This is a genomic window from Dryocola clanedunensis subsp. sulfonylureivorans (assembly GCF_016756775.1).
GTDB classification, from domain to species: domain Bacteria; phylum Pseudomonadota; class Gammaproteobacteria; order Enterobacterales; family Enterobacteriaceae; genus Dryocola; species Dryocola clanedunensis.
Genome location: NZ_JAERMU010000013.1, coordinates 1 through 57,671 on the forward strand (window position 1 = coordinate 1; position 57,671 = coordinate 57,671).

Consider the following 57,671-nt stretch of genomic DNA (forward strand, 5'->3'; position numbering starts at 1 on the left):
GTATGTCCGGCCACCACAATCAGCCAGCCCGGTTTGGCCTTAATGCCAACCAGCGAATTCACCAGCATTTTGGTGGAGCCGGTTTTCAGCTCTGCCTTGCCGGAATCGAACAGCGACATACTGTCGAGACGGATGATTTTGGGTGCTGCCCTGGGAGCAGGCGGTGGTGGGGGCGGCGGCGGTGGCACGTAAGAGCGTATGGCATCCAGAACAGCCATGCGCAGATGCTCACCCTGATACAAACCCAGACTCATGCGCAGGGGTTCGCCGTTGCGTGCCCAGCGATCCAGCTGGGCCGCATCTTCGCGTAAGACCTTCACCGCATCCGCTTTCGGAGCGTAGTCAGCCATTGGAATACGGTCATAGTGCTGAATGTCAAAGCTCAGACGGTGGAGTAGCTGGCGATTGTTCCAGCCGCTGCTGCACAGGGCAGCAATGGCTGCGAGGGTGAAAATCGTCAGCCCACAGCGCCATGCCCGCTGACGCGGCGTCAGCCCATGACCTTCCGGCAACAGCGGCAGCACAAAGTCTGGTAGCTGAGTTATCGATGAACTGCCTGCTTCTGAGGGCTGCCAACCGGCCACATTGCGCAAAGCTGTGTGATGGGTCAGCCAGTCCGTCCAGACGGAAGGGACTTGTACGCCGCTCAAGGTGGGAACCATGCCCCATAGCTCCGCCGTTGGCAGCAGCGGCGGTATATCCGGATTTTCATCCATGAATACCGCTTTGACGTGGTGACGGAACCAGGCCATCAGGTTGTTCATGAGCACCTGCTGCTGCAAAGCCATAGCACCGCCGGTGCTGACCCATGAAGCAATGGAGCAGGGAGCCGAAAACTCCCGCCAGACGCTGACGCCTTCTTGCGGAATAACGGCCTGCCAGAGCGTGTCACTGGTCATCGCGCTGCCCACCAGCCCATTCAGAACCAGCGGAATGCTGTGGCCAGTATCACGACGTAGCTGACTGATTTGCCAGCGCAGCGCCAGCAGACGGCTGGTTAGTTTGTCGTTCTCAACGTGCAGCTGAGGGCAGACGGTGACCATGACTGACAGCTGACGCCCCCAGTCCGGGCGCAGCCACAACAGCTGCTGAGCCACCTGCTCTACATCCTGATGTTCGGCCACCCGGATCCAGCAGCCCTGGCTCACCGTCAGGACTGGCGTCTGCTCGGGCCATGCCTGTGGCATATCACCACAGACCAGCACCACCGGTTGGCGATAGCTGGCTTCAGGGAGATTCTCGAGGCACACGCCGGTCTGAGATTCACGGCGGCGGCTGGTGACATACCAGACAGTGCAGATGAATACCCAGACCATCAGCATTAACAATATTGCCGCCAGCGGAGAAACCGGTAAAAATCCCAGGCAAACAATGCCTGCCAGCCCCGCCGCCCACAGTGCCAGTAAGCGCCTTTGTGCAGGACTCATTTTATCGCCCCAGGCAACAGCGTCGTGACCATCTGGTCAAGCCATTGGCTTAACCCCCACCACAGTGCGACCAGCACAATCAGGCTAATACCAATCCTGACAGGCCAGGAGGCAAACCAGCCTCCCATCCCGCGGCTCGTACTGGCACCGGCAAGAATCGGTTCCTCCTGTGGGAAGCTGAACGGCGCAACCTGCTCACCGAGCGCTTTAACTAACTTTTCCCGCGCGGGATCGCTCAGCGAGGAGTAGCCGCCAAGAAAACCCAGCAGCATCACACGATGAAAGCACGTCAAAACCGCTGTGTCTGGTGCTGGTTCGCGCAGGACGTCACGCATCCGGTTGCAAAGCTCATCCCCCGCATCCAGGGTGCCGAGGAAATGTCCTTGCAGCGGAACGTTGTACCACTGCACGCAGGCATCATCTTCTACACCGCGGCCTTTAACGGCCTCATCCAGTAATGAACACTGGGCGTACAGGATGTTCTTACAACTGGCTTCGTCCATTCCTGCTGCTTTCAATGTTTGCTGGACGTGCTCAACATCGGCGACACAGCGCTCCCACAGCACGCGCCCTTCCCCGTCTTTAAAGTTCGGCCCATGCCGCAGGCTGATGACCTGTAACCAGGTGTTCTGCAGCAGCGCATCAATATCACAGGTGTCTTTCTGTCTCATGTTCTCAGTACCGCAAAGAGTTCAAGTTGAGGTTCGCCCAGCATACCTGGGACATAAAACACACAGCTGCCGCTGGCCAGCATCTCCGTGGCGACCTGATGCGACAGGTCGAGTGAGAAATACTGGTTTTCCAGACGCAGTGGTATTGCTGCGGGGACGTGGCGCAGGGGTTTCAGCGGTACACCACGCTGGGAAGAATTCACGATGCTGGCGACATGATCCTGACTGCCGACTTTGCATTGCAGGGGGAATTGTTCCTGCAGCTGGGCAACCGGTAATGGAGAACGGACAGAAAGGTAATAGTCCGCTCCTTCACGCAAGCGCGGGTCATGCAGACGAGCATGCCAACGATGCAGACGTGAATCGTGCGTCAGTTCGACCGCAACCACTCTTGACGGCAGGCTGGCTTCCAGCAGATCGCTAAGTAAATCGAATAGCGGTGGGAACACCTCATTGAGCTGCTCATGTTGCCAGGCAGGAATGGCGCTAACCTGGTGTTCAAGGGAGAACGTCAGCAGACTGCCTGCCAGCCTGGCAAGCTCCGGATACAGGCGCTCAACCGGGCTCTGCGGATAACGCAGAAACTGACCGAGTACCGGCTCCGCGCTGTTCAGGGCATTGAGTAACCAGAACAACGAGACATCTGCGACGGCAAAATCTGCCATCCGCTCATTACTTTCACGACGCATGGCCATCAAACGGGTCAGTCGGGCGCGCAGTTGAGTCATCAGCTGGTCGAGCTGGGTCATTAACCAGCGGCTACTCTGCACCATCAGCAACGGCGGCAGGAAAGTATCATCCAGCGTCCACACGCCCTGTGAGTCCTGCTGCAAACGAGCGATCGGACAGGTCAGATAATCGCTGTTATTCTGGTGCGCAAAACGTAGCGTTAGCTCCGGCTGCATGACCGCAATCTGACGGTTATCATCACCGAACTGGTTACGCACATCGTGCCACTGCTGGCGATAGCGAACGGGCCGCTCTGCCTGTTCATCCGGCTTCAGGCAATTGCCGCCGTTGGCACGCAACAGCGGCAATGCGAGCACGACTACCGTTTCATGAGACTCCCCGCCAAGGGATAATACCGGCGGTAGCGCATCCGCATTGTCAGTATCAATGAGCGTACCGTCCTGAAAACGGACGTGTAGACGCCGGGCCTGCAAACGGCCCAACTTCAGCGCGTCGATTTCAAACCCGGACGCCAGCACGCCCCAGGGATGGGTAAGCCCCATTCGGGCAATACATTCGGCAGACCAGGCCGCATACGCGGCCTGTTGCTGGAAGTGCTGGGGCGAGACCATGATCCCCCTGCCCCATAACGGTTGTTCCGTTTTCATCGGCTTCCTGCCTTAGTTATGCTTTCGCCTTCGGCATCTGGGAAACCAGTGACAGGTTGACGTCCATGCCTTCTACCTGGAAGTGCGGGATGGCGTACAGTTTCACGCGGAAGAAGCCAGGGTTGTCTTCGATGTCTTCAACGGTAACTTTCGCATCGCGCAGCGGGTGGGAGGCCTGCAGCTCATCGCCCGGATCGGTCATTTCGGTGACCAGACCGCGCACCCAGGTGTTCAGCTCAAGCTCCAGCAGACGACGATCTTTGGTCGTACCGATGTTTTCGCGCTGAATCAGCTTCAGGTAATGCGCAATGCGCGACAGCAGGAAGATGTACGGCAGGCGCGCGTTGATGCGGCTGTTCGCCGTGGCATCTGCGGTGTCATACAGAGCCGGTTTCTGGGTAGAGTTTGCAGAGAAGAAGCACGCGTAATCGCGGTTTTTGTAATACGACAGTGGGATGAAGCCGAGGTTGGCGAACTCAAACTCGCGGGTTTCCGGGATCATCACCTCAGACGGGATTTTCACCTGATTGCCGGTGCCCAGGTCGTAGAGGTGGATCGGCAGGTCTTTCACCGCGCCGCCCGCCTGCGGGCCACGGATTTGCACGCACCAGCCGTTGTTGATGAAGCTTTTTACCATGTTGGCGGCAAAGGCAAATGACGCGTTGGTCCACAGATATTTATCGTGTTCCGGGCCTTTCACCTCTTCAACGTAGTTGAAGCTGCGCACCGGCACGGTATCCGGGCCATACGGCAGGCGGCCCAGCACGCGCGGCATCACCAGGCCAATGTAGCGGGAGTCGTCGGTATCGCGGAAGCTCTTCCACTTGATGTACTCGGCGCGGTCGAAGTAGTTGCCAATGTCTTTGATAGCCGCCACTTCTTCCATGCTGTCTTTCAGGAAGAACTTAGGCCCGGCCGATCCGATAAACGGCATATGGGCCGCCGCGGAGACTTTGGAGATGTTACGCATCAGCGCCACGTCCTGGGCAGAGGCATCAAACTCATACGCTGAAATGACCGCAGCAACAGGCTCACCGCCAGGGGTGTCGTATTCTGCGATGTAAGTCTGACGGTATAAGCCACTCTGGATAATTTCCGGTGAATCTTCGAAATCCTGACGCAGCTCGTCTTTGGAGAGATCCAGCAGCTCCAGCTTCACGTTCTGGCGGAAATCAGTTTTGTCGACCAGTGACTTCAGACCGCGCCAGACGCCTTCGACGCGCTGGAACTCATCATGATGCATCACTTCGTCGAGCTGACGGCTTATCTGAAAATCCAGCTCGGCAATATGGTGGTCAAGAATGGTTTTATCCAGCTTCTCAACTTTCTGTCCGGACTTTTGCAGGCACTGCATAAAGACTTTTACGGCGGCGGTCACGCGTGCATCGGCTGAGGTTTCTGCCATAAAGGCATTATCCTGAAAACCGTTAATATCGCTAATTTCAGAGACGGGCGTTAAATTGATTTTATCAAACAGAGAAGCGTACACCCCGCCCTGCGGCAATGTTTTTTCAACGGTTGCGCCACTGGCCTGAGACTGGGATTCGTTATTGACTGACATAAGCATTTTTCTCGTTAGTATTCCGTTAATATTTCCAGTAATTATTGCTGGGCAGGGGCGAGCGCGTTCAGTTCATTGCGCAGCTCATCTGAGAGCGTCGGGTCCTTTAATATCTTTTCCAGCTCTTTCCGGAAAGTCACATTATCGAGAAGGTTGGATTTGAGATCGCGCAGAAGATTACGCATGGCAAGCATGGCTTTCAGCTGGGGAATTTGGCGGGCAACCTGTTCTGGTTCAAAATCTTTCATATCCTGAAACGCCAGTCGGATATTTTCCTCCGTGCCGTCACCGGCGAGGGTGTTTTTGACGGTGAGGTTAACTTCGGGAGAGAGATCAGCAAGTACGCTATTGAAATTGTTCTTGTTTATGTTGATTTTTTCACGTTCAGAAAGGGTTCCTTCCGCCTTACCATTACTGAAATCACCTACGCTCAGCAATTTCAATGGCAGCTCAACTTTCTTCTGCGCGCCTCCCGTCACCAGGTCTAATTTTATGTTAACGCGGGCCTTTGGTATTTCGGACTGAAATGAATCTGCCATAACCTATTTATCTCCTGAATGTGTTATTGAGTCCCTGCCAGAATTGCCCAAAATGTAGATATAACGGCAGGCCATTTATTTTTACACTTCCTGACACTGCCCGTAAACAGGACAAAACCGAATTGATTATCCATGGCGATTCTGCATCAAATTCTGACACCAGCCTTAAGCCGCATCAACAGTGGGGTTCAAGGCAAATATCCCAAATAAAAACAAAATTGACTAAATTTATTTTTAAACCTTTTCCAGAGATTTACGATTTTTTTTGTGACTTACGTCACTAGTATAATTTATTAAACAAATATATTAATCATCCAATAACGGACTAATAAGCGAACGAAACTATTTATAAATATCCATTATAATCTGCGAAACTTTTAAGCCATCATTAACAATATAATTAAGCATGGCTTAATTAAAAGCGGGAGTAAAAGGGAAGTTAAGCTCTTTGCTGCTCTTTTTTTTACAAAAAAAAACCACCGGCATGCCGGTGGCCAGACTGATGACAAAGCTGAAGCGAATGCGTTTCGCAACGATCTCACCGAATAAATAACAAGGAAAATCAATCCATTGATTTTCGCCTGCTTACCACAAAGAAAGAAAAAACCACCGGCATGCCGGTGGTTTTTCGGAACGAATATCCGCTCTGTTAGCTCATCATTTTTGGTAAGGCACGGTCACCAGGCCATATGAGTGAACCAGTGCGCTGCCTGGGTACTCACCGACCTTGGTCAAGTCGCCGTTCTGCTTGTCGATTTTAAAGACGAAGGTTTTCCCGGTGTTGCCGCTGATGGTGTTGACATAGTTGCCGTCGGCACTGAGATCCATATCGAGGAAATACTCGTTAAATTTGGCATCCTGATAAACGATCTCTTTTTTAAGCTTGATACTGCCGTCGTTGTTGACGCTGTAGGTTGAGATACTTGAGGTCAACGGGTTGGTCGTCCAGGCAAACTTACCGTCCTCAGACGCGGTGACCCAACATACTGCCTGCTCCCCACCCCAGATACCTTTCCCCGCCAGAACATCCGGGGAGACCATTGTCAGCTTGCCAGCGGTGTCAATATTATAGGAGGTCACGGAGCCCGTTTGCCCCTGGAAACGCTGCAGGAATGGATATTTCTTCTTTTGCTCCGCCGTTGAATTATAGAAATTACGACCGCTGTCAATAAAGCGCGTTTCCGTCACCAGCAGCGTGGCGTTCCCGTTTTCACCCTTGACGATTTTTGTGCCAATCGGCAGGGCAAAGAAGCGATTTTTATTGGCCTGCGGCGAGTAAATCATTGATACCGGTTTTGCTGACAATGCGCCGTCGTCGCCAATTGCATAAGAACGAACCAGGCCTGTAGTAATTTCAACAACAATCAGGAATTTTCCATCAGGGGTAACTTCAACGCTTGCCGGACGGCCAGACAATGTGCGTACTGAATCTGGCATTGCTTTTAAGGAACCATTTTCATCAATGGTATAGCCTTTGATATTGCCTTCGGCTGGGTCATCGGCGTTTTGGCCCATACTGACGACATAAACGTAATTTTTATAAGAGGCAATTCCGGTAGGTTTGACATCACCGGCGGCCACTTTATTGACGACTTTAAGCGAGAGATCGTCCTGAACATGTAGCGAGGTGACAGTACCATCGCCAGCGTTCACCACCAGAACGTTTTTTTTATCTGCCGAACGCCATAGGCCATAGGCGGAAGCTAAAGGATCAATACCATCTTTGAAGGTATGGCCTGATTTCGGATCGTAAGGCAGGCCAAACAGTTCGACCAGCCCTGTCCCCTTGCCACCCGTTTTAAACTCGCCGATTTTTGACAGCGTCCCATCGGAATACTGGGTATAACCGATGATTGAATTTTCTTCTGCGTTGTTCGTCGCGACATACACACCACCGGTGATATCTTTAGCCGCAACGGCAAATGAGACAGAAAGAAAAACGGCACTTAATACATACTTCCTCATCGAAACGCTCCATGACAGTAGTGAAAATAGAATAATTACTGCACTCAGATTTCCCATGCTGTGCACAGGGCGTAGTGAGTGCGACTACGTAAGAAATGGTCTGTTTATTTACCTGGCGCTTCAGATACTTTTCCCTGCACCATAAAAATCCTGGCCCAGATATCCATCAGAATGACGACGTTCGTTAACTCTTCAATTTCCGGCTTGCTAAAATCGGCTTTAAGCAGATTTTTGTAAGCTGTCCGGGAGGTATCATGATTTAAAGAGGAAACTGATTCAGCAAAAGCCAGCGCTGCTTTTTCTTTATCAGTAAATAAATTGCTCTGTTGCCAGGTTGACAGACTGGATACCTTAGCGGCTGGAATACCCATTTTGACCGTCTGTTTGGTATGCAGGATCACGCAATAGTTACAGTTATCGATCTGCCCCACACGCAGCCGCACAAGCTCCGCCAGATTGCTGTCCAGATGGGTTATCGTCTTTGAATCTGAACCATAGGCATGCGCCCAGTCTTTAGGGATTTTCAGGTAGTCCGTTTGATTTGATGTCAGACCACTGTCTTTGAAAACCACATCATCATAGCCGCGTTCGGTAATATCTGCGGCCAGGGAAACATTCGACACGCTGAATAAAATCAGCGATGCCATCAGGGATTTAAACATCGGCATTCCTTTCGTCCTATTTGTCAGATAATTTAGATATGTTTGATGCAATGACTGCAGGAAACATCCTTACCATTTATTACAGAAACACTAGAGTTAAATAGCCACACGCACAAATTAATTGCATTAAAAAGCAAAATCGAAATATTAAAATTATTCAAACACAGTGATGATGACTGGCATTCAGGAAGAGCGTTTTTTTAAGCAGCACCATAATAATTACAGCAAGTATTACTTACCCTATAAATTATCTCATTCATAATTATTTGCAGGCAAAGGCTAGCAACTACTGGTTTTTTAAAAAAATATTTCCGAAAAATAAAATAAACCAATCATGCGATATAATAGATACACTTTTAATTCAAATAATAACCATTCACAGAACATTAGACCACTGGCGTGTGAATTAATAACTTTTTATATTTGACGGTCACCCTCATGGTAAAACAACAGAATTGGCTACTGTGCACATTGATGATTAACTGTCCAGTCTCCCACACGGTGTGATGGTTTACGCTAGCCTGAGCCAAAACGACGGTGATTAAAAAGAAGCACTTCCCCGGAGAATGAAAGCTATGTTCGATGAATGGTTCAGCCACAATATGAGTCTTGCAGAGTCCCTTTCTATTGCCGGAATATTCTGCGGCGGAGCGCTGGTTTTCATAATATTCAAATTTTTCATCTCCCGGCTCATCGTCAGGAAGCTCATAGGTTGTGCAAGCTGCCACAGCGATGACATCAATAAGAAGACACGGGTTTACAATAAAATCGCGCTGATTGCAGGGCTACTCACTGCCCTGATACTGACGAATTACTTACCCTATGTGCCAACTGCAGTGATGAAAGTGATGGTACCGGTGAACACCAGCCTGCTCATCGCCACGGTGGCCTGGTTTATATTGAACTTCCTCGATACGGTTTATAGCAATTATTCACTACGGGCGCGCACCAGTAACCTCTCCATTAAAGGTTATATGCAGCTGGCAAAAATAGTTGTCTTTTCAAGCTCGCTGGTCTTAATTGTCGCGTCCCTGGCCGATAAATCACCGTTTATCATTTTGTCCAGCCTGGGCGCGGCCGCTGCCATTATTTTGTTTTTATTTCAGCATACCTTGATCTCTTTAGTCGCCAACTTGCAGGTCTCTTCTTCTAACGCCATTCGTCTGGGAGACTGGGTTGAGATCCCGCACCTGAATATCGATGGTATCGTGACGGATCTGGCTCTGCATACGACTACCGTACAGAACTGGGATAATACCGTTTCCAGCGTGCCAACCAAGACGTTCATCACTGAACATTTCACGAACTGGCAGCCCATGTTCTCCTCCGGTGGCAGAAGGATCAAGCGCTCGATATTTATCGATCAGCAAAGCTTAAGATTTGTGGATAAGGAGATAGCCGCATCACTGAATACGCTGTCAAATTTAACCACTCTGGATTTCTTTGAGTTTGATGAGACAAAAGTGCTGATAAGTAACCTGACAATCTTCAGAGAATTTGTCACAAACTACCTGAAATCTCGTCCCGATATTCGTCAGGATATGACCATCATGGTCCGCCAGGGCGCGCCATGCTCGGAAGGGCTACCGGTTGAAATCTATTGCTTCACCTCGAAAGTAAGCTGGATAGAACATGAGACAATACAGGCCGAAATTGTGGAGTTTTTGATCCCCATTACCCACTATTTCTTTCTGCGTATTTACCAGAAACCCTCCGGTGAAGATGTTGCCAGCGTTCTGACGGCAAACAATTGATGGCACAGCCTCGCCCCATCTGCGACAGAAAAGTGGGCGGCCGTGTCGCTGTTTAAGTTTTCACATTCCTGCTACATCCCTCTTCCGTTCTGGCGCGGCCATGACATACTGACTGGACCCGCGTCCACCCGGCATGCCCGGAAGAAGGAGAAATAATGAACAATGACGCTACACACTACGGGCTGACGCCCGAGCAGGCTCTCGATAAACTTGAATCCCTTTTTGATGAAGCGGTAAGCGCGCTGCGTGAGGCCATCGATACCTACACGCGAGTAGGTACCCTCCCCGACCCAATTGCCCGCACGGCTGGCCTGTTTGTCTACCCGGAACTGCGGGTTAGCTGGAATGGCACAACGAACAAACCAAATAAAACCAGGGCCTACGCGCGCTTTACCCATTCTGGTAGCTACACCACCACCATCACCCGCCCCTCGCTTTTCCGCCCTTATCTTTTCGAGCAGCTCACCCTGCTGCATGAAGATTACGGCGCGCATATTGAAGTTGGCCCATCACAGCATGAAATCCCTTATCCGTACGTGATTGATGGCTCCAGCCTGTCGCTGGACCGCTCGATGAGCGCGGATTTAACCCGTCACTTCCCAACGACCGAGCTGGCACAAATTGGCGATGAAACGGCCGACGGCCTGTTCCATCCGACGGAGTTTTACCCGCTCTCCCATTTTGATGCCCGCCGTGTGGATTTCTCTCTTGCTCGCCTGCGCCATTACACGGGCACACCGGTTGAGCACTTCCAGTCGTTCGTGCTGTTTACCAACTACACCCGCTACGTGGATGAGTTTGTGCGCTGGGGCTGCCAGCAAATCCTCGATCCTGAAAGTCCCTATGTGGCGCTTTCCTGTGCCGGTGGCGTATGGCTGACGGCGGATTCGGAGGCTCCTGAAGAAGCCATTTCAGATCTGGCGTGGAAGAAGCACCAGATGCCGGCCTGGCACCTCATTGATGCCAAAGGTACGGGGATCACGCTGATTAACATCGGCGTTGGCCCGTCGAACGCGAAAACCATCTGCGACCACCTGGCCGTACTGCGCCCGGACGCATGGCTGATGATTGGCCACTGTGGCGGCCTGCGCGAGAGCCAGACGATTGGCGACTATGTGCTGGCCCACGCCTATTTACGCGACGATCACGTACTGGATGCCGTACTGCCTCCGGATATCCCAATCCCAAGCATCGCCGAGGTGCAGCGTGCGCTCTACGATGCAACCAAGCTGGTCAGCGGCATGCCGGGTGAGGAAGTTAAGCAGCGGCTGCGTACGGGTACCGTCGTCACCACCGACGATCGCAACTGGGAGCTGCGCTATTCGGCGTCAGCGCTGCGCTTTAACCTCAGCCGCGCCGTCGCCATCGATATGGAAAGCGCAACCATTGCAGCCCAGGGCTATCGCTTCCGCGTCCCGTACGGCACCTTGTTATGCGTTTCGGATAAGCCGCTGCACGGCGAGATTAAGCTACCGGGTCAGGCAAACCGCTTTTACGAGGGGGCGATTTCCGAGCATTTACAGATCGGTATTTGCGCCATCGACCTGCTGCGCGCCGAAGGCGAGCGCCTGCACTCACGTAAACTGCGCACCTTTAACGAGCCGCCTTTCCGCTGAGCATCATCCAGTATTTTCATCAGAAAAAACCGGTAAGCGCGGTAGGTTGCTGCAATTAACAGCAGTTGAACGCAATTGTTCAAATCAGGCTTTGACAACCTCCGCGCACCTCGCTAACATGCGCCCCGTTCACACGATTCCTCTGTAGTTCAGTCGGTAGAACGGCGGACTGTTAATCCGTATGTCACTGGTTCGAGTCCAGTCAGAGGAGCCAAATTAGAAAAGCCCGCTTAAGGAAACTTAAGCGGGCTTTTTGCTTTTGCGTGACCCGTCCTGAATAGCGCTGGTTTACCGGACGACGCCTCGCTTTTTGACCTGCGGTTCGCGTCATCCGTAGACAGAATTAAATTTCGGTCAGGATCTCGCTCATGGCCAGGCGGGATTTCGGCAGTCCGGCGTTGAAATCTTCCACGCTGCGGTAGCCGACTGGCACGATCACAAGGCTGGTATAGCCCTTCTCGCGCAGGCCAAACTCCTCATCCAGGATGCGTGCGTCAAAGCCTTCAATCGGCACCGCGTCGATATTCAGCGTGGAGACGCCCAGCAGGAAATTGCCGACGTTCAGATAGACCTGTTTCTCCATCCAGTGCTGCGCGTCTTTCAAATCAAAGCGGTGCATATTCACGAAGTAAGAGCGACCTTTGTGCTGACCTTCCATTGCCTGCTGGCTGGCGAAACGCCCGTCGGCATGCTCTTTTTCCAGCAGCGTTTGCAGATGAGTTTCGTCGATGGCCGTTTTTGCACAGAAAACGACGACGTGGGAAGCGTCCAGAACTTTACGCTCGTTAAACACATAGAAGCCGGAGGTGGCTTTGGCGATGCGTGCTTTCGCTTCATCGCTGCTGGCGAGAATAAAATGCCACGGCTGGGAGTTAGTGCTGGACGGGCTAAGGCGCAGCAGATCTTTGACTTTAGCGATATCCTCTGCGCTGATTTTTTTCGTCGCGTCGAACGCTTTGGTTGAGTAACGAGAGGACGCTGCATCAATAATGTTCATGATTATTCCCTGAGTTAGTTAACATAGGTCGCAAAGACTTTTGCGACCGGAGCCATAGCGTTATGTTACCCGGCGCCGGGCTTTCGAGAAACAGACCAATAAAAACAACACTTATCCTCGGGGAGTGAAAATGCTCAGGCTGGAAGATCTTACTTTGTTTGTCAGGGCAAGCGCGCTAAACAGTTTTAGCGAAACCGCTCGCGAAGCAGGACTGCAGCCTGCGCAGGTCAGCACAGCCATTAAGCGGCTGGAGAAAATCCTCAACGTTCGTCTTTTTGCGCGCTCCACCCGCAGCCTGCGCCTGACGCCGGAGGGCGAAAACTGGCTGCCCTATGCTATTGAGGCATTGCAGGCGCTGGAAACAGGTATGGAGCAGATCCAGCCGGCAAACGATGAGGTACGCGGCGTGCTACAAATTGCCGTCCCCTCCGATCTGGGCCGCAATATCATGCTGCGTGTGTTTCAGGCGTTCCGTCACCGTCATCCCGCCCTGCAGCTGAAGATCCTCTTTTCCGATCAAATCGCCGACGTGTTTAAAGACCCTGTTGATATCGCTTTTCGCTACGGTATCAACGACGACGCGTCATTCGTCGCCCTCCCCCTCGCCCCGAACAATCGCCGCGTTATCGTCGCCTCGCCTGGCTATCTGGAACGTTTCGGCGAGCCCAAAACCATCGCGGATTTAACCCACCACAATGCGCTGACCTATTTGCTCAAAGGACGGGTATTCGACAAGTGGACATTCACGCAGGATGGCAACGTGCATCACGTCGCGGTGAAAGGCTCGATGATGAGCGATGATGCCGAGGTGATACGCCGTCTGGCTATCAGCGGCGAAGGCATTGCGTTCAAGTCATGGCTGGACGTCAGCGAGGATGTCGCCGCAGGCAGGCTGAAGGTGCTGCTCGAACAGTATCAGGGCGATGCGGTGCCGCTGAGCCTGATTTGCCCACACCGCAAGCAGCTCTCTGCTACGGTGCGGTTGCTGCATGAAGCAGTGAAGCAGCGCTGTGACGCGCTGCTCGAAGGTTTGCCGCAATAACGTCTCAGGCAGGGGGCAGTTCGGCTCTCTCTTCGATCTGCTGCTGGCGGATACGAGGATATTTTTTCAGCCAGCGTCCGCTTACCATGCGCCAGTAGAAGAACGCGCCGCGGACGGCCCAGTCGAAGAACATGCCCAGCCAGACGCCCACCACGCCCATGCCCAGCACAATCCCCAGCGTATAGCCTGCCACCACGCGGCAGCCCCACATGCCGAGCATTGATACCCACATCGCAAAGCGTGCGTCACGCGCCCCCTTCAGGCCCGCTGGCAGAACCCAGGAAGCGGCCCAAATCGGCATGAAAGCGGCGTTCATCCAGATCAGCACTTTCACCACCTCTTTCACGTCATCTTCATGCGTGTAGAACGAGGCAAACAACCCGGCGAAAGGCGCGGTGCCCCAGGCGATAATCGTCAGTCCAATAGTGGAGAGCCAGAAGACATGGCGCAGCTGCCGCTCCGCCTGGCCAATCTGGCCTTTACCCAGCCGCCTGCCGACAATGATCGTCGAGGCGGAGCCAAGGGCGTTGCCCGGCAGGTTAATGAGTGAAGCGATGGAGAAGGCAATGAAGTTACCGGCGATAACGTTGGTGCCCATCCCGGCGACGAACATCTGCGTCAGCAGCTTCCCGCCGTTGAACAGCACGGATTCAATACTGGCCGGGATACCAATGCCGAGGACTTCCCAGAGAATATTGAGTTTTAGCGGCGTGAAGTAGCTTTTCAGCGAAATGCGCAGCGCCGGGTTAAAGCCAATCATCAGCACATAAACAATGCCGATGGCACCGATATAGCGGGAAATAGTCAGCCCCAGGCCCGCCCCGACAAACCCCATCCCCTGCCAGCCAAAGAGGCCGTAGATCAGCACGCTGCTGATCATAATGTTAAGAATGTTCATGCCGCCGTTGATCAGCAGAGGGATTTTGGTATTGCCCGCCCCGCGCAGCGCCCCGCTGCCGATCAAGGCAATGGCTGCCGCGGGGTAGCTCCAGACCGTGGTTTGCAGATAAGAGAGCGCCAGGGCTTTCACTTCCGGCGTCGCATTTCCCGCAATGACGTTAATGATGGCCTCCCCGGCAAGGTGAATACCGATGGCCAGCAGGAGGGCAATAATGGTCATTAACACAAGCGACTGCCGTGCCGCCGCGCGCGCGCGTTTCGGATCGAGCTTGCCGAGGCTGAATGCCACCACAACCGTGGTGCCCAGGTCTACCGCGGCAAAAAAGGCCATGATCACCATGTTAAAGCTATCGGCAAGCCCGACGCCCGCCATCGCTTCTTTACCCAGCCAGCTCACCAGGAAAGTGCTCAGCACCCCCATCATTAGCACACAGGTATTTTCCAGAAAAATAGGCACGGCCAGAGGAGTAATTTCACGCCAGAAGAGAACCCGATAACTTTTTCTTTTGGCATACCAGCGAGTGTTTGCCACGCGCTGGTGGAGTACGGCATGTAAGTTCAAGAGAGACCTGTGAGAGAGAAGTGAAACCACATTTCAAATAATGATTGACTAATGCTTATCCTGCAAAGAATTTTTTGCATAAACTCGTCTGAAAAGACGACAAAATGTTGATAGAACCAGCAAACGCTCGGGCAACGGCGATTTAGCCTTTGACAAACCGGACGCACTCGCTAAGATATGCCCCACACCGATTCCTCTGTAGTTCAGTCGGTAGAACGGCGGACTGTTAATCCGTATGTCACTGGTTCGAGTCCAGTCAGAGGAGCCAAATTTGAAAAGCCCGCTTAAGGAAACTTAAGCGGGCTTTTTGCTTGCTGACAATGAAGGAAAAAGCGTGGTTTTTCCTTCGTTGTGATTAGCGTCTGTCCAGCGTCCCCAGGGCCTGCGGCAAATAGCGCAGAGAGAAGTAAAGGCTGTCCTTGTGACAGGATGACTTTTTAGCAAGCAGAGCGGTAATGACCGACTCAGTTTTTGGGCTGGCGCTGAAGGTTTTTCCGGGGTTAATGCTAAATAATTCGTAGACGATACCGCTGGCAGGCGTCGCTGTCTGGCAGCCGGCCGCTGCATCCAGATAAAGCGCGCGCTGGGCCGAATTCATTTTCCCCACGCCGCTGCCGTCCTGAACCCAGACGTTAATTCCCCTTTCTTTAACCTGACGATTCAGCCCGGCAAAACTTTCCGGCGTCATGTTTCCGGCAAAGAAGCTGCTGATGTACAAAGGTTTATCAGACACGGCCGCGAGGCCAAAGCGGGTATCACCCAGCCATTTCAGCATTTGCTGACGCGACGTATCCTCCCGCCAGTTCAGATCGTCTATTTCTGCACTTATATACCAGCCGTCAGGTTCAATACCGCTCTTTTGCAGCCACGAACGCGCCTGCGAAATATCCTGCGTCCGTAGATAATTCAGATAGTTGGCCTGCGCGGCAGCGGGCTGTTTTTGACGCGTGAAAAAATCAGGATCGCTGTACAAACCGACAATGAGGCGCAAACCGGCGCTACGTGCGGCAGCCGCTTTTTGCTGTAGCGCCAGGCTTTCTGACTCATGGGTAAAAGCATCGCCATATCGAGTCCATTGCAGGATCAGTGTGTCAAACCCTTCACGACGTAGTGAATGCATCAGCGACTGCCACTTTGCTTCGCTTACCTGGTTATCCCGCAGCTGCGGCTGCCAGAAAATACCTTTCATCGCGATGGCCTGCGGGCAGATAAGCAGGAATGCCAGAAAAACAGGTGTCAGCAGTTTCATTTACCAGTGCACTCCCACGGTTAAGAATGTGTTGTTTCGCTCACCTGAATCCTGATTGATGCTCTTAAAGGTGCGCTGGTACTCTACGCCCAGGCTGATTTTATGTGGCCAGGCGTCGTATTGCGTTTCGTTAGTCCAGATATTCCACCGAACCCCTACCCCCCCGATCTGACTGCCGGTTGTTTTACCGTCCCGATATCCATTTACCTGGATATGAGCGTAAGGTTCAACCGTCTGGCCATGAGCCACTTTCTGATGCCAGCTGGCGCGATAATCCGCCGTCCAGGCCTGAATGTCCTGTCGTACATACTGGGCCGCGTCCAGGTATAAGTTTTGGGCAAACCAGCCGCTGCCGTTGGGGTGCCATTCATCGCTGAATTTACCGTTGTTAAACAGCGATGCGCTCGCACGGAGCATGGTATCCGTCTCGCCATGGTGACGATCGAGAGGAACCTGCTCTTCGATGGCAAGGTAAAGACTGTAATCATGGAGCGGTTTCCAGCGCAAACCTGCGCCCAACATAGGATCCTTGACGGGGAGCGCGACGCCACTTTCTCCCGTGTCGGCGAACAGGCGGCTGTAAACCGACAGCATATCGCCGTCCACCAGCATATTACGCCCGAGACGATACTCGGCTTCCAGCTGACCATAGCTGCGATGGCTCTGACCTGGTGCGGCACCGCCGACGCCGTTGTTTGCAGAACTGGTGGCGCCGGAGTTCAGCCCAATGGAAGAGTCAAAGCTAAACGTCCAGCGGCGGCCGATATCCTCATGAAGACAGCGGAAGTCATAACGCTGCTGGTTTTGCTCATCCGTGAGGGCTCCGGCCTCGGCCATATTATTGATTTCGTCGATAACCCTGCGGGCGTACAGCTGGGTTTGCGGGATGTCCCCAGTGCGCTCGTTAACGTAGGTGAGCTGGCGAACCAGCGCAGGATCGTCCGGGACTTTCGACAGCGCTTTTTCCAGAGCCGCTCTGGATTGGGCGTAATCGCCATTGTCCCAAAGCGCGTAACCCAGCGCTGACTGCCAGGCACTGTTTTCTGGCTCCATTGCCACAGCCTGCTGTAAATCGCTCACCGCGGCGGCGGGCTGGCCCGACTGGCGATAAACGGTCGCTCTTGAAGCATAGGCTCTTGCGGAAGGCTGAACGGAAATCGCCTTTGTGAAGTCGTTTAGCGCCAGCTGCGGCTGAGCGGGAAGATAGCGCTGGGCGTGAAGCCACCAGTACGATTCGGTGTTATCCAGACCGCGCTTTTGCATTGCCAGCAGCCAGTTGTCGCGTGACGCGGCATCGCCCGCTGCCTGCGCCGTATTGGCTGCCGCCAGCAGATCCTGGCCGGTCATCTCTGCCGGAGCGAGCGTTTTCCAGGCTGCCAGCGCGGTTGCGTAATCTTTGACCTGATAAGCCTGATAGGCCACCGCTCGGTGATGGTAGGCATCCGGCTGGCGCGCTTCGCTCTGCTGGAATGCGTACAGCGCCACGCCCGGTAAATCATCGCGGTAGCACTCCGCGACCTTGCTCCATGCCTCTGCATGATAAGCGGGGGACATATCGCCCAGTAATTGCCTTACCGTTGCACAATCGTTCCCCACGCCGGGCAGCGCTATCTGCATCTGGCGAAGATCGGCGTCGGGGAGCGGCTGCGCCAGACGTGCCTTTTGCGCAGGGGTTGCCCATTCGGGATGCGAATCTAATAACCCCGAAAGCCGGGTCAGCAAGCTTCGGGCCTGACGGGAGTCGCCACCAAACGGATAGCGTCGCAGCAATAGCCCCGCAGCCTCCCGGGGACGACCTGCCTGCATCAGCAGCCAGCTTAATCGATCGAGGTTATGAAGATTGGCGGGATGGCGAACATAGATTTGCCGCGCAAGACGCAATGTTTCTGGATTGTTGTGGGTGGCAACGCTGACGGCATAACGTTCATCCAGCATTTCGCCTGCGGGAAGCGAAGCCAGAAGCGAAGTCGCCGTGGCGTAATCTTTTGCCTTTAACGCCGCGGGTAACGTCGCACCGACCAGGTAACGACGGTTTTCAGCGAACTGCGCAGAGTATCTCCCCTGCGCCCGTTGAGGGTCAGCGCTGTAACGGGAAAGCAGATAAAGCCAGCGCTGTTCCTGCTGCGCACTCTCGAACTGGGGCTTGTGCTGCGCCAGGTAAGTTTGCAGGCGCGGAATGTCACCCCGGGTTTCCAGCGAGCCTGCATAAACGAGCACTTCGTCAGGAGTATCGAACTTGCCCTGCGCCTGCAGTTCGTCAATGCGCTTGTCGAGATGGCCGGCCAGCAGCACATCAAACCACTGCTGCTTCTGCACCGCGCTCAAAGTAAACTGGCGGGAAAATATGTCATCCGCCCTCTGCCACTCTTTGAGATAAATTGCCCGCTGTAAAATTTCGTTACGCAGGGCCAGGCCCTGCGGCGAGGCTGAAAATTTAGCGTCTTTTAGCTGCGCCTGCGCAATATCCAGCGCCTTTAAACGCAGCGCATTTTCACCGACCTCGCTTCGGCAGCGGTCAGAAACGTTGGCGTCACAGCGCTTTTCCTGCGCCAGTAGGTCAGCTCTTGAGGTAATTTGTTCAGGCTTCACGGGGATCGCTGCCAGCTGCGTTTCCAGCAGTGCGTTGCCCGGCTGGCGCTTTAGCTCGCGGGTTAGCAGTTCGGAAGCGCGATCGTCGTGACCGAAGTGACGCAATGCCTCGGCCAGATAGAGCGTCAGCGGCACACTTTCAGGCACCTGCTGATGGATATACTCGAACTCCTCGATGGCCGTTTTTTCATCGCCTCGCTTCTGCGCGTTAAGCCCCTTTTCCAGATGAGGATAGATGACGAAATGGCGGTAATTGCTTAGCCCAAGCTCCGCTGCGCTGGTGCCGATAGCAGCCTGCGCCACAGCGCTACTGCTGAGCAATGAAGCCATCGCCAGGCTGATGAGGCGCGGACGGAAACCGACTCTGTTCTCTTTTTTCATGCGAATTCCAGCTCCAGTTCCTTTATCTGCCCGGCCGTCAATCCTGCTTCTGTTAACAAGGACTGTATCGAGACCTGTAACGATTGCTGCTGCGTCAGTATTCGTTCCAGCGTCTCCTGGGGGATGACCCCTTCGCTGACAAGAAATTCGCCCAGCGCCAGTTCGCTCCGCTCATGGCGCAGCAGCAGCACGCTCATGGCTGAGTGATTGATGTGGCCTAACGAAGTGAGCACTTCAGCAAACAGGATCTGGCGAGGAACGAAGGTCTGCCAGATTTCCTCTGCCTGCTGCCGGGTCAACCAGCCGCGGGAGACCGCCGCTTGTACCATGCCGCGTTCATCCGGATTACGGTGCCTTGCGTACCAATAGCGCAAGCCGGTAACCACCTGGCCGCGAGGAACAATGACATATTTGACAGCGTGTTCCATTTTGCGCTCAAGCGCCGCCAGAGAGACCGGGTCAATTCCGTTTTCACTGGCTACGGTCAGCACATTATCTTCCAGCCTCAAAGGCAAAACGGCGTAGCGCAGGGCTACGTTCGCGGGCATTTCTCTAATTAATGACTCAGGGATATCCCAGGCGTCGACGGACTCCGTCTCCACGCCACTTTGCTCTGCCAGCGCAGCGGCAAGCTGCTGCGCGGTAATCATTCCCTGTGTCAGCAGCGACCCGCCGAGGCGCAAGCCGGAAATCCGGTTCGTCAGCCCGTGCTCAAGCTGCTCAACGGTAATCACCTGATGCTCGATAAGAATCTGTCCTAACGGGCGCAACGCACGGTTTTCTCCGCTTACGCTCGGGAAGTCATGCGTCGTTTTGTCCCACGCCACGCGGCGGGGATCGCCGTGCTGGATAACCTGGCTTAGCGCCCGCCAGTTAGCCATAAAGTTGATCATGTTTCCCCAAAACAGGCGCAGGATGGAGAGCAGCCCCTGCTTCAGGCCGTAGTAGACCGTCACAAATATCACGCGCTGCAAAATACGGTTGGCCATCAGCGCAAAGTTAATCCACAACAATCCCTCAAGCCACGGCCCGCCGGTGAAAATCGACAGAAATTGCCAGGCGTCTGGCCAGACTCGCTGATAAATCAGCAGCAGCACCAGCTGGACCATAACGATCATCGCGAAAAAGCTCAGAAAGTTGCTGATCGCCCCTTTTCTGTCGCGCCACAGGAAGTAGTTCAGCGTCGGGCTGCTGGTCCAGCGGTGGGTCTTAAAACCCTGAAAGACAATGCCAATGATCCAGCGGGATTTCTGCCGCATGGCGGTAGTAAAAGTATCCGGGAAGTATTCACGAACGCAGATCACCGAGGAAGAACGCGCCCGCTGCAGAAATTTGCGTGAGTGGTTGTTCTCCTGAGGAGTGACGACCGGGAAGCGCACAAACACTTCACTCATGCCTTTGGCCTTCAGACGGAAGCCAATATCATAATCTTCGGTCAAACTTTGCACGTCGAAAGCCACACCGTCACCATCCGCCAGCAGCGCCATCACGGCCCTTCGGCTAAAGCATGTCCCTACCCCGGCGCTGGGAACCTGGCCTGCGATAGCTTCGCGAACCGGGACGTCTTTGCCGTGAAGCTCAGCGAACTCATCGATATAGGACATGCTCGTCAGGTGCGTCCATTTCCGCTCGAACGGGTACACCGGGATCTGGATTAAATCTTTACGGTCGACCAGGTAGTTAAATAACCGTAACTCCATCGGCGAGATGACATCTTCTGCATCGTGCAGAATAAACCCTGAAAAGGTGAAGTTAGCGCTGCGTTCAAACTGCGTAATAGCATCGAGTATATTATTCAGGCAGTCCGCTTTACTGGTTGGCCCGGGACGCGCACAGACCACTTTATGGACATTGGGAAAACGCGCGCAGACTTCATCGACGTCGCGCTGGGTGTCCGGATCGTTCGGGTAAGTCCCGACAAAAATATGGTAGTTCTCGTAATCGAGCGTCATGGCGGCCAGTTCAGCCATATTGCCAATCACGCCCGTCTCATTCCATGCCGGCACCATGATAGCCAGCGGTTTTTCATCTGGCTTATAAAGCTCGGTATAATCCATATGCGGATGATGGCGGTAGACGGTAAAGGCGCGCAGGATGCGCCTCCCCCAATAAACAACGTCGATAAAGAGGTCATCTAATCCGCTGATCATCATCATTATTGCAAGCGTCAGCGCAATAAACTTCAGGGCATAAAGATAAGTCGAGAAAATATCTACAAACCAGTTCATTGCATTAACCAATTAAAATGAAATAAGACGGTCATGACGGATAGCGATCAATCACTGATTCTGTTCTTAAAGAACTCAACGAGGGCCGAGACGATAATATCGCTGGCATGCCCGTCACCATAAGGCGAAGAGGAAACAACCATACTGTCCCAGGCCTTCTTATCGTCTAACAGCCGGGAGACTTCATTGACAATGTTCTGCTCATCAGTACCCGCAAGCTTTGTCGCCCCCACGGCCAGAGCGGCCATTCGCTCGGTTTCCTGACGCAGAACCAGCACCGGTTTGCCTAATGCAGGCGCTTCTTCCTGAACACCACCGGAATCAGAAAGGATCAGATAAGAGCGCTTCATCGCGGCGACAAATTGCTCATAACCCAAAGGATTAACTAATTTGATCCGCTCATTCTCTGAAAGAATGCCATAGACCGTATCCCGGACGTGCGGGTTAGGGTGAACGGGGAACACAACGCAAATATCTTCGTATTTATTAATTAACGTGCGCAATGCGTTGCAGATATTAATAAGCGGTTCACCGAAATTTTCCCGACGGTGAGAGGTGACCAGTACAAGCCTTGCGTTTTCAGGGATGGTGAAGCCGGGGTCAACATCAAGCGCAGCAGTCTGCAGCAGCGCATCAATCACCGTATTGCCGGTGACGATGATTTTTTCATCGCTAATCCCTTCGCGCAGCAGATTTTCTTTGGCCATCGCGGTCGGTGCAAAATGTAGGGTTGAAAGATGCCCCGCCAGTATCCGGTTACCCTCTTCCGGGAAAGGTGAATAGAGATCGTTGCTTCGCAGTCCCGCCTCGACGTGGGCAAAAGGAATTTGCCGATAAAAAGCGGCCAGCGCAGCCGTGAATACGGTTGTGGTATCCCCCTGCGCGACAACCATATCTGGCTTGAAGTTTTCCAGGACAGCATCTATTCCGGTCATCAATTTCGCCGTCAGCTCCGGCAGTGTTTGATTCGGCGTCATGACATCAAGGTCGTAATCGTATTTTATCTCAAAGATATTAAAGACCTGATCTAACAGATGACGATGCTGCGCCGTGGCAAGAACACGGACTTCAAACATAGCGTTTTTTTGTAGCGCTTTAATTACCGGCGCCATTTTTATCGCTTCAGGACGCGTGCCTGCAACGCATAAAATTTTGATTTTATTCATCTGTATTCTCAGAAATGGGAGAGCCAACTTGATGAATAAATTTTACGACAAGTCCATGAATGGACCGCGGGAATTTCATTTAAATAAAAACCTTACGAAACATTTTGTTTCATCAGGAATCCATTTGAATAATAATTTTCACCTACTTACAGTTAATACGTGTCAAATATTTTAATGAATGCACTCTCACTTTATTTTAATTCTCTGCATTTGTTTTATACGCACCGCCCTGCAATATTACCGCTCGATCACCTCCTGTTAAATTAATTAAAAATGGATTGGTGCTCACATTCAGCTTCACCATAGGATTATATAAATAAGCAGTATTAATGCGTAATTTTCAATGAGGCCAGTGCTGATACCAGCACATGGCCTTCCTGAAAGGTAAGTAAGGTTTCCCATTACCGATGGGTTACTTTTTACGGCTGGCAATAATGTCGTCCGCCACGTTGCGCGGGGCTTCCGCGTAGTGGTGGAATTCCATATTGTAAGTCGCGCGTCCCTGGGACATGGAACGCAGCGTGGTAGAATAGCCAAACATTTCCGACAGCGGCACATCGGCGCGAATGATATGGCTGCCCAGCCGTTCATCCATGCCCTGCACCATGCCGCGCCGTGAGGAGAGATCGCCCATCACGCTACCGGCGTAGTCTTCCGGGGTTTCCACCTCAACGTGCATTATCGGCTCGAGGATCACCGGGTCAGCCCGCTTCGCCCCCTCTTTGAAGCCCAGAATGGCTGCCATTTTGAAGGCCATTTCCGAGGAGTCCACGTCATGGTACGAACCAAAGGTTAGCGTTGCCTTGACGTCCACCACCGGATAGCCCGCAAGCACGCCGCTGTTCAGCGCTTCGCGAATGCCTTTTTCCACGGAGGGAATGAACTCGCGCGGCACCACGCCGCCTTTAGTAGCATCTTCGAAAGCAAAGCCCTTACCGGCTTCCTGCGGCTCGAGTGTCAGCACCACATGACCATACTGGCCTTTACCGCCAGACTGCCGGACAAACTTACCCTCAACCTCTTTCACCGCTTTGCGAATGGTTTCGCGATAGGTGACCTGCGGACGCCCAATGTTCGCCTCCACGCCAAACTCGCGCTTCATGCGGTCAACGATAATCTCGAGGTGCAGCTCGCCCATGCCGGAAATGATGGTCTGCCCGGATTCCTCGTCCGTATGCAGCCGGAACGAAGGATCTTCCGCAGCCAGACGCTGGAGCGCAATACCCATGCGTTCCTGGTCCGCTTTGGTTTTCGGCTCAATAGCCAGCGAGATCACCGGCTCCGGGAACTCCATGCGTTCCAGGGCAACCACGGCATTCGGGTCGCACAACGTGTCGCCGGTTGTGACATCTTTCAGACCGACGCAGGCGGCAATGTCACCCGCACGCAGCTCCTCGACCTCATGACGATCGTTGGCATGCATCGCAACGATGCGCCCGATGCGCTCCTTCTTGCCCTTAACCGGGTTATAAACCGAGTCGCCCTTTTTCAGCACGCCGGAATAGACGCGGATAAACGTCAGCTGCCCGACGTAGGGATCGGTCATCAGCTTGAACGCCAGCGCTGAAAACGGCTCGTTGTCATCCGCATGGCGTTCGACCTCCTGCCCTTTTTCATCCACGCCCTTGATGGACGGAATATCCAGTGGCGAAGGCATCAGCTCCACCACCGCGTCGAGCATGCGCTGCACGCCTTTGTTCTTGAACGCGCTGCCGCACAGCATCGGCTGGATTTCCCCAGCGACGGTGCGGGCACGCAGGCCAGCGACGATCTCTTCTTCGCTCAGATCGCCCGTTTCAAGATACTTGTCCATCAGGGCCTCAGTGGCTTCCGCTGCTGCGGACACCATCTTCTCGCGCCATTTCTGCGCGGTGGCGAGCAGCTCATCAGGCACAGGCTCATAGCTAAAAGCCACGCCCTGAGTAGCATCATCCCATACGATTTCGCGCATTTTGATCAGGTCAATCACGCCGGTGAAATGATCTTCACTGCCTATCGGAATCACAATCGGCACCGGGTTAGCCTTCAGGCGGTCGATCATCATCTGCACGACGCGGAAGAAATCAGCGCCCTGGCGATCCATTTTGTTCACGAAGGCCAGCCGCGGCACGTGGTATTTATTGGCCTGTCGCCACACCGTTTCCGACTGTGGCTGGACGCCACCTACCGCGTCATAAACCATTACAGTGCCATCCAGCACGCGCATCGAGCGTTCCACCTCAATGGTGAAATCGACGTGCCCTGGGGTATCAATAATGTTGATACGGTGCGGTTCAAAGCTTTTGTCCATGCCGGGCCAGAAACAGCTAACCGCCGCGGAGGTAATGGTTATCCCGCGCTCCTGCTCCTGCGCCATCCAGTCTGTCGTTGCTGCGCCATCGTGAACTTCACCCAGTTTATGGCTCATGCCGGTATAAAACAGGATGCGTTCGGTAGTGGTCGTTTTACCGGCATCGATGTGGGCGGAAATACCAATGTTGCGATAGCGTTCGAGGGGGATGGGTCGGGGCATGATGCGTCCTTAGTCTGTTGACCGTTGGCGGCGGAAGTGCCGCGTTTTATTGTTCGCCATCATCATAGTACAACTGTACGAGTACATTCGAACTATTGCAGCTATCGTTTATCTCAATGGTGCCACGTGGCGCTGGCCGCGCGGTTTGGGTATATTGTCGGCCGCTAACCGCCAACGAGACAGGTAGAGTATGATCGCCAATCACCCCGAACGTGAACAAATCCGCCTGGAAAATGTCCTTTTTGCGCTGGGCAACCCTCTGCGGCTGGATATCGTTCGCACCCTGGCGGAACAGGGGGAGCTGGCGTGCGGAAACCTGCGCAAGGACATAGCGAAGTCGACCATGACGCATCACTGGCGCGTGCTGCGCGACAGCGGCGTGATCTGGCAGCGGCCGCAGGGCCGGGAAAATTTGATTTCCCTGAGAAGAGAAGATCTGGATGCGAAATTTCCAGGCCTGCTGGAAACGCTGCTGCGGGTAATGCAGGAGGAATGAGGGTTACCTTATCTGAAAGAAGGTAACCGCAGGCTTACTTGCTTTCAGGCAACACGATATTGCTGTCCGCCAGCGTCCCCATTTGGTTAGACATCGCGCATGCCGCATCAACGATATGCATCGCCAGCGCCGCGCCGCTGCCTTCGCCGAGGCGCATACCCATCTGCAAATATGGCTCAAGCCCAAGTGCCTTTAACGCAATCTGCGCGCCCTTCTCTGCCGACTGGTGCGAAGGGATGAGATAGTCGCGAACGCCCGGTGCGATAGCACAGGCGGCCAGCGCCGAGGCATAAGAAAGATAACCATCAAGCACCACCGGCAGCCCTGCTGCTGCCGCGCCCAGCATCACGCCGGTCATCCCTGCCAGATCGAATCCGCCGACCTTCGCCAGCACGTCGATACCGTCATGAGCATCAGGTTGGTTAATCTCCAGCGCCCGGCGAACCACGGCGACTTTATTGGCCATTTTGTCACCCGGCAGATTTGCGCCCATGCCTACGGTTTGCAGCGGATCGCTGTCGGTAAAGACGCTCACCATGGCTGCCGCTGGCGTGGTGTTTGCCATACCCAGCTCGCCAACGCCGAACAAGCGTACGCCTTCCGCCGCTTTCGCCAGCGTCAGTTTCGCCGTTGCCAGCAGCAACTCTTCCGCCTGCTGGCGTGACATGGCTGGCCCCTGCGCGATGTTGCCGCAGCCACGAGCGACTTTCATGTTCAGCACGCCCGGCAGCGGCTCGCTGTCCACCCCGACATCGACCACGGTAACCTCTGCGCCCGCCAGCGCGCCCAGCACGCATACGCCCGTAGTATGACGAGTCATATTCATGGTCTGAATCGCGGTGACCATCTGCGGTGCAACCGCAACGCCTTCGGCATACACGCCGTGATCCGCACACATCACCAGAATCGCCTTGCGCTGCGTGTCCAGGCCATCTTTCATCCCCGACATTCCCGCAAGCTGCACGGCAAGAGACTCCAGGCGACCGAGACTTCCCTGAGGTTTCAAAAGACCGTCGATATGCTGCTGTGCATCTGCCATTTTGTCGTGGTTGAGCGGAGCAATTGCCGCCAGAAGTGAAGCCAGTGTCTGCATTGATTTCTTCTCTGTACAGTTGAGCGGACGCTAAAGCAGCGCCAGCAGGAAAACCACTTCGCCTAATTCAATAGCCGCACCGAGCGTATCGCCCGTATGGCCTCCCAGCGTCCGGCGCAGCGCCCAGGCAAATGCCATCATCGCAGCAAGCGTAATAGCGAAGGCCCAGATACCGGCCACCGGCACCAGCAGGACGCACAAAAGCGCTCCGCACGCCAGCGTGACGGCTGTCTGCATCCCGCTGACCTTGCCAATAAACAGGTTGCCCATGCCGGATTCTCTGGCGTATTTCTGACGATACATCAGCATCACGCAGGCAGCCCTTCCCGCGACCGAAGCCCCAGCCAGCACGCCGAGCATGTTGTTACCGCGTAAAGATAACTCGCTGACCAGCAGCACCTTAGCAAACAGCACGAAGATCAGCGCCAGGCCACCGTGCGTGCCAAGGCGGCTGTCGCGCATGATCTCCAGCATTTTTTCTCTGGTTCGGGCCGAAAAAACGCCGTCGAAGGTATCGGCGAGGCCGTCGAGATGAAAGCCCCCGGTCAGCAAAGCCAGCGCCAGAACATAGCCCAGCGCTGCCAGCGGCAGGCCGCTCCAGGGTTGCAGGACCATAAAGACCAGGCCGGCAAGACTGCCCAACAGCAGGCCGACGAAGGGGAAGGTGATAATACCGCGCACGTACTGGTTAACCTCAAGCCCCTGCGACCAGCGGCCTGGCACCGGTAAACGGCTCATAAACTGCAGCATGGCGAAGAACAAACGGAAGATCATTTTATTTTCACTCCTATCCCTGAGACCACCAGCCAGACCGCTTCGGCCTGCGCTGCCAGACGCTGATTTACCCTACCCGCAATATCCCGGAAATACCGTGCCAGACGGTTCTCCGGCACGATGCCCATCCCCACTTCATTGGTCACCAGATACACCGGCGCCGGACAAGTCGCACAGGCAGCAAGCAGCCCATCAATGTGTTGATTGACCTGCTGCTCTAAAAAGCCGAACTCCCACTCCTCTTCCGGCACGCCGTTCGCGGCGTCGTACATGACGTTGGTGATAAGCGTAGTGATGCACTCCAGCAGTATTGCCTCACCCGGATCGTTATCCGGGCCAATCAGGGACTGCCAGCCACGATATTGTTCAACGGTGCGCCAGTGCGCGGGACGTGAAGCGCGGTGGTGGGCAATGCGCTCCGCCATCTCCGGGTCGAGGATTTTTGAGGTGGCGATATAAAGCACGCGCTCACTGGCAGAAACGAGCCGCTCGGCATGGCTGCTTTTGCCGCTGCGCGCGCCGCCGGTAATCAGGTACATGGTTGCTCCTGGTGCTCATGCATAATCTGATAAATACGCGCAATATCGATATTCTCGCGCATTGCGCTGGCAAGGATGTCGAACTGCTGCTGCTATAATCAAACCGCTCGCCGCTCCATGCCGCAAGCCCCTTACGAACACGCAGATTGTCGATGAGCGCCCGGGTAAACTCCCCATTATCAAATATGCCGTGCAGATAGGTTCCCAGAACGTTTCCTGACTCATCTGTAGCGCCGTCCAGGCTGTCGTAAGGCTGGGCGTTGCAGACCTCCAGCCGGGCGAAAGGCCGGACATGCGGCCCGCGCTGCGTTTCACCCATATGGATTTCGTAGCCTGCAATATCGTAAGCCATTTCTGCGCTAATACCGCCTGGCAGCGTCTGCCCCACCACGCGAGTGGTTGTTTTCACGCTGGCAAAATGGGTCGTCACATCCAGCAGCCCAACACCCGGCATTTCAGCCAGCCCGGACTCCACGCCATCGTAGATATGCCTGCCAAGCATCTGGTAGCCGCCGCAAATCCCCACAACCATGCCGCCGGAGCGATGATGAGCATGTAATGTTGGCTCCAGCCCTCGCTCGCGCAGCCACCGCAAATCGCTTAAGGTGTTTTTGCTGCCGGGAAGGATGATGAGATCGCAGTTCTCTAGCTCATGAGGTTGGGTAACGTAGCGCAGGCGCACGTCCGGCTGGGCAGCCAGCGCGTTAAAATCTGTGAAATTAGACATGTACGGCAGCTGAATGACCACCACGTCGATATCTTTGGGCGTGATTTCGTCGTATTTACCGCGTTCAAGCACCACGCTGTCTTCATCTTCCAGATCGACCTTCAGCCACGGCATGACGCCCAGCACCGGCACGCCGGTGAGCGCTTCGATTTGCTCAACGCCCGAATAGAGCAGGGCTTTGTCGCCCCGAAATTTATTGATGATGACGCCCTTCACACGCCATTTTTCATGCGCGAGAAGAAGGGCAATCGTACCGTAGATCGCCGCAAACACGCCGCCCCGGTCGATATCCGCCACCAGAATGACAGGGCATTCGGCCAGCTCCGCCATCCCCATATTGACGATATCGCGGTCGCGAAGGTTGATTTCCGCCGGGCTGCCCGCCCCTTCCAGCACCATAACGTCATATTCAGAGGCTAAGGACTGGTACGTTTGTTGGATCTGCGCACGGAGCTGCGGTTTGTAATTATGGTAGCTCACCGCGTCCATGTTACTGGCCACCTTCCCCATCAGCACCACCTGCGCCTGACAATCGCTGGTTGGTTTAAGCAGCACGGGGTTCATGCGCACGTCCGGCGCAATACCAGCCGCTTCGGCCTGGAAGATCTGCGCCCTGCCCATCTCTTTGCCGTCTGGCGTAATCCCTGAGTTAAGGGCCATGTTTTGCGATTTAAAAGGCGCGGTACGCAGACTATCCTGGGCAAAAATACGGCACAGACCGGCCACCAGCACGCTTTTCCCTACATCAGATGCGGTTCCCTGAATCATGACAGCGGCAGACATCCCGACTCCTTAATAGAAGGTTTGAAAGGCAGACGTAAAAAAACCGCCGGACCGGCGGTTTCAGACTGGTGACAAACCTAAAGCGAATGAATTTCGCAAAGATCTCACCGAATAAATAATCAGGAAAATCAATTCATTGATTTTCGCCTGCTTACCACAAAGAAGGAAAAACCACGCTTTTTCCTTCTTTGTCAGCCATCTAAAACCGCCGGACCGGCGGTTTTAAAGACTTCAGAACAGCAGAACTTAGTCTGCTTTCAGCTCGCCCATAGTTTTGAGCTTTTTGGAAATTTCACGACGCTCTTTAGACAGCTCAGCGTTCTTGATGATGTAGTCATCCACGCGGTCTTCATAGTCGGTTTTCATGCTGGCAATGATACCCTGGATAGCTTCGATGCTCATACCAGGCTTGATGTAGTCACTCAGGTTGTCCAGCAGCAGAACGCGTTTTGAGTTATCGCGGATCTTTTTCTCAACGTCCTGGATTTCACGTTGCAGCTTGTTCTTACGGCGGAACAGACGCACAAATTCCAGAACGTCCTGGAATGAAGGCTTAATATTTTCCATTTTTACACCCCTGCTAATTCATACTCGGATTCATTAAGACAACAGCCACCATAGTGGTAGCGGCTGCCGTTGACAATAATTTATCGGTCGCTTGCCCTATCTTAACCTCAAATAGTGCTGAATCGAAACCAGCATTGTAAAAGCTGATGTTTGCGCACTATTTTCTGAGCGCCCGACAGATGAGCTGCGACAGTAATTCCAGCTGGCGGGCCAGCTCCAGACTCAACCACACATAACCGTGAATCGGCGTCTCCTGTAGCGCGTTACCCTGCCCCTCCTGCATCAGCAGCCGGAGTTCGCTGGTAATTTCGGAGAGCTTTTCTGTATTGGCCGCAATGGGGGACGGATTCCCCTCCTGTAAGGCCAGGGCAATGGCCTGCAATGTCTTTTGCGTCATTTGCTGCGTGTCGCGCAGCGTACGGGCATTGATCATCAAAAAGTGGCTGGCACGCGAAGCCCACCAGGCATTAATTTGCAGCTCTAGCGTACAGATCATATTGCGGCTAACTTTTTGAATCGCTTCAAGAATAGACTTCTGGATACGCGTCTCTTTGCTGGCAGGGCCTATCAGCGAACGCATTTTCACCACGTCATTGAGAATATTAAGCAGCGGTTTCTCAAGGCGCGGACGCTCAAGCAAATTGGGCGAAAAGCCAGCGTTATAGATACGGCCAAAAGCGGTGACAAAGTTTGCCATCTGGATTCGCCAGTGGATGAACGCCCGTTGAGGATAGATGCTGGTGAAAAGCATCGCCAGCAGCGAACCAAAAATGACGTCGCCACTTCGCCAGAGCGCAAGCTCCATATTGCCCGCGGGGGCACCAATGACCACGGAAAGGGTAATACCAATCAGCAGAGCCTGATAGGGCCGCTTGCCTAGCGCCAGATACCCGCACAAGAACATGGCAACGGCGCACCAGATGAGCATCAACGGCAGTGAATAAAGTTCAAGGCGTAGCGCGACCAGCCCGAGCGCGGCACCAAATATCGTGCCGCCGATGCGCTCAAACGCGCGGGGAACCACGTTGCCCCAGAAAGAGATAGGCCCCATCACGACGACAAGCGTAATCAATGGCCAGGTGCCTTCAGGCACGTCCAGCAGGCGCACGATAAGAAAAGTAAGCACAAAGGCTAAAGCGATGCGGATGCCATGCACCGTTCGGTAATGGCCGTAGACACGCATTTCAAGGGGGCTGAGTGATTTATCGGGGCGCACACCCGTCTCCAGAAACGAAAAGCGTAATTGTAACAGAGGAAAGCCAGACACCCGAAATACGTGGCTTTCGGGTGTTTGGGTTAGATCAATCTACAGCGTAATAATGCGCTTGCTTTTATCGGCAATATATCAATTTTTACTGGAAACGGAGATATACATATCGATATCCCACGCGCCGCTTTGCGTTCCGTCGTTCAGGTAGTGCTCAAAACACGGTTTTCCAGTCACTGCATAGCGCGAATCAGCCAGCAGTTTTTCAAAGAACAGGTTCCATGGTTTTGCGAAATCGTTGTCTTCCACTCTGGCGCGAGCCACGGCGTACTGCCCGCCTTCGATATGGGTGGTGATCACGCCCTCGCTGTTTTCTGGCACCTCAAAGTCTTCGGCGATGGCGATAGTCGTGTCACACCGCAGTTTTTCTGCCGGTACAACTTCAGGATTGTCGTAATAGACGGCGAGCCATTCAGTTTCAGGTACCTGATGGGCTCGTATCCACATACCGAGCTGCTCAAATCCCTGATGAACCGTTTTTTCCCATGGGCCAACCATATGAAAACCGGCGACTTTCTTTTGCGTAACCTGCTTTATCGTGAATTCCATAGCCTCTCCTCATCGGATTAATTAACTGTATATTTATACACCACCATTCGTCCGTAGCGTATCCGTCCGTTAATCATTTAAGAGTAATATGCGAGCAGGATCGCGTTTAAAAAAGATAAAAAAACGGGTGGAGATCGCTCCCCACCCGCCATTCCTTCTCAGGGGAAATCAAAACTTGCGGTGTAAGTAGTCGCTCAGGCGTGAGAACGTGCCGCCCTTCTGCACTTCGTTTAGCGTCACCAGCGGCCAGTGGGCAATGAGCTTATCGCGATCGAAGAGTTCAATCTCACCCACGCGTTTATTTGCCGCCAGCGGCGCTTCCATATCCTGGCGATCGAGCACGTATTTGGCCTTGATATTTGGCACTTCTGATTTTGGCAGCGCCAGATAAACATCCTGTCCAGGCCCGACATCCACCGTCTCTTTGTCACCGTACCAGATATGTTCGGTGCCAATTTTTTTACCTTTGTGCAGGATCTGCACCGTATCGAAATTGTCCTGGCCCCAGTGCAGCAGTTTGCGGGCCTGCTCCTCACGACCTTTGGAGCTTTCGGCTCCCATCACCACGGCAATCAGACGGCGCTGGCCCTGCACGCTGGAAGCAATCAGGTTGAAGCCGGCGCTGGCCGTATGGCCGGTCTTCAGGCCGTCGACGTTGAGCTTTTTATCCCACAGCAGCCCGTTACGGTTGTGCTGGGTAATGCCGTTCCAGGTGAGGCTCTTCTCACTGTACATATGATAAAACTCAGGCTCGCCATGAATAATGGCGCGGGACAGAACGGCAAGATCGTAAGCCGAACTGTGCTGGCCTGGCGCATCCAGACCGTGAACCGTTTCGAAATGCGTATCCCGCAGGCCGAGCTTAGCCACATATTTGTTCATCAGCGCCACGAACTGAGGCTGACCGCCCGCCACGTAATCAGCAAGCGCCACGCAGGCATCGTTACCCGAATCGATAATCAGGCCACGGCTAAGATCGTGAACGCTCAGCTTGTCGCCGGGCTTGAGGAACATCAGCGATGAGCCGTCAAAGACAGGGTTGCCCTTCGCCCAGGCGTCTTTACCTACGGTAACGATGTCATCACCACTGATGCGCTTGCTGTCAATGGCGCGGTCAATCACATACCCGGTCATAAGCTTAGTCAGACTCGCCGGATTGCGCTGAACATGCTCATTGTTTGCCGTCAGGATCTGACCGGTGGTGTAATCCATTAAGACCCACGATCCTGCCTGAATTTGCGGCGGCTGAGGCCAGGAAGCGAAGGTGTTACCAGCAAAGGCAGAATGAGCTGACACTGTGAACAGACTCAGTGCGAGCAGCAGGCGGGTTTTCAACGGGATATCCTCGGAAACATATTTTCAGCGGCTCGTTTTACGGGAAATCGATTTTTTTTGCGCAGAAAAATTGCAAGGAAATATGACATTTTCTCTATCCAATTAAGGGCACCAGTGATCCATTGCACCGTCACCTCCGTATTTTCTGATAATACTTATTACTCTCACTCCTCTTATTGCCAGCTGTTCTATTCATTTATATCTTGCGCGTTTGCGTAATTTTTATTCTGAAGGTACCCGAATGGTGCAAAGTAAGAGCTGGACGCCGGAACTTGAGGGTTTACGAGGGTTTGCCTCGCTATGGGTGCTGCTCGGGCATATTTGCCTGCTCACGCAATGCCCTATCCCGTTGCTTTACGATCCAGGAATGGGTGTGGATTTGTTTATCTTATTGTCGGGTTATCTGATGGCGAAAAATTATCAGGAGCGCGCCGAAAAAGAACCCTGGAATAGCGTAAATACCTGGCAAAAGTTTTGGTTAAGACGTTTATTCCGTATCGCCCCTCTGTATTATTTACTGCTGATTGTGGCACTCATATTTGGGGCCTGGTTTGGTGAAATGCGCGAAATAATTTCCAACGCCTGGCCGACAACAACGACGTTAAGCAGCCGCTATGCAGATCGCTCCTTAATCAATATTTTTAGCCATTTAACTTTCGTGTTTGGCCTTATCCCCAGCTTATCTTACCGCACGGTATTACCAGACTGGAGTATCGGGCTCGAGATGCAGTACTACCTGATTTTCCCGTTCATCATGCTGATTATTATGCGTTTTGGCTTTGCCATCAGCGCCGTGATGCTGATGCTGTTCTGCCTGGCGGCGCGCTGGCTGCTGCCTGACTATTTCAACGCCTTCCCAATGCCGTCGATGATCCTGATTAAACTCCCGCTTTTCCTCGCCGGGATGCTGATTTCACAAGCGATACGACACAGGCAAATCCGCTATATGGGCCTGGCGCTGCTGGCCCCGGTGGTTGCCTGGCAAATGCGCATCGCTGAAAATCATCTGCGCCTGATAATGGAATGCCTGCTCATTGCAGGTATGACAGGCCTGCTGTGGCAGCCGCAGAAACGCACCCGGCTGACAGAACTCTTCAACTACCCACGTTATTTGCTGACGCGCCCGGTCAGCCTGTTCCTTGGTGACGTTTCTTATTCTGTCTATCTGCTGCACCTGATGATCGTCATCCCTGTCATCGGTCTGCTGGTTCAGACGACGGCCTTTAGCCATCTCCCCTCCTTTGTCCGTTTTATGGCGGCAGCTTGTTTGTGCCTGCCTGTGACCTACCTGATTGCCCTGGGGCTGTACCATAAAGTTGAAAAGCCGGGGATTGCCCTGGGAAAACGCATGATTGGCAATCCGGCAGCGCAGCCGCAGCGCGAAGCGCGAAGCGCCCTGACGGTAGGTTTACTTCTGATGCGTTAGCAAATGAGTTACCATTGAGCCAGACTTTTTTCAGCTTAATGGTAACTTCCGTGTCTGAAACCGCATCGCTCCCTACATTCCTGTTTCATGATTATGAAACCTTCGGTAAAAGCCCTTCCCTTGACCGTCCGGCACAGTTTGCCGCCATTCGTACCGACGACCAGTTCAACGTCATAGGTGAACCTGAGGTCTTTTACTGTAAGCCAGCGGATGATTACCTGCCCCAGCCGGAAGCGGTCATGATCACCGGTATCACGCCGCAGGTCGCGCTGGCGAGAGGTGAGAACGAAGCCGCGTTCGCGAAACGCATTCACGACATTTTTACCGTGCCAAAAACCTGCGTGGTGGGCTATAACAACGTTCGTTTCGATGATGAAGTCACCCGCAATATCTTTTACCGCAACTTTTATGATCCGTACGCCTGGGCCTGGCAGTACGACAACTCCCGCTGGGACCTGCTGGATGTCATGCGCGCCTGCTACGCCCTGCGCCCGGAAGGCATCGTCTGGCCGGAAAACGAAGACGGGCTGCCGAGCTTCCGCCTGGAACATTTAACGAAAGCCAACGGCATTGAGCATGCCAACGCGCACGATGCGATGTCAGACGTTTACGCCACGATCGCTATGGCCCAACTGGTAAAAACTCGCCAGCCCCGCCTGTTTGACTATCTCTACAGCCACCGCTCGAAGCAAAAGCTGACGACGCTGATTGATATCCCCCAGATGAAGCCGCTGGTGCACGTTTCCGGTATGTTTGGCGCGTGGCGCGGTAATACGAGCTGGATTGCTCCGCTGGCATGGCATCCTGAAAACCGCAACGCGGTGATTATGGTCGACCTTGCTGGCGACATCTCCCCCCTGCTGGAGCTGGATGCCGATACGCTTCGCGAGCGGCTGTACACGCCAAAGGCAGCGCTTGGCGATGTGGCGGCGGTGCCCATCAAGCTCGTTCATCTGAATAAATGCCCTGTGCTGGCGGTGGCCAACACGCTGCGCGCGGAAGATGCGGAACGCCTGGGTATCGACCGCCAGCAGTGCCTGAACAACCTCAAACTGCTGCGTGAGCACCCCGGCGTGCGTGAGAAAGCGGTGGCGATTTTTGCCGAAGCCGAGCCGTTTGTGCCTTCCGATAACGTGGATGCGCAAATCTACAACGGTTTCTTCAGCGATGCCGACCGTGCCGCCATGCGTATCGTGCTGCAGACGGAGCCGCAGAACCTTCCGGCGCTGGACATTTCTTTTGTCGATAAGCGTATCGAGAAACTCCTGTTCAACTACCGGGCGCGTAACTTCCCCGGCACGCTGGATGAAGCGGAGCAGCAGCGCTGGTTAGCCCATCGTCAGGAAGTGCTGTCTCAGGAGGCGTTGCAGGCGTACGCCCTTGAACTGGAGGCGCTCTATAATCTGCATGAAGGGGATAAAGAGAAGACGGCATTGCTTAAAGCGCTGTTTGAGTATGCGCAGTTTTTAGTGGGGTGAGGATCCTGTCGGATGGCGCTGACGCTTATCCGGCCTACCGCAGGACGGGTCATGAATACAAAAAAAGGCTCCCATTTTTGGGAGCCTCAGACTGATGACAAACCTAAACCGAAAGGAATTCGAAAAGATCTCACCGAATAAATAACAAGGAAAATCAATTCATTGATTTTCGGCAGCTATCCACAAAGAAGGAAAAACCACGCTTTTTCCTTCTTTGTCAGCAATCTAAGGCTCCCATTTTTGGGAGCCTTTTTCGTATTCAGCTTAATGTTACGCTAAATCTTCGTTGAACTGCGGCACCGGGTTACGGAAGCGACGAGTGACGAAGGCCAGGTAAGTCAGGCCGATTGCCGCCCAGATCAGGCCCAGAATCATTGAGCTCTCTTCCAGGTTAATCCACAGTGCACCTACGGTCAGCGCGCCGCAGATTGGCAGCACCAGATAGTTGATGTGGTCCTTGATAGACTTGTTGCGGCCTTCACGGATCCAGAACTGGGAAATCACCGACAGGTTCACAAAGGTGAACGCCACCAGCGCACCGAAGTTAATCAGCGCGGTCGCGGTCACCAAATCAAACTTGATGGCGAACAGCGCGATGATACCCACCAGCACTACGTTCAGCGCAGGGGTACGCCACTGCGGGTGAATGTAGCCGAAGAAGCGCTCCGGGAATACACCGTCGCGGCCCATCACGTACATCAGGCGAGAAACGCCAGCGTGTGCGGCCATGCCCGATGCCAGTACGGTCACACAGGAGAAAATCAGGATGCCAAACTGGAAGGTTTTACCCGCCACGAAAAGCATGATTTCTGGCTGTGACGCGTCCGGATCGTGGAAGCGTGAGATATCCGGGAAGTACAGCTGCAGGAAGTAGGAAACCACAACGAAGATCACGCCGCCAATCAGGGCAGTCAGGAAAATCGCTTTCGGGATCACACGGCCTGCGTCTTTGGTCTCTTCGGACAGCGAGCTGATGCCGTCAAAACCAAGGAACGAGAAGCAGAGTATGGTCGCACCGGTAATCATCGGCACCACGTTTGCGTGTTCCGACCAGAACGGTCTGGTGCTGGTCAACGTGCCGGCACCTTCGCCGTTTGCCACGCCGTAAATCACCAGACCGGTAATCACCACCATCACAACCATCTGCAATACAACGATCAGGCTGTTGAAGTTTGCCACGGTTTTGATGCCGCGCAGGTTGGAGATGGTCATAAAGCCCACCAGCAGCACGACGAAGATCCATGACGGAATCGACGGCACCAGAGCTTCGAAATAGATTTTGGCCAGCAGGATGTTGATCATCGGCATGAAGAGGTAATCAAGCAGCGAGGACCAGCCCACCATAAAGCCGACCACCGGGTGGATAGCTTTCTGAGCGTAGGTATACGCAGAACCCGCTGACGGGAAACGGCGTACCAGCTTTCCGTAACTTAACGCGGTGAACAAAATTGCCACAAGGGCAAACGCGTAAGCCGTCGCGACATGTCCGTCGGTAAGGCCAGATACAATACCAAATGTATCGAAAAGCGTCATAGGCTGCATATAAGCCAGACCCATCATCACTACCGGAATGAGCGTCAGGCTCTTACGGAGTTCGATACGTGAATTTGCACCTGCGGTGACGTTAAGCGACATGGTCATTCCCCCAAACGGCGAATGCATGCGCAAAAGCAAAAAACTGCCCCATCTTAATTTCCTCGGCGACACGACTGTCGTTTTTTAAAAGCTAGTATCTATCCGGTACGAAGCCCGGCCTCTTGGTTTTTTTGGCGGATGCCTGTTTGACTGCTTGAACTCAATGCAAAAAAATAACCGACGCGTTTAACGTCGGTTTTTTAATCTCATTTAGTGAGGCGCGTATTTTGCACCAATTCGAGGCAGGATGACAAGATGTTGAGGCCTTGATTCACAATTTCTTTTTCAGCGGTTAATGGCACTAAAAACCTGATGACATTTCCCCGCACGCCACATGACAAAAGCACCAGGCCCTGACGGCCTGCCTCCTGCACCAGCGCTGCGGTTAGCTCCTTGTCAGGACGGTGGCTGTCCCGCCCTTCCACCAGCTCCATGGCGATCATTGCACCCTGCCCACGGACATCGCCAATGCAGTCAAATTTCTCTGCCATTTGCTGCAGTCTGGAGGTGATTTGCTCCCCTATTGCCAGAGCGCGTTCGTTAAGATTTTCTTCCTCAATAATATCCATAACTGCCAGCGCCGCGGCAATAGCCACCGGTGACCCGGCATAGGTTCCGCCCAGTCCGCCCGGCAGTGCTTTATCGAACAGGGATTTCTTACCCACCACTGCGGAAAGCGGGAAGCCGCCAGCCAGGCTTTTCGCCATAGTAATCAGATCGGGTTCCACTTCGCTGTGCTCGATGGCGAACGTTTTGCCGGTGCGGCAGAAGCCGCTCTGGATTTCATCGGCAATCAGCACAATCCCGTGCTTATCGCACAGGGCGCGGAGCTGCTTCATAAATTGCGGGGACGCCGCGTAGAATCCCCCTTCTCCCTGCACCGGTTCGATGATAATTGCCGCCACGTCATCAGGAGAGACATCCGCCGCAAAAATCCCCGCCAGCGAAGCCAGCGCCTGGGTATCGGTCACGCCAAGATAGGCGGCTGGATAAGGCGCATGGTAAATACCTGCCGGGAACGGACCGTATCCTTTCTTATAGGGCTGAACTTTGCCGGTCAGCGCCATACCAAGCAGGGTGCGCCCATGGAATGCGCCACGGAAAGCAATAACAGCAGAACGCCCTGTGGCAACCCTTGCGACTTTAATCGCATTTTCGACAGCCTCAGCCCCCGTGGTCAGGAAGAGCGTCTGGCAAGGCTCGCTGATGGGGGCCAGCTCGTTCAGGCGTTCTGCCAGCTCAATGTAGTTCCCGTAAGGCGTGACCTGGAAGCAGGGATGGGTAAACTGCTCCAGCTGCTGGCGAACCGCTTCGATGACCGCCGGATGGTTATGTCCGGTATTCAGAACGGCGATACCCGACGCAAAGTCGATGTAACGCTTTCCCTCGACGTCCCACAGTTCCGCGTTCTTAGCTTTTTCTATATAGACAGGCAGTGAGTTACCGACACCGTGCGGGACGGCCTGCTCACGCCGCGACTGCCACTGCTGATTGGTTTGCTTCATACGGACTCCTTGCGCACAAAAAACCTCTGCAAAACAAAGCAGAGGAGAAAATTTAAACGCGAAGACATTGTCAGAAGATATATCGATCCACTTTTAACAATAGATGTCCGTCCAGGGGTCTGCCACTCACCCGGAAGTATTATTTAGCGGTGCCGTAGACGGTGGCGATCTCCGGGCTGGCAACGATCTGTTCCCGCCACCACTCGCTGGCAAGCCCTGCTGTTTGTTCGTTCCAGCCAATCCAGACCGGTACAAACGGCACGTGGGAGACAACCTGTTTTTCCACCAGCACGCCGCTTTCGATAAACCGCTGAGCCATGTAGCGCGGCATGTAGCCGCAGCCGATCCCGCTGATTTGCAGCTCAAGTTTGGTTTTGAAATCAAAGACCGTTATGGCTTCCTGGTCTTCGAGCAGGTGCATCGCGCGGGAAGGTTCAAGTCGAGAAGTGTCGCCGACGACGACGGCCCTGCTGCGTTTGATTATTCGGCGGGTGAGCGGCTCTTCCGCTTCGGCGAGAGGGTGATGAGGAGCGACGACAAAGACAATTTCCAGCTGACCCAGCAGCGTAAAGCCAAAGCCACTTAACGAGGGCGGGTCGCTCATTGCGCCGACGATAATATCGGCCCTCCCCTCCGTCAGCGCTTCCCATGAGCCGCCCAGCACGCCGTTGATGAATTTCAGCCGCGTCACGCTGTAGCTTTTGTAGAACGCTTCGATAAGCGGCGTCAGCAGCGAAAAAGGAAAGGAGTCATCGACGCCGATCACCAGCTCGTTTTCCCAGCCCTGATGAAGCTTGATGGCCTGTTGTTCCAGCTCGCGGACGGTATGCAGCACTTCACGGCCCTTTTCCAGCAGCAGTTGGCCGGTGCGGGTGAAGCGGGCGCGGTGCCCCGTCCTATCCAGTATCTGAATATTGAGATCGTTTTCGAGTTTCTGAACGGTGTAGCTGAGCGCGGAGGGAGTTTTAAAGAGCTTCGTTGCCGCCGCAGCAAAGCTCCCTTCTTTATCCAGGGCGTCGAGAATAATCAGTACATCCAGCAATGGTTTCATACTCGCCTCGACGATAACGAGCAATGCCCCCCGCTGCGCTATTGCATAGGCATCACTAAAGGATTTGGATACTGGTATTCAAATCCGAGTTCATTGCAAATTCGGCTGCCGTCCACCAGTTTTCCACGCCCGGCAGCCTGCTGAGTACGGAAACTCGGTACGGCCAGATCCAGCTGGCGCGCCATCTGCGAATAAAACTCTTCGCGAGAAGGATGATCGGGCGCACATAAATTATAGATGTGTCCGCCCTTTGGGGCCTGCAACAACAGCGTAATTGCTGAAATCACATCCTCGAGGTGAACCAGATTGACGCCGTGGCCGCCGTTGGCGACGTCAGCTTTACCCGCCAGGAAGCGCCCCGGATGACGTTCAGGCCCCACCAACCCAGCCAGACGCAGAATATCCACCGACGTTCCGGGTAAATCATGCAGCCACTGCTCCAGCTCTTTCAGCACGCGGCCGCTGGCCGTAACCGGGTTGAGAGGAGAGCTCTCTTTCACCATCCCTTCCCCGTCGCCATAGACAGACGTTGAGCTGGTAAAAATGATCCGTGGGACCTGGTGCGCCAGCGCACTGTCGACAATCTGCTGCACTGCCTGCCGGTAAAAATCGTCACCTTCACCAGTCCGGCGTGCAGGAAGAGTCATCACCAGCGCATCGACGTTCAGTAACGCATCAAGATCGTCACTGTCACAGACCAGCTCCGGCGTCAGCTCAAGATGGTAGCCGTCGATGCCGCACATGCGGGCTGCCTCCACGCCATCGAGCGTCGTTTTACTTCCTGCGACCTGCCAGCCCCGCGCTGATAATGACAGTCCCAACGGCATTCCTAACCACCCTAACCCGACAATCGCAACCTTTTTCATGCCTTATCTCCTGGCGTGCAGCATATTCATCTGCGCTGTTTGACAGCCCTTGATTAAGGCTACGCCAGGTTGGCAGAACTGACAATTACCACGACTAAACATAATATTAACCCAGAAGGAAAAAAGCCCTTGCACTCGGTGCTGCATCTGGTTTACGGTAAAAGCACACCATGAATAAACATTCATACGAGTATTTTATGACACGCGTTCAGACTGCAAGCCATCATCATCACCATCATCCTGACTAGTCTTTCAGGCGATGTGTGCTGGGAGACGAAAAGATCTTCCAGTGGCGCATAAACGTGTGAATAAGCCCCCGGAAGATTTCTTCCGGGGGCTTTTTTTTGGACGTCAGACAGGAATGGATAAGGGGTATCACCAATGTTAGATAACAAACGTTTACGCATAGCTATGCAGAAGTCTGGCCGTTTAAGCGATGATTCACGCGAATTACTGGCGCGCTGCGGCATTAAAATCAACCTGCACACCCAGCGCCTGATCGCCCTGGCCGAGAACATGCCGATTGATATTCTGCGCGTGCGTGATGACGATATTCCGGGCCTGGTGATGGACGGCGTTGTCGACCTGGGCATTATTGGTGAAAACGTCCTTGAAGAAGAGCTGCTGAACCGTCGCGCTCAGGGCGAAGACCCGCGCTATTTCACCCTGCGTCGTCTGGACTTCGGCGGCTGCCGCTTCTCGCTGGCGGTATCCGTTGACGAACCCTGGGACGGCCCTGCCTCCCTTAACGGCAAACGTATCGCTACCTCTTACCCGCACATTCTGAAGCGCTACCTTGATGAGAAAGGCGTGCAGTTCAAATCCTGCCTGCTGAACGGCTCCGTTGAAGTTGCGCCGCGCGCAGGCCTTGCCGATGCGATCTGCGATCTGGTCTCAACGGGTGCCACGCTTGAAGCCAACGGCCTGCGCGAAGTGGAAGTTATCTACCGTTCTAAAGCCTGCCTGATTCAGCGCGACGGCGAAATGTCGACTGAAAAACAGCAGCTCATCGACAAGCTGATGACCCGTATCCAGGGCGTCATTCAGGCCCGCGAATCCAAATACATCATGATGCACGCGCCGAGCGAGCGTCTGGACGAAATTATCTCCCTGCTGCCCGGCGCCGAGCGCCCGACCATTCTGCCGCTGGCGGGTGACCAGCAGCGGGTTGCCATGCACATGGTGAGCAGCGAAACGCTGTTCTGGGAAACCATGGAGAAGCTCAAAGCGCTGGGCGCCAGCTCCATCCTCGTGCTGCCAATTGAGAAGATGATGGAGTAAGCCCATGTCGACCTTCAACACGGTAATTCACTGGAACGAATGCGATAAGGCCGGGCAGCAGGCGTTGCTGACCCGTCCGGCGATTTCAGCCTCTGAAAGCATCACGCGCACGGTAGCTGAGATTCTCAATAATGTTAAAAGCAACGGTGACCAGGCGCTGCGCGAATACAGCGCGAAATTTGATAAAACTGAAGTTCAGCAGCTGAAAGTCACCGCTCAGGAGATCACCGCAGCCGTGGCGCGTCTGGGGCCGGAAATTAAAGAGGCGATGGCGGTTGCCGTTGCCAACATCGAAAAATTCCACGTTGCGCAGCAGCTCGCCCCCGTCGACATTGAAACCATGCCGGGCGTACGCTGCCAGCAGGTCACTCGTCCGGTTGCCTCCGTTGGTCTGTATATCCCCGGCGGTTCCGCACCGCTGTTTTCTACCGTGTTGATGCTCGCGACTCCTGCCCGTATTGCAGGCTGTAAAAAAGTTGTCCTCTGCTCGCCTCCGCCGATTGCCGATGAAATCCTTTATGCCGCGCAGCTTTGCGGCGTACAGGAAGTGTTTCAGGTTGGCGGCGCGCAGGCCATTGCCGCCCTGGCGCTTGGCACTGAAAGCATCCCGAAAGTGGATAAGATCTTCGGGCCGGGGAACGCCTTTGTCACCGAGGCCAAACGCCAGGTAAGCCAGCGTCTGGATGGAGCCGCAATCGACATGCCAGCGGGGCCATCTGAGGTGCTGGTGATCGCCGACGGCGGCGCAACGCCAGATTTCGTGGCCTCTGACCTGCTTTCCCAGGCGGAACACGGCCCGGATTCCCAGGTCATTCTGCTTACGCCGGATGCCGCCATGGCGCAAGCCGTCGCCGAAGCTGTAGAACGTCAGCTCGCCGCCCTGCCCCGTGCGGAAACGGCCCGCAAGGCGCTGGAAAGCAGCCGCCTGATTGTTGCCAGCTCGCTGGAACAGTGTATTGAGATCTCTAACCAGTACGGGCCTGAGCACCTGATTATTCAGACCCGCAACGCCCGAGACCTGGTAGACAGCATCACCAGCGCCGGTTCCGTGTTCCTGGGCGACTGGTCGCCGGAATCTGCCGGAGACTATGCTTCAGGGACCAATCACGTCTTGCCGACCTACGGCTATACCGCCACCTGTTCCAGCCTGGGCCTGGCGGATTTCCAGAAGCGCATGACCGTGCAGGAGCTCACACCCCAGGGTTTTGCAAGCCTTGCGAAAACGATTGAAACCCTGGCCGCCGCCGAGCTGCTGGACGCCCACAAAAACGCCGTGACCCTGCGCGTTGCCGCACTGAACCGTAATAAAAACGAGGAGATGCTATGAGCATTGAAGAGTTAGCCCGCGCGAACGTTCGCGCCCTGACCCCTTACCAGTCGGCCCGCCGCCTGGGCGGCAACGGCGACGTCTGGCTGAACGCCAACGAATATCCGACGGCGGTTGAATTCGAACTGACCCAGCAAACGCTGAACCGTTACCCGGAGTGCCAGCCAAAGCTGGTGATTGAGCGCTATGCCGAATACGCGGGCGTGAAACCGGAGCAGGTTCTCGTCAGCCGTGGCGCAGACGAAGGCATCGAACTGCTGATCCGCGCCTTCTGCGAACCGGGTAAAGACGCCGTGCTGTATTGCCCGCCAACCTACGGCATGTACAGCGTCAGCTCCGAAGCGTTTAACGTTGAGTGCCGCACGGTGCCGACGCTTGAAAACTGGCAGCTGGATTTATCGGGCATCGCGGAACAAATCGAAGGCGTAAAGGTGATTTACGTTTGCAGCCCGAATAACCCAACCGGGCAGCTCATCAATCCGCAGGACTTCCGTGTACTGCTGGAGATGGCGCGTGGCAAGGCGCTGGTCGTTGCCGACGAAGCCTATATCGAATTTTGCCCGCAGGCGACGCTGACGGGCTGGCTGGAAGAGTATCCGCATTTAGTCGTGCTGCGCACGCTCTCAAAAGCCTTTGCTCTTGCTGGTCTGCGCTGCGGTTTTACCATCGCCGCTGAAGAAGTCATCAATCTGCTGATGAAAGTTATCGCACCTTATCCCCTGTCCACGCCGGTTGCGGACATAGCCGCTCAGGCGTTAAGCCCGCAGGGCATCAACGCAATGCGTGAACGCGTGGCGGAAGTGCTGCTCATCCGTCAGTATCTGATTGCCGGACTGCGAGAAACCGCCTGCGTTGAACAAGTTTTCGACTCAGAGACCAATTACGTGCTGGCGAGAATAACCGCCTCCAGCGCGGTATTTAAATCTTTGTGGGATCGGGGCATTATCTTACGCGACCAGAATAAACAACCCTCGTTAAGCGGCTGCCTGCGGATCACCGTTGGCACCCGTACCGAGTGCGAGCGCGCCCTCACCGCGCTGCGCCAACAACCCGGCCTGACGGCCACGGAGGCTGTGTGAGCCAGAAAATTTTATTTATCGACCGCGACGGCACCTTAATTTCCGAACCACCTTCTGATTTCCAGGTGGATCGCATGGACAAACTGGCCTTTGAACCAGCCGTGATCCCGGCCCTGCTGCAATTGCAAAAGGCTGGCTACAGGCTGGTGATGATCACTAATCAGGACGGACTGGGCACGGCAAGTTTCCCGCAGGCCGATTTTGACGGCCCGCATAACCTGATGATGCAGGTGTTCACCTCGCAGGGCGTGACGTTTGACGACGTGCTGATCTGCCCGCATCTGCCTGCGGATGAGTGCGACTGCCGCAAGCCGAAAATTGCTATGGTGAAGGGTTATCTCGAAGAAGGCGTGCTGGATAAGCCAAACAGCTACGTGATTGGTGACCGCGCAACGGACATTGAGCTGGCGGAAAATATGGGCATTCAGGGGCTGCGTTATAACGCTGAGACGCTGAACTGGCCGGCAATCGGCGAGCAGCTAACCAAACGCGACCGCTACGCGCACGTCGAACGCGCCACCAAAGAAACGCAGATCGACGTGCAGGTCTGGCTGGATCGCGAAGGCGGCAGCAAGATCAATACCGGCGTCGGCTTCTTCGACCATATGCTTGACCAGATCTCTACCCACGGCGGCTTCCGTATGGAGATCAGCGTTAAAGGCGATCTGTATATTGACGATCACCACACCGTGGAAGACACCGGCCTGGCGCTGGGCGAGGCGCTGAAAATCGCGCTTGGCGATAAGCGCGGCATTACCCGCTTTGGCTTCACCCTGCCGATGGACGAATGCCTGGCGCGCTGCGCGCTGGATATCTCCGGCCGTCCGCACCTGGAGTATAAAGCCGAATATAACTTCCAGCGCGTGGGCGACCTGAGCACCGAGATGGTCGAACACTTCTTCCGCTCGCTCTCTTACACCATGGGCGTCACGCTGCACCTGAAGACCAAGGGCAAAAACGACCACCACCGCGTCGAAAGCCTGTTCAAAGTCTTTGGCCGCACGCTGCGCCAGGCGATTCGCGTTGAAGGCGATACGCTACCCTCCTCAAAAGGGGTGCTGTGATGGACGTGGTGATCCTCGATACCGGCTGCGCTAACCTGCTGTCGGTAAAATCCTCGATAAAAAGACTTGGCTACGATCCGGTTGTCAGTCGTGATGCGGATACGGTTTTACGTGCCGATAAATTGTTCTTACCAGGCGTCGGCACCGCGCAGGCCGCGATGGATCAGATCCGCGAGCGCGATTTAATCGAGCTGATTCAGGCCTGTACCCAGCCGGTGCTGGGCATCTGTCTGGGCATGCAGATTCTGGGCAGCCACAGCGACGAAAACCAGGGCGTAAAAACCCTGGGCATCATCGATGAACCGGTACTGAAAATGACCGACCACGGCCTGCCGCTGCCGCACATGGGCTGGAACCGCGTCTATCCGAAAGCAGGCGACCGCCTGTTCCGGGGCATTGAAGACGGTGCGTATTTCTATTTCGTTCACAGTTATGCGATGCCGGTTTGCTCAAGCACTATCGCACAGGCCAGCTACGGCGAGCCGTTCACGGCTGCGGTACAAAAAGACAATTTCTACGGCGTGCAGTTCCACCCGGAACGCTCGGGCACGGCCGGCGCGAAATTGCTCAAGAACTTCCTGGAGATGTAAGCACGATGATTATTCCCGCTCTCGATTTAATTGACGGCAAAGTGGTGCGTCTCCATCAGGGGGATTACGGCCAGCAGCGCGACTACGGCAGCGACCCGCTCCCCCGCCTGCAGGACTATCAGGCCCAGGGTGCCGAAGTGCTGCACCTTGTAGATTTAACCGGTGCCAAAGATCCAGCTAAGCGCCAGCTCCCCTTAATCAAAACACTGGTTGCCGGTGTGACAATCCCCGTGCAGGTTGGCGGCGGTGTACGTACCGAAGAAGATGTTGCTGCGTTATTAGAAGCTGGCGTTGCACGTGTAGTTGTTGGCTCAACGGCGGTGAAATCCCCCGAAATCGTCAAAGGCTGGTTTGAACGCTTCGGCGCAGACGCGCTGGTGCTGGCTTTAGATGTCCGTATCGACGAGCAAGGCAATAAGCAGGTGGCGGTAAGCGGCTGGCAGGAAAACTCCGGGGTGTCGCTGGAAGAGCTGGTGGAAACTTATCTGCCGGTCGGCCTGAAACACGTGCTGTGCACGGATATTTCCCGCGACGGCACGCTGGCTGGCTCTAACGTCTCATTATATGAAGAAGTTTGTGCGCGTTATCCGCAGGTGGCGTTTCAGTCATCCGGCGGCATTGGCGATATTAATGACGTAGCCGCACTGCGCGGAACCGGCGTGCGCGGCGTGATTGTCGGGCGGGCATTGCTGGAAGGTAAGTTCAACGTAGCGGAGGCGATTTCATGCTGGCAAAACGGATAATCCCCTGCCTGGACGTGCGTGACGGCCAGGTCGTAAAAGGCGTGCAGTTTCGCAATCACGAAATCATCGGCGACATCGTGCCGCTGGCAAGCCGCTACGCGCAGGAAGGTGCCGACGAGTTAGTGTTCTACGATATCACAGCATCCAGCGACGGCCGCGTAGTCGACAAGAGCTGGGTATCCCGCGTGGCGGAAGTTATCGATATTCCTTTCTGCGTGGCGGGCGGTATCAAATCAGTGGACGACGCGGCAAAAATCCTGTCGTTTGGCGCGGACAAAATCTCAATCAACTCCCCTGCCCTGGCAGACCCTGAGCTGATCACCCGCCTGGCCGACCGCTTTGGCGTGCAGTGTATTGTAGTAGGCATTGATACCTGGTTTGACAGCGGGACCGGCAAGTATCACGTTAACCAGTATACCGGCGACGAAAGCCGTACGCGTGTGACGCAGTGGGAAACTCTGGACTGGGTACAGGAAGTCCAGAAGCGCGGCGCCGGGGAAATCGTACTGAATATGATGAACCAGGATGGCGTGCGCAACGGCTACGACCTTGAGCAGCTGCGTAAAGTACGTGAAGTTTGCCATGTACCGCTGATTGCATCCGGTGGCGCGGGAACAATGGAACATTTCCACCAGGCATTCCGCGATGCGGACGTAGACGGCGCGCTGGCAGCTTCCGTTTTCCATAAACAGATTATCAATATTGCTGAACTGAAGGCCTACCTGGTTCAGCAGGGCGTGGAGATTCGAGTGTGTTAACAGAACAACAGCGTAACCAGCTGGACTGGGAAAAAACGGATAACCTGATGCCGGTCATCGTCCAGCACGCCGTATCCGGCGAAGTTTTAATGCTGGGCTATATGAACCAGGAAGCGCTGGCGCAGACGGAACGGAGCGGCAAAGTCACTTTCTTTTCCCGCACTAAGCAGCGCCTGTGGACCAAGGGTGAAACCTCCGGCAACTTCCTGAACGTTGTCAGCATCACGCCCGACTGTGATAACGACACGTTGCTGGTGCTGGCAAACCCGATTGGCCCGACGTGCCATCTGGGCACATCCAGCTGCTTCGCTCCCGCTAAGCATGACTGGCATTTCCTGTATGAACTGGAACAGCTTCTGGCCTCGCGTAAAACCGCCGATCCGGAAAGCTCATACACAGCCAAATTGTACGCCAGCGGCACCAAGCGTATCGCCCAGAAAGTGGGTGAAGAAGGCGTGGAAACCGCACTGGCTGCAACAGTGAATGACAGGTTTGAACTGAAGAATGAAGCGTCTGACCTGGTCTATCACCTGCTGGTACTGCTGCAGGATCAGGATCTGGATTTAAGCGCGGTGATTGAGAATTTGAAGCAGCGGCATAAATAGCTGTTTGATAGATGCAAAAAAGGCCGCTGATGCGGCCTTTTGTGTATTTGCAATAATGCTTAGACGGTTGGCTTGTAGTTACGAATAGCGTTACGTCCAAGCACAAAACCTGAGCCAATCATCCCCCCCAGCAGAGCCGCCAGAACCAGCGTCAGGCCTTTCTTTGGAGCATCGCGACGGATAGGCAGATTCGGCTTCATCACGTAGCGGTAAGCGTGGATAGTTTTTGGGTCGATTTGCAGCGCCTGAATATCAAACAGATTTTGTTTGGTTTGATAGTATGCGCCGGAGAAGACCAACGGACGGGTCGCCTCATTTTTGATCATTGACGACAGACCTTCGCTACCCAGCAAGAACATGGTGTCTTGCGTGACATCTGTCGCCTGCTGAACCTGCGGAGAAGTGATCTTTGCTTCATTAGCATACTTCAACGCTTCGCTGATCTGCTTGATGCGCAGCTGTTTTTGCTCCACGGCAACTTTTTCCTGCGTCTTCAGGGAATCGTTCAGGGTTGTGATTTGCAGCTTGATGTTATCCTTCAGGTCACCAGCCAACTCTTCGCCAATTTCAACATCAACCTTTTGAATGTATTGAGCAAGTTTGGCTTGCGCGTTTTTAGCGCTGTCACCAACATAACTCACCTGCAGCGGTAACGACTGGCCTTTAACGGAGGATTCAATCGTCAGTTTTTCCGGTTTTTCCTGGTTTTCTAACGTTTCAGAAAGTGCCGCGAAGGATGAGTTAAAGCGCCCAATAACACGCTGCTGCACATCCGAAATGTTCGGTGCAGAGCCGCCATAAATGACATTTAAGGCATTGTTATAAGTAGCAATTTGCGCAGCATCTGGCTGCGTAATCACGGCTGTAGAGGTCCATTTCTCTTTGGCTACCAGAAGGTAGACTATCGCCAGGAGGATCATCACCACGGTAACAGCAATAATGGTGACTTTTCCTTTCCACAACTGAATAATAAGATCAATTAAATCAATGGATTCAGGCGTGCTTCCAATATGATTGCGCATCATATTATTGTTATCTTGATTCATGGTTACCCTAAGAAAAATGTTTCACATAAAGCCTGCACTTAAGCCAGATGAGTATAATCCCATAGCGGGGAAAATACCTGAACCGAATTGCTTATTTTTGTCAGAAAAGACTGAAAAGGCAGGGGAAATGAAGCTGGAAGAAGCTCAGAGTGTAATGGTGCTCTTTAGAAGAATTCCCTAAACAGTTACCGCCTACGTACAACAAATAAAAAAGCCAGCAAAGAATTTCCCTCGCTGGCCTAAATTTAGCTTATAATTTCTTGAAAGAAATTACTTTTCCATCCACTCGGTATGGAAAACACCTTCTTTATCAGTACGCTTATACGTATGCGCACCGAAGTAATCACGCTGCGCCTGGATCAGGTTGGCAGGAAGAACCGCAGAACGATAGCTGTCGTAGTAAGAGATCGCAGCGGAGAAAGTAGGCGTAGGAATACCATTTTGTACCGCGTAAGAAACAACATCACGCAGCGCCTGCTGGTATTCATCTGCAATTTTCTTGAAGTACGGTGCTAACAACAGATTAGCAATAGCCGGGTTCTCAGCATAGGCGTCAGTGATCTTCTGCAGGAACTGCGCGCGGATGATGCAGCCAGCGCGGAAAATCTTAGCGATTTCACCGTAGTTAAGATCCCAGTTGTTTTCTTCAGATGCAGCGCGCAGCTGAGAGAAACCTTGTGCATAAGAAACAATTTTACCCAGATACAATGCACGACGAACTTTCTCGCTGAATTCAGCTTTATCGCCTGCAAATGGCTTAGCCTGGGGACCACTTAGTACTTTGGAAGCTGCAACGCGCTGCTCTTTAAGGGAAGAGATATAACGCGCGAACACTGATTCCGTGATCAGGGACAGCGGCTCACCGAGATCCAGAGAGCTCTGGCTGGTCCACTTCCCGGTACCTTTGTTGGCAGCTTCGTCGAGGATCACATCAACCAGGTAGTTACCTGCTTCATCTTTTTTAGTGAAGATGTCTTTAGTGATATCGATAAGATAGCTGCTCAGCTCACCTTTGTTCCAGTCGGTAAAGGTTGTTGCCAGCTCTTCATTGGACAGGTTCAGGCCATGCTTAAGCAGCGAGTACGCTTCAGCGATAAGCTGCATATCGCCATATTCGATACCGTTGTGAACCATCTTCACGTAATGACCAGCGCCATCCGCACCGATATACGCTACGCAAGGTTCGCCATCTTCGGCAACCGCGGCAATTTGCTTAAGGATAGGAGCAACCAGCTCGTAAGCTTCTTTTTGACCACCAGGCATGATCGATGGGCCTTTCAGGGCACCCTCTTCACCACCGGAAACACCAGTCCCGATAAAGTTGAAACCTTCAGCTGACAGCTCACGGTTACGACGGATGGTATCCAGGAAGAAGGTGTTACCACCGTCAATCAGGATGTCACCTTTATCAAGATAAGGCTTCAGAGACTCAATGGTTTTGTCCGTGGCCTCACCAGCCTTAACCATCAACAGAATACGACGAGGCGTTTCCAGAGATTCCACAAACTCTTGCACCGTGTAGTAAGGAACCAGCTTCTTGCCCGGGTTCTCTGCGATAACTTCTTCAGTCTTGTCGCCAGAGCGGTTGAACACGGAAACGGTATAGCCACGGCTTTCGATGTTCAGCGCCAGGTTGCGCCCCATCACAGCCATACCAACAACGCCGATTTGTTGCTTGGACATTACATACTCCTGTCAGGTGTGGTCACCGCAGCGTGCGCGCGGCTTGAAATGTGGTGAAGATGTTAACTCAAATAAAGACAAGATGGATAGTATTTGATGCATACTTTGCATAGAGGCTAGAAAAGTAATTGCTACTTCCCCTTATACATATAAACATGTCTAACTTTCTTATATGCGAAGCTCATAACCGAAGTAGGTAATAAATGAAAAAACAAACGCAAAGAGATTAAAATCACATTCCGGACACTTACTCTCTTTAATTTAACCATATATTTCAGCCTTATTTTTATTTCACTTAATGCTTTTTTTATTCCCTTTCGTCGTGAGAGCATGTTCTCGTTGACTCTATAACTTAATAAAACATCAGGCAAATTAGAGAAGTGAAATCCTTTTTCTAAGAGAAGAAACCACAATGCCATATCCTCTGTATAAGAAGTGTGTTCAGGATATCTGGCGCCATTTATAAAAACTTCCCTCCTGAATAATACTGACGGGTGTACGAAAGGACAATTAGTTATACTGAGATCAATCAATTCTTCATGATTCAAAGGAAGGGTTTTTTCTTTCATTGCAAACGAAGAGCCAAACTCTCGACATGCAGTGCCGCAAACATCAGTTTTTAGATTCCGAATCATAAAGTTAACTTGCTTTCTAATTCTCGCAGGATGCGAAATGTCATCGGAATCCATTCTGGCTATAAATTTATACTTTTCGCACACTAATACCTTCTCAATGAGGAAATTTAAAGCATGTGCGAGGCCTTGATTGTGTGCAGAAAAATAAACTTTTACATTATGATAGTTCGATAAAAAATCAAGATATTTTTGTAAATTATCCCCAACCTCACCATCTCTATAAATAAATAAATCAATGCATTGATAGGATTGCAGAAAAATACTATCTACAGCACTCTTTAGATAGGACAAGTCATCTGATTTATAGACACTCATTATTACAGCAACATTTATCACTTTATAATCACCAGAAACTCGCAAAGAAATTCACAATGAGCAGATGAGCAGTTGTTTAACTTTCAAGTAATGCTCTTTACAATTCCCTTGAGACTTTATATTAAGGCGCAACAAATATTCATCCATATCAAATCCTGTCATTTCGTTTTTGGTTAGACTCTGCAAAAATTCAGAAAAGTTACTTAAATATCTACCTTTAGCTAACTCTTTATAGCTTTTAGAAAAACCCACTCTCTGCTGGTAGTCATTCAAGTCATATGGAATAAATAACACTTCTTTTTTAGTAACCAAAAAATCCAAGTATATACTTGAATAGTCTGTAATTAACTTATCAAAGCATGCCAGTAGAGGGGTAATGTCACTAACTATATTTGAATTTAGAGGAACAATTCGTTTAGATTCATATATCCCTTCAGGGATATGTGATTTATAATAAGGATGCTCACGTAAAAAAATGAATATATTATTTTCTTCAAGAAATTCATGTAAGGCTACACAATTAAAATCTATAAACGGGAAAAATCGTGTAACACCTGAGGGACGCCAAGTAGGAGAATATAGTACTTTTATGCAATCAGCGTATACATTTTTCAAATCATTGGAAATATATTTAGCCAAATCATTTTCTGAATTAAGAATAAAATCATTACGTGGCTGCCCTAACTCAAGGTAGTCTATATCTCCGTTCTTGTCAAAAACATCATACATAACATCCTTAAAGAATGGGGAATAACATGTAACATGTGTGAAACACCGTAATTTTAAACGTCGATTAATTTTTTGTAAAAAAGAAATATTATTTTCAGCCATACCGATTTTTTTGAGTGGAATTCCATGCCCCAAATGATAAACAATTCTTTTGTTATTTTTTATAAGGCAATTCAATGGGGATTCAATAGTTGAGCATATCCAAGCTTTGGCTCTAAGTGCAAACCATTTTCCTTTAATAGTGTTTGTTCCAATAAAATGAGCATTAGGATTTTTCAACGCAATCTCTTTACGTTTATACGCATCATTAATAACAAAATAACATTCTATTTCATCATCGAATCGTTCATTAATATATTCGAACAGAAACCTAGAGTTGAAATTATAATTTTTATTCCCAGTAGAATTGAAGATTAATCTATTCCTAACTAAAGGTAAAAATTTAGTGATATAAGCAAGGAAATTATTTATGAAGAGTTCTGAAGTCGAAAGCATTATTTTTCTTAGCATTGCAAAACCTTAGTTCTTACTATATACAGCAAAGATCTGGGCAATAGATACAATCTACCAGATAATAATTCAGATATAGCCTTTAATATACAATTAGCACTCTTAGACTTAATCGCATAGTATACGAAGATTAATTGCCAATTTTTTTCCGCTTTGATTTCAAATATGGAATTTTTATTTTCTTCATAACATTTCCTTATCACAGCAAGGGCTTTAGCGTAAAGGGCAATATTTTTATTGCGGCTAATACTATTTGTATCTGTTTGATCATAAATATAGCCCACATCATCAATAACTTTAGATTTAATATTAAAATCAAAGAAACGACGCCAAAAAATTAGAGCATCCCCCCACTTGGAGTTAACATCAAATCCATTGCATTGAAGAAAGCATTGTTTATTGAATAAATATGGAGGTTTACCGGCATAATTTAATGGTGCCTCTAACATATGCCTTCTGAAGTCGATTGAATTACTGAGGTTTTTATCCTCCTGAATACTAATTTGACCTGAAATGCGGATCATTATTTTTTTAAAAGATATAAAATCTGGATGTGAGGAAGTTATCTCACAGGCAATTGTGTTAAAGACAGAGGGATCCGAGATAACATCATCACTATCAAGAAATAAAATATAAGGGAACTTAGCTTTATCAGCACCTTTATTTTTAGCTGCTGCAGCACCTTGGTTTGTTTGATAATAATATCTAACTTTATTATTTTTTAAGTAGGGTTCAATAACTTTATAGGAATTATCAACTGAACCATCATCTATAATGATGATTTCATATTCCTTATAAGATTGAATTAAACAACTTTCAATTGCGGCGGCGATTGATTGCTCTCTGTTAAAAACAGTAATTATTATACTAAACATACCAATCCTCTGACATTATATTCTTTTCACTATTTCTATGACTTGCGTTGTCGAAATCGCAGGGGTGCGTTCTAAATATATTACATCACAGTCTGTTTTATCTTTTACCCAGTCAAATCGACCTAACCAATCGTCACCCATAACAAGAATATTTGCCTGTTTTTTCTTAATATATATATCTTTCAGTTCAAGAGATTCTTCTAAGAAAACATCATCCACAAATTTTAGTGAAGATATGATTTTTAAACGGTCATCTTGGCAATATATCGGATATCTATTCTTCTTGCTGAAATTGAGAGCATCTGATGACACACCAACAGTTAGATGATCTCCGAGATTACGTGCCCGTTCTAGAATATTCACGTGACCAACATGGAAAACATCAAATGTTCCAAAGGTAATAATTCTTTTCATAATATTAATTAACCATTATCCTAATATTAGATAAAAAAACAAAAAAATTAATGGGTATTTTTTTGTTTCGCAATTTTTAATACTACGGATTATAATTTTTGAGAAAATTATTTTTTTGGCTGTAGTATTAGTCTGATGCATCTTGCTCACTGTCTTAGCTTTGCTTATTATATTTTTATACAGTTTGACATCAAACAATCGTTTTATAAACGATTGTTGATATCCAACTCCACCTAAAACGTTAGAGGAGTGCTGGCGATATTTAATTAATGGTTTATCAATATAAACTAATTTACCATTCTTTAAAGTATTCATCGCGAGCCAATGGTCATGCATCATTAATGGATACTTGAAAGGTAAGCAAGTTGATAGTGCAGCACGGTTTAGTAAAATCGTGCATCCCCATACTGAATTCATCCATAGAAGATTATCAATTATCAAATTCCTATATGGATTTAGCCCAGAAGCATGATAAAAGCTTTCATCAATAAGGGAAAGATTTTCGTCAACTAGCTCAAGATCTGTGTATACCATCAATGGAACTTTCTTTGATGCACAATTTTCTTCTTTTAAAATGCAATCTAATGAAGTTTGAATTTTATTTTTATACCAAACATCATCTTGATCGCTTAACATTATATAATCAGCTTTCGAGTAGGTAAGTGCTTTTTCAAAATTTTTCATCACCCCCCCGACTCGTTCAGTATTAACTATCTTTATTTTCGAACCATACTCACTGAAACTTTTAATAATTTCAACTGTTTGGTCAGTTGAACCATCATCAGATATATATATAGTGAAATTATCATGATCCTGAGCGAGTATAGATTCAATCTGCTGAGCTATAAATTTTTCACCATTGTAAGTTGCCATGACTATATCAACAGCTACATCAGACTTTTCTTTAAAAAACTCAACTTTATTTTGCATAATTTCTAGCCTTTAAATATTTAATATTTCTAAATTCAGTCTCATCGCTTGGATCATAATAAACACGAGTAAAACTGCCCCACTGAAAAATGCAGGGTGAAGAATACTCATAAGTGACGGGATGAATATTATCAGAGTAATGCCAAAAAACTCCGCAAATCGGCCAGAGAATATAGGTATTGGTGCGAACAAAAAATAGCACAACAACATTAATGCAACAGTTTTAGTTGATAGTATCAAAAGAGACCTTTGATCATTATCAATTACTCCTGCATTTTTAATTCGTATAAGTGCAATATAGAATAAAACAGCACAACCGAGATAATAAAAGTTATATTGATTGAATGTTTGAAAAAGACCTTCGGAATTCAATTTATATATATATGCATTGACTTTGAAAGAGATAATTTCTGGTAAGTACTCAGAAATCTTTATAATAATATCTTGTGAAAGCCACTTTGATATCACCAATGCGAAAAATACGCTTCCTCCGAAGAGTATCTTGTTAGTCTTCTTACTGGAAAATAATAATGTGACAAACCCTAAAAAAGCGCTGTAATGAAATAATGTCGCAATTATCTGACATATAAATGCTTTTCTCTTCTGACCATTTAAATAAAAAATAGACAGCAAAAAGAAACCAGATGCAACCCCAACTCTAATTTGAGTCATGTCATGGAGAATAAAATATAATGCAATATAAATTAATAATGCTGTATATTTATAGGCAGGAAGTTTGTTAATGGCATATACTTTCACTCCAATGCCAATTAAAGCATACATAACAAAAAAAGTTCTATAATCTCCACAGAAGAAAAATTTATTAATTAATATAAAAAATAAAAACGTAGGTTCTTGAAACCACAACTCATCAAGGGGGCGATTAATTAGGTCTATATATGATAAGGAATCACGATCAATTCCTGGAACCCGGAATCCAGCAATAAGAGATAGGATAATCCATACTGCAAAAAAACAGAATAGATTTAAATTATATTTATGTTTATTCATCACAGTAAACTACACTTATGTTATTCACAATATTCCCCTGCCTTTTATGATCAATTTCGCGTAATATGATTTGACTTTATTTATTCTATTTTGATAAATCAAACCTAAATTGTCATGTATAAATGTAAAATATTAAAATAAATCTTCTAATTTTTTTGCCAATAAGTCTTTTTCAGATATAACCAATGAGTTTATATGTGGCCAAACTATCCCAGTAGTCTTGTCATTCCACTTAAGAGATCTTTCACTTTTAGCGTTATAGTAATTTGTCGTTTTATAAATAAAATCCGCAGACTCGCTTAACACTAAAAAGCCATGAGCAAATCCCTCAGGGATCCATAATTGTCGTTTGTTTTCAGCAGAAAGATTTATGCCAAACCACTTTGCAAACGTTGGAGATTTCTCTCGTAAATCTACTGCAACGTCGAAAACTTCACCATGTATGCACTGGACGAGCTTTCCCTGAGAATAGGGATATGCTTGAAAATGCATTCCACGTAAAACACCTTTTTTAGATTTCGAATGGTTATCCTGTACGAACTTAACATTTTCACCAATAATTTGATTGAATTTTTTCTGGTTGAAACTCTCCAAAAAAAAACCGCGCTCATCATGGTATACATCAGGTTCAATGATCAAAAGATCTTTAATGGTAGTTTTAGTAATATTCATTTGTACAAATAACTCTGGTTATGGTTTATGAAAATGTTAAAAATTATTTAGTTAATATTACATCTAATAAATTACCAACTTTATCCCAAGAGTTCTCATCAACAATCTTTTTATTCCTCTCAATTTCATTTTCAGTATCATGAATTGACATATTA

Annotated in this window: 51 protein-coding genes, 2 tRNA genes, 1 pseudogene and 1 other annotated feature (1 of these 55 running past the window's edge); of the genes and pseudogenes, 17 read left to right on the top strand and 37 right to left on the bottom strand. The window is 51.6% G+C overall.

What is annotated here, in order from left to right; translation table 11 throughout:
* The 7 genes from HYQ67_RS14505 to HYQ67_RS14535 form a co-directional block, all read right to left on the bottom strand.
* Positions 1-1,427: OmpA family protein (locus HYQ67_RS14505; protein ID WP_202304455.1), on the bottom strand; the 1,427-nt coding region annotated here is incomplete at its 3' end.
* Positions 1,424-2,098: a type VI secretion system protein TssL, short form gene (gene tssL, locus HYQ67_RS14510; protein WP_202304465.1), complete on the bottom strand. Its 675-nt coding sequence runs from the start codon at positions 2,096-2,098 to the stop codon at positions 1,424-1,426. The genes tssL and HYQ67_RS14505, both read right to left, overlap by 4 nt.
* Positions 2,095-3,435, bottom strand: coding sequence for a type VI secretion system baseplate subunit TssK (gene tssK / locus HYQ67_RS14515; RefSeq protein ID WP_202304473.1), 1,341 nt, complete (start codon positions 3,433-3,435; stop codon positions 2,095-2,097). Before tssK ends, tssL begins: the two co-directional genes overlap by 4 nt.
* Before the next feature lie 16 nt (positions 3,436-3,451).
* Positions 3,452-5,002, bottom strand: a complete 1,551-nt coding sequence (gene tssC, locus HYQ67_RS14520; RefSeq protein WP_202304482.1) for a type VI secretion system contractile sheath large subunit — start codon at positions 5,000-5,002, stop codon at positions 3,452-3,454.
* A gap of 35 nt (positions 5,003-5,037) precedes the next feature.
* Positions 5,038-5,535 (bottom strand): type VI secretion system contractile sheath small subunit, encoded by a 498-nt coding sequence (gene tssB / locus HYQ67_RS14525; RefSeq protein ID WP_202304490.1) that lies wholly within the window; start codon positions 5,533-5,535, stop codon positions 5,038-5,040.
* A gap of 657 nt (positions 5,536-6,192) precedes the next feature.
* On the bottom strand, positions 6,193-7,500 hold the full coding sequence (locus HYQ67_RS14530; protein WP_202304492.1) for a lactonase family protein: 1,308 nt from the start codon (positions 7,498-7,500) through the stop codon (positions 6,193-6,195).
* A 104-nt stretch (positions 7,501-7,604) separates the two neighbouring features.
* Entirely contained in the window at positions 7,605-8,162 is a 558-nt protein-coding gene (locus tag HYQ67_RS14535; RefSeq protein ID WP_202304494.1) for a carboxymuconolactone decarboxylase family protein, read from the bottom strand.
* A 575-nt stretch (positions 8,163-8,737) separates the two neighbouring features.
* On the opposite strand from HYQ67_RS14535, the gene HYQ67_RS14540 reads away from it, so the two are divergent.
* From HYQ67_RS14540 to HYQ67_RS14550, 3 genes are all read left to right on the top strand, one after another.
* Positions 8,738-9,916 carry a mechanosensitive ion channel family protein gene (locus HYQ67_RS14540; RefSeq protein ID WP_202304496.1) on the top strand — a complete coding sequence of 393 codons (1,179 nt, stop codon included), beginning with the start codon at positions 8,738-8,740 and terminating at the stop codon, positions 9,914-9,916.
* 155 nt (positions 9,917-10,071) lie between these two features.
* Complete coding sequence (locus tag HYQ67_RS14545; RefSeq protein ID WP_202304498.1) at positions 10,072-11,532, top strand: AMP nucleosidase; 1,461 nt, start codon at positions 10,072-10,074, stop codon at positions 11,530-11,532.
* Positions 11,533-11,670: 138 nt separating this feature from the next.
* Positions 11,671-11,746, top strand: a tRNA-Asn gene (locus HYQ67_RS14550).
* A gap of 129 nt (positions 11,747-11,875) precedes the next feature.
* Here the strand turns inward: HYQ67_RS14550 and nfsB are convergent.
* Complete coding sequence (gene nfsB / locus HYQ67_RS14555) at positions 11,876-12,529, bottom strand: oxygen-insensitive NAD(P)H nitroreductase (protein WP_202304500.1); 654 nt, start codon at positions 12,527-12,529, stop codon at positions 11,876-11,878.
* A 130-nt stretch (positions 12,530-12,659) separates the two neighbouring features.
* Between nfsB and HYQ67_RS14560 the strand changes: the two genes are divergently transcribed.
* Entirely contained in the window at positions 12,660-13,571 is a 912-nt protein-coding gene (locus HYQ67_RS14560) for a LysR family transcriptional regulator (protein WP_202304502.1), read from the top strand.
* A 4-nt stretch (positions 13,572-13,575) separates the two neighbouring features.
* On the opposite strand, the gene HYQ67_RS14565 is transcribed toward HYQ67_RS14560, so the two are convergent.
* Positions 13,576-15,033 (bottom strand): EmmdR/YeeO family multidrug/toxin efflux MATE transporter, encoded by a 1,458-nt coding sequence (locus HYQ67_RS14565; RefSeq protein WP_202304504.1) that lies wholly within the window; start codon positions 15,031-15,033, stop codon positions 13,576-13,578.
* Positions 15,034-15,225: 192 nt separating this feature from the next.
* On the opposite strand from HYQ67_RS14565, the gene HYQ67_RS14570 reads away from it, so the two are divergent.
* Positions 15,226-15,301: transfer RNA gene (locus tag HYQ67_RS14570), tRNA-Asn, on the top strand.
* Between the two features lie 87 nt (positions 15,302-15,388).
* Here the strand turns inward: HYQ67_RS14570 and HYQ67_RS14575 are convergent.
* From HYQ67_RS14575 to fusA, 5 genes are all read right to left on the bottom strand, one after another.
* The gene (locus HYQ67_RS14575; protein WP_202304506.1) at positions 15,389-16,282 is read right to left on the bottom strand and encodes a DUF4434 family protein; all 894 of its coding nucleotides are present in this window, start codon (positions 16,280-16,282) and stop codon (positions 15,389-15,391) included.
* Positions 16,283-19,252: a phage receptor gene (locus tag HYQ67_RS14580; RefSeq protein ID WP_202304508.1), complete on the bottom strand. Its 2,970-nt coding sequence runs from the start codon at positions 19,250-19,252 to the stop codon at positions 16,283-16,285. It lies immediately after the preceding gene.
* Positions 19,249-21,480, bottom strand: coding sequence for a cyclic di-3',5'-guanylate-activated glycosyltransferase NfrB (gene nfrB, locus HYQ67_RS14585; protein ID WP_202304510.1), 2,232 nt, complete (start codon positions 21,478-21,480; stop codon positions 19,249-19,251). The genes HYQ67_RS14580 and nfrB overlap by 4 nt, the downstream gene beginning before the upstream one ends.
* 47 nt (positions 21,481-21,527) lie before the next feature.
* A complete protein-coding gene (gene wecB, locus HYQ67_RS14590; RefSeq protein WP_348519216.1) occupies positions 21,528-22,637 on the bottom strand; it encodes a non-hydrolyzing UDP-N-acetylglucosamine 2-epimerase in 1,110 nt (369 codons plus the stop codon).
* Between the two features lie 421 nt (positions 22,638-23,058).
* On the bottom strand, positions 23,059-25,158 hold the full coding sequence (gene fusA / locus HYQ67_RS14595) for an elongation factor G (protein ID WP_202304514.1): 2,100 nt from the start codon (positions 25,156-25,158) through the stop codon (positions 23,059-23,061).
* Between the two features lie 190 nt (positions 25,159-25,348).
* Here fusA and HYQ67_RS14600 point away from each other — a divergent pair, with 190 nt between their 5' ends.
* On the top strand, positions 25,349-25,654 hold the full coding sequence (locus HYQ67_RS14600) for an ArsR/SmtB family transcription factor (protein WP_202304516.1): 306 nt from the start codon (positions 25,349-25,351) through the stop codon (positions 25,652-25,654).
* Between the two features lie 34 nt (positions 25,655-25,688).
* Here the strand turns inward: HYQ67_RS14600 and cobT are convergent, their stop codons facing one another.
* The 8 genes and pseudogenes from cobT to dacD all read right to left on the bottom strand — a co-directional run bounded on the left by cobT (position 25,689) and on the right by dacD (position 33,288).
* Complete coding sequence (gene cobT / locus HYQ67_RS14605) at positions 25,689-26,747, bottom strand: nicotinate-nucleotide--dimethylbenzimidazole phosphoribosyltransferase (RefSeq protein ID WP_202304518.1); 1,059 nt, start codon at positions 26,745-26,747, stop codon at positions 25,689-25,691.
* 30 nt (positions 26,748-26,777) lie between these two features.
* On the bottom strand, positions 26,778-27,518 hold the full coding sequence (gene cobS / locus HYQ67_RS14610) for an adenosylcobinamide-GDP ribazoletransferase (RefSeq protein WP_202304719.1): 741 nt from the start codon (positions 27,516-27,518) through the stop codon (positions 26,778-26,780).
* Positions 27,518-28,060, bottom strand: coding sequence for a bifunctional adenosylcobinamide kinase/adenosylcobinamide-phosphate guanylyltransferase (cobU, locus tag HYQ67_RS14615; RefSeq protein WP_202304520.1), 543 nt, complete (start codon positions 28,058-28,060; stop codon positions 27,518-27,520). The genes cobS and cobU overlap by 1 nt, the downstream gene beginning before the upstream one ends.
* Positions 28,051-29,570: pseudogene (locus HYQ67_RS14620) on the bottom strand (cobyric acid synthase). Before HYQ67_RS14620 ends, cobU begins: the two are co-directional and overlap by 10 nt.
* A 246-nt stretch (positions 29,571-29,816) precedes the next feature.
* Positions 29,817-30,137 (bottom strand): DUF496 family protein, encoded by a 321-nt coding sequence (locus HYQ67_RS14625; protein ID WP_202304522.1) that lies wholly within the window; start codon positions 30,135-30,137, stop codon positions 29,817-29,819.
* 157 nt (positions 30,138-30,294) lie between these two features.
* The gene (locus HYQ67_RS14630) at positions 30,295-31,353 is read right to left on the bottom strand and encodes an FUSC family protein (protein WP_202304524.1); all 1,059 of its coding nucleotides are present in this window, start codon (positions 31,351-31,353) and stop codon (positions 30,295-30,297) included.
* A 129-nt stretch (positions 31,354-31,482) separates the two neighbouring features.
* The gene (gene sbmC / locus HYQ67_RS14635) at positions 31,483-31,953 is read right to left on the bottom strand and encodes a DNA gyrase inhibitor SbmC (protein ID WP_202304526.1); all 471 of its coding nucleotides are present in this window, start codon (positions 31,951-31,953) and stop codon (positions 31,483-31,485) included.
* A 168-nt stretch (positions 31,954-32,121) separates the two neighbouring features.
* The gene (gene dacD, locus HYQ67_RS14640) at positions 32,122-33,288 is read right to left on the bottom strand and encodes a serine-type D-Ala-D-Ala carboxypeptidase DacD (RefSeq protein WP_202304528.1); all 1,167 of its coding nucleotides are present in this window, start codon (positions 33,286-33,288) and stop codon (positions 32,122-32,124) included.
* 241 nt (positions 33,289-33,529) lie between these two features.
* Here dacD and HYQ67_RS14645 point away from each other — a divergent pair, with 241 nt between their 5' ends.
* Entirely contained in the window at positions 33,530-34,714 is a 1,185-nt protein-coding gene (locus HYQ67_RS14645; RefSeq protein WP_202304530.1) for an acyltransferase family protein, read from the top strand.
* Positions 34,715-34,752: 38 nt separating this feature from the next.
* Positions 34,753-36,192 (top strand): exodeoxyribonuclease I, encoded by a 1,440-nt coding sequence (gene sbcB / locus HYQ67_RS14650; protein ID WP_237391262.1) that lies wholly within the window; start codon positions 34,753-34,755, stop codon positions 36,190-36,192.
* A gap of 270 nt (positions 36,193-36,462) precedes the next feature.
* On the opposite strand, the gene HYQ67_RS14655 is transcribed toward sbcB, so the two are convergent.
* The 5 genes from HYQ67_RS14655 to HYQ67_RS14675 form a co-directional block, all read right to left on the bottom strand.
* A complete protein-coding gene (locus tag HYQ67_RS14655) occupies positions 36,463-37,827 on the bottom strand; it encodes an APC family permease (protein WP_202304534.1) in 1,365 nt (454 codons plus the stop codon).
* On the bottom strand, positions 37,817-37,879 hold the full coding sequence (gene yoeI, locus HYQ67_RS24405; protein ID WP_202304720.1) for a membrane protein YoeI: 63 nt from the start codon (positions 37,877-37,879) through the stop codon (positions 37,817-37,819). Before yoeI ends, HYQ67_RS14655 begins: the two co-directional genes overlap by 11 nt.
* Before the next feature lie 154 nt (positions 37,880-38,033).
* Positions 38,034-39,332, bottom strand: a complete 1,299-nt coding sequence (gabT, locus tag HYQ67_RS14665) for a 4-aminobutyrate--2-oxoglutarate transaminase (RefSeq protein WP_202304536.1) — start codon at positions 39,330-39,332, stop codon at positions 38,034-38,036.
* Positions 39,333-39,471: 139 nt separating this feature from the next.
* Positions 39,472-40,383, bottom strand: coding sequence for a LysR substrate-binding domain-containing protein (locus HYQ67_RS14670; protein WP_202304538.1), 912 nt, complete (start codon positions 40,381-40,383; stop codon positions 39,472-39,474).
* 38 nt (positions 40,384-40,421) lie between these two features.
* Positions 40,422-41,249 (bottom strand): SDR family oxidoreductase, encoded by an 828-nt coding sequence (locus HYQ67_RS14675; RefSeq protein ID WP_202304540.1) that lies wholly within the window; start codon positions 41,247-41,249, stop codon positions 40,422-40,424.
* 197 nt (positions 41,250-41,446) lie between these two features.
* On the opposite strand from HYQ67_RS14675, the gene hisL reads away from it, so the two are divergent.
* The 9 genes from hisL (at position 41,447) to hisIE (ending at position 48,696) form a co-directional block, all read left to right on the top strand.
* Positions 41,447-41,497: a his operon leader peptide gene (gene hisL, locus HYQ67_RS14680; RefSeq protein ID WP_202304721.1), complete on the top strand. Its 51-nt coding sequence runs from the start codon at positions 41,447-41,449 to the stop codon at positions 41,495-41,497.
* Positions 41,473-41,595: a sequence feature (His leader region), on the top strand. It overlaps the preceding gene by 25 nt.
* Positions 41,596-41,630: 35 nt before the next feature.
* Positions 41,631-42,530 (top strand): ATP phosphoribosyltransferase, encoded by a 900-nt coding sequence (hisG, locus tag HYQ67_RS14685; protein ID WP_202304542.1) that lies wholly within the window; start codon positions 41,631-41,633, stop codon positions 42,528-42,530.
* Between the two features lie 4 nt (positions 42,531-42,534).
* Positions 42,535-43,857, top strand: a complete 1,323-nt coding sequence (gene hisD / locus HYQ67_RS14690; RefSeq protein ID WP_202304543.1) for a histidinol dehydrogenase — start codon at positions 42,535-42,537, stop codon at positions 43,855-43,857.
* Complete coding sequence (hisC, locus tag HYQ67_RS14695) at positions 43,854-44,936, top strand: histidinol-phosphate transaminase (protein WP_202304544.1); 1,083 nt, start codon at positions 43,854-43,856, stop codon at positions 44,934-44,936. The genes hisD and hisC overlap by 4 nt, the downstream gene beginning before the upstream one ends.
* A complete protein-coding gene (hisB, locus tag HYQ67_RS14700) occupies positions 44,933-46,000 on the top strand; it encodes a bifunctional histidinol-phosphatase/imidazoleglycerol-phosphate dehydratase HisB (protein WP_202304545.1) in 1,068 nt (355 codons plus the stop codon). Before hisC ends, hisB begins: the two co-directional genes overlap by 4 nt.
* Positions 46,000-46,590, top strand: a complete 591-nt coding sequence (gene hisH, locus HYQ67_RS14705; RefSeq protein ID WP_202304547.1) for an imidazole glycerol phosphate synthase subunit HisH — start codon at positions 46,000-46,002, stop codon at positions 46,588-46,590. Before hisB ends, hisH begins: the two co-directional genes overlap by 1 nt.
* Before the next feature lie 5 nt (positions 46,591-46,595).
* Positions 46,596-47,333 carry a 1-(5-phosphoribosyl)-5-[(5-phosphoribosylamino)methylideneamino]imidazole-4-carboxamide isomerase gene (gene hisA / locus HYQ67_RS14710; RefSeq protein ID WP_202304549.1) on the top strand — a complete coding sequence of 246 codons (738 nt, stop codon included), beginning with the start codon at positions 46,596-46,598 and terminating at the stop codon, positions 47,331-47,333.
* Positions 47,315-48,091: an imidazole glycerol phosphate synthase subunit HisF gene (hisF, locus tag HYQ67_RS14715; RefSeq protein WP_202304551.1), complete on the top strand. Its 777-nt coding sequence runs from the start codon at positions 47,315-47,317 to the stop codon at positions 48,089-48,091. The genes hisA and hisF overlap by 19 nt, the downstream gene beginning before the upstream one ends.
* A complete protein-coding gene (gene hisIE / locus HYQ67_RS14720) occupies positions 48,085-48,696 on the top strand; it encodes a bifunctional phosphoribosyl-AMP cyclohydrolase/phosphoribosyl-ATP diphosphatase HisIE (RefSeq protein ID WP_202304554.1) in 612 nt (203 codons plus the stop codon). Before hisF ends, hisIE begins: the two co-directional genes overlap by 7 nt.
* A 59-nt stretch (positions 48,697-48,755) precedes the next feature.
* Here the strand turns inward: hisIE and wzzB are convergent, their stop codons facing one another.
* The 10 genes from wzzB to HYQ67_RS14770 form a co-directional block, all read right to left on the bottom strand.
* Positions 48,756-49,742 carry an LPS O-antigen chain length determinant protein WzzB gene (gene wzzB / locus HYQ67_RS14725; RefSeq protein ID WP_202304556.1) on the bottom strand — a complete coding sequence of 329 codons (987 nt, stop codon included), beginning with the start codon at positions 49,740-49,742 and terminating at the stop codon, positions 48,756-48,758.
* A 270-nt stretch (positions 49,743-50,012) separates the two neighbouring features.
* Positions 50,013-51,425: an NADP-dependent phosphogluconate dehydrogenase gene (gndA, locus tag HYQ67_RS14730; RefSeq protein WP_202304558.1), complete on the bottom strand. Its 1,413-nt coding sequence runs from the start codon at positions 51,423-51,425 to the stop codon at positions 50,013-50,015.
* Between the two features lie 131 nt (positions 51,426-51,556).
* Entirely contained in the window at positions 51,557-52,396 is an 840-nt protein-coding gene (locus HYQ67_RS14735) for a glycosyltransferase (protein WP_348519215.1), read from the bottom strand.
* Between the two features lie 30 nt (positions 52,397-52,426).
* A complete protein-coding gene (locus tag HYQ67_RS14740; protein ID WP_202304564.1) occupies positions 52,427-53,614 on the bottom strand; it encodes a CDP-glycerol glycerophosphotransferase family protein in 1,188 nt (395 codons plus the stop codon).
* Positions 53,608-54,489 (bottom strand): glycosyltransferase family A protein, encoded by an 882-nt coding sequence (locus tag HYQ67_RS14745; RefSeq protein WP_202304565.1) that lies wholly within the window; start codon positions 54,487-54,489, stop codon positions 53,608-53,610. Before HYQ67_RS14745 ends, HYQ67_RS14740 begins: the two co-directional genes overlap by 7 nt.
* Positions 54,490-54,504: 15 nt before the next feature.
* Positions 54,505-54,903 carry an FAD synthase family protein gene (locus HYQ67_RS14750; protein ID WP_202304566.1) on the bottom strand — a complete coding sequence of 133 codons (399 nt, stop codon included), beginning with the start codon at positions 54,901-54,903 and terminating at the stop codon, positions 54,505-54,507.
* 15 nt (positions 54,904-54,918) lie between these two features.
* Complete coding sequence (locus tag HYQ67_RS14755; protein WP_202304568.1) at positions 54,919-55,833, bottom strand: glycosyltransferase family 2 protein; 915 nt, start codon at positions 55,831-55,833, stop codon at positions 54,919-54,921.
* A gap of 12 nt (positions 55,834-55,845) precedes the next feature.
* Entirely contained in the window at positions 55,846-56,844 is a 999-nt protein-coding gene (locus HYQ67_RS14760; RefSeq protein ID WP_237391264.1) for an EpsG family protein, read from the bottom strand.
* 132 nt (positions 56,845-56,976) lie between these two features.
* Positions 56,977-57,516: a dTDP-4-dehydrorhamnose 3,5-epimerase gene (rfbC, locus tag HYQ67_RS14765; protein WP_202304572.1), complete on the bottom strand. Its 540-nt coding sequence runs from the start codon at positions 57,514-57,516 to the stop codon at positions 56,977-56,979.
* Positions 57,517-57,559: 43 nt separating this feature from the next.
* A protein-coding gene (locus HYQ67_RS14770) for a glycosyltransferase (protein ID WP_202304573.1) crosses the window boundary here: on the bottom strand, positions 57,560-57,671 show its 3' portion. Its footprint extends 923 nt past the window's final position; 112 of the gene's 1,035 nt are visible here — the last part of the coding sequence; its start codon lies off the right edge, out of view — the gene reads right to left on this strand; it ends in the stop codon at positions 57,560-57,562.

Coding starts and splice junctions, on each gene's coding strand:
- HYQ67_RS14530 (WP_202304492.1), bottom strand. CDS start 7,500: ATGAGGAAGTATGTATTAAGTGCCGTTTTTCTTTCTGTCTCATTTGCC.
- HYQ67_RS14740 (WP_202304564.1), bottom strand. CDS start 53,614: ATGCTAAGAAAAATAATGCTTTCGACTTCAGAACTCTTCATAAATAAT.
- HYQ67_RS14675 (WP_202304540.1), bottom strand. CDS start 41,249: ATGAAAAAGGTTGCGATTGTCGGGTTAGGGTGGTTAGGAATGCCGTTG.
- sbcB (WP_237391262.1), top strand. CDS start 34,753: ATGGTAACTTCCGTGTCTGAAACCGCATCGCTCCCTACATTCCTGTTT.
- HYQ67_RS14560 (WP_202304502.1), top strand. CDS start 12,660: ATGCTCAGGCTGGAAGATCTTACTTTGTTTGTCAGGGCAAGCGCGCTA.
- tssL (WP_202304465.1), bottom strand. CDS start 2,098: ATGAGACAGAAAGACACCTGTGATATTGATGCGCTGCTGCAGAACACC.
- HYQ67_RS14580 (WP_202304508.1), bottom strand. CDS start 19,252: ATGAAAAAAGAGAACAGAGTCGGTTTCCGTCCGCGCCTCATCAGCCTG.
- hisA (WP_202304549.1), top strand. CDS start 46,596: ATGATTATTCCCGCTCTCGATTTAATTGACGGCAAAGTGGTGCGTCTC.
- HYQ67_RS14750 (WP_202304566.1), bottom strand. CDS start 54,903: ATGAAAAGAATTATTACCTTTGGAACATTTGATGTTTTCCATGTTGGT.
- gabT (WP_202304536.1), bottom strand. CDS start 39,332: ATGAAGCAAACCAATCAGCAGTGGCAGTCGCGGCGTGAGCAGGCCGTC.
- nfrB (WP_202304510.1), bottom strand. CDS start 21,480: ATGAACTGGTTTGTAGATATTTTCTCGACTTATCTTTATGCCCTGAAG.
- HYQ67_RS14625 (WP_202304522.1), bottom strand. CDS start 30,137: ATGGAAAATATTAAGCCTTCATTCCAGGACGTTCTGGAATTTGTGCGT.
- hisC (WP_202304544.1), top strand. CDS start 43,854: ATGAGCATTGAAGAGTTAGCCCGCGCGAACGTTCGCGCCCTGACCCCT.
- rfbC (WP_202304572.1), bottom strand. CDS start 57,516: ATGAATATTACTAAAACTACCATTAAAGATCTTTTGATCATTGAACCT.
- cobU (WP_202304520.1), bottom strand. CDS start 28,060: ATGTACCTGATTACCGGCGGCGCGCGCAGCGGCAAAAGCAGCCATGCC.
- HYQ67_RS14670 (WP_202304538.1), bottom strand. CDS start 40,383: ATGAAACCATTGCTGGATGTACTGATTATTCTCGACGCCCTGGATAAA.
- fusA (WP_202304514.1), bottom strand. CDS start 25,158: ATGCCCCGACCCATCCCCCTCGAACGCTATCGCAACATTGGTATTTCC.
- hisH (WP_202304547.1), top strand. CDS start 46,000: ATGGACGTGGTGATCCTCGATACCGGCTGCGCTAACCTGCTGTCGGTA.
- HYQ67_RS14745 (WP_202304565.1), bottom strand. CDS start 54,489: ATGTTTAGTATAATAATTACTGTTTTTAACAGAGAGCAATCAATCGCC.
- HYQ67_RS14755 (WP_202304568.1), bottom strand. CDS start 55,833: ATGCAAAATAAAGTTGAGTTTTTTAAAGAAAAGTCTGATGTAGCTGTT.
- tssB (WP_202304490.1), bottom strand. CDS start 5,535: ATGGCAGATTCATTTCAGTCCGAAATACCAAAGGCCCGCGTTAACATA.
- HYQ67_RS14655 (WP_202304534.1), bottom strand. CDS start 37,827: ATGTCGCTTAACGTCACCGCAGGTGCAAATTCACGTATCGAACTCCGT.
- hisD (WP_202304543.1), top strand. CDS start 42,535: ATGTCGACCTTCAACACGGTAATTCACTGGAACGAATGCGATAAGGCC.
- sbmC (WP_202304526.1), bottom strand. CDS start 31,953: ATGGAATTCACGATAAAGCAGGTTACGCAAAAGAAAGTCGCCGGTTTT.
- tssK (WP_202304473.1), bottom strand. CDS start 3,435: ATGAAAACGGAACAACCGTTATGGGGCAGGGGGATCATGGTCTCGCCC.
- HYQ67_RS14540 (WP_202304496.1), top strand. CDS start 8,738: ATGTTCGATGAATGGTTCAGCCACAATATGAGTCTTGCAGAGTCCCTT.
- cobT (WP_202304518.1), bottom strand. CDS start 26,747: ATGCAGACACTGGCTTCACTTCTGGCGGCAATTGCTCCGCTCAACCAC.
- hisF (WP_202304551.1), top strand. CDS start 47,315: ATGCTGGCAAAACGGATAATCCCCTGCCTGGACGTGCGTGACGGCCAG.
- HYQ67_RS14600 (WP_202304516.1), top strand. CDS start 25,349: ATGATCGCCAATCACCCCGAACGTGAACAAATCCGCCTGGAAAATGTC.
- HYQ67_RS14575 (WP_202304506.1), bottom strand. CDS start 16,282: ATGAAACTGCTGACACCTGTTTTTCTGGCATTCCTGCTTATCTGCCCG.
- HYQ67_RS14760 (WP_237391264.1), bottom strand. CDS start 56,844: ATGAATAAACATAAATATAATTTAAATCTATTCTGTTTTTTTGCAGTA.
- nfsB (WP_202304500.1), bottom strand. CDS start 12,529: ATGAACATTATTGATGCAGCGTCCTCTCGTTACTCAACCAAAGCGTTC.
- HYQ67_RS14545 (WP_202304498.1), top strand. CDS start 10,072: ATGAACAATGACGCTACACACTACGGGCTGACGCCCGAGCAGGCTCTC.
- wzzB (WP_202304556.1), bottom strand. CDS start 49,742: ATGAATCAAGATAACAATAATATGATGCGCAATCATATTGGAAGCACG.
- HYQ67_RS14645 (WP_202304530.1), top strand. CDS start 33,530: ATGGTGCAAAGTAAGAGCTGGACGCCGGAACTTGAGGGTTTACGAGGG.
- hisG (WP_202304542.1), top strand. CDS start 41,631: ATGTTAGATAACAAACGTTTACGCATAGCTATGCAGAAGTCTGGCCGT.
- HYQ67_RS14535 (WP_202304494.1), bottom strand. CDS start 8,162: ATGTTTAAATCCCTGATGGCATCGCTGATTTTATTCAGCGTGTCGAAT.
- tssC (WP_202304482.1), bottom strand. CDS start 5,002: ATGCTTATGTCAGTCAATAACGAATCCCAGTCTCAGGCCAGTGGCGCA.
- gndA (WP_202304558.1), bottom strand. CDS start 51,425: ATGTCCAAGCAACAAATCGGCGTTGTTGGTATGGCTGTGATGGGGCGC.